The following is a 57,671-nucleotide window of genomic DNA, read 5'->3' on the forward strand; positions in this document are numbered from 1 at the left end:
TATTAAATCAGGATTATCAGCAACCAATCTAGCTGTTTTGATTTGATCAATAGAGAACTCTACATCAGCGCTTTTGTATTTATCTGTTGGTGCAGTATAAAAATCAGAAATGGTATAGGTTCCTGCAAAATCATCTTTTACTACATCACCGACTTGTGCATCTGTTAGGTTTTCAGTTTTATTTGCTTTACTTTCTTCTGATATTTCTATACTAGTAGAACCAGTTACAGCTTTTTCTAGAGAAGCAGCATATTTAGCAAATTCATTATCCTCCATATCACCGTTCATTTGAATTAAGAACAATCCACTTTGGTGTGTGTGGGAATAAAACATCGGACCAGAGTTACCTAATTCATCATAGTAACTTTTAGCTTTTTGTAAGTCTTCTTCACTATCAAATAAGAATAGTCTGCCTCCTGCATCTGCTCCAAGCGAAGGAATTAAAAGTCTTTTTCCTTCCTTACGAATATTACCAAATTCATCATTTGGTAAATCAGATACTTCACCTAATTCTAAATTATCGTCCTTGAAATACTTAATTACATCTTCAGTTGTTTTAGCTAATACCTTCTGTTCTTGCTGAGTGTCTGAATTATTATCTTTAGGTTTTTCACTTGTAGAGCTATCTCCACAACCAGCTAATCCTAAACTCAATACTAATGCAGCACTAAAAATTAATTTTTTCATTGTATGTAATCCTCCCTCTATATTTCCATTTTAGGAAATTCCGTGGTGAAAGTACATATAAAAAAACAGACAACCTTATTTAGTTATCTGTTACTTAATCTCAAACATTTCATTCATATCTGTAATTTCAAGTGCTTGTAGAACTTTGGTGATGTGTTCACGATTAATCGAAGTTCTTCTGTTAGTTGCAAGTTCACTGATCACTGTACGTGTTAATCCTGTTTTTTCTGCTAATTCCACTTGGGACATTCCTCGTTCAATTAACACTTCTTTTAGTTTTACTTTTAGTTCCATGATTTCACCTCTTTAATTATATTCTTCTTAAATCTCATTATACACAAATCCATAAATTTAATAAATAATTTTTATTAAATACTTGAATTATTAAATTTAATAATTTATACTCAAATCAATAAATAATGATATTTAATAATCTTTTCTTAGAAATGAGGTGAAAAACAAATGGCATTCGAATACCTAGCACAATACATAACATTCGATTCAGTAGCAGATATGGATAAGAGTGTGGAGGACCACATAGCGGTTCACTATTACGACTTAACAGAATCGGAAAGAGCAATCATATTCAAACTTGCATCACACAGCTTAGAGTATCCTGGAGTATGCCATTTAAAAGCTTCGACTATTGCTGCTTCATTGGAGATCAGCACAAAGACAGTTTATCGATCAATGAAGAAATTAGCAGAGTTAGGCATCATCGAAAAAGTACCGAGTACTAAATTAAACGGCATCAAAGGGGCTAGTATTTATCGCATTTTACCTTATGTCCCATCGAGCGTGTCCCAACGAGATACAGCACAGGCCATCAATAATGACGCGGTTTCCGAGACTTTTACAGAAAACCAATCATCTAAATCTTTTAATCATTTATCTTTTAAAACAAGCACTTTACAAGAAATATATAATAATGCTCACACTGAAAAAGAAGCTCATAAGGAATACATGAACGAGTACCAGGTTATGCTATTTGATTTCATGAATAGCTTGCCATTAGCAGATAACTTAAAAGACGAATTGCACAAGGTTGTATTAGCTTCACAAGTAAATTCTGTGGATGAATTTATAAAAGCTAAGAACGTGCTATTTAAAATTGCTATGGATATTAAAGAAGGTATTTTAACAGTTACAAGCACCTTAAGAGCCGTATTTGTAGGAGCGTTTAATAAGGCTGTAGAGCGTTCTATTAAGAAGGTGACTAATTCATCATCTATAGAAGAAACTCCATATAAAGAACGTCCAGTGCCTTTCTATAACTGGCTGAATGAGCGTGATAGCCTTCCACAATCATTGGTGCATGGTGAACCATCGTTAGATAATTGGCTGGAGTGGTAAATAGAAATAGTTATCCAGATGAAAGTACTTTGAGGTATTATTAAATTAACGGTCAGGTTAATACAAGAAGGTTTTTTTATAAATTTGAATACTTATTGAAATAAGTAATATCAAGGGGAGGAATAAGATGAAAAAGAATTTACAGAAATTTGGTTATGTTTTATTTATTTCAGGTATTTTTTTATTCGGTTTAATGCATCTGGCGATTGCTTTATTCATTCCTAATTTAACGGGTTGGGGTGACCCGCCTGGTAAACTTGTGACAGTTCTAAATGAAATAATTGGATGGGTTCCTTATACATTAAGTATTATATTATTTTCAATTGGTGCATTGATTATTATTTATGATTTATGGCAAACAAAGCAAAGTGAAAAAAGTTAATATTTTATTGACAGATGTATTGATTAAATAAGGGAACCCAATATTCGTTATAATGTTAATGGAGTGCTTAGTTAAATAATCCATAAAAAGACCACTCCGTGATTGGTGGTCTTAAATTTTCCCCATCATATCCCCACCAGTGGTAGAAAATAAATAGAGATAAAATGAATATACAACTAGATAAAATTAAATAAAAAAACAACCGACAACTCCTTATATATCATAGGATTGTCGGTTATATAGAAATCTAAAAAGATACGCCTGAATACAGCATTTCTATAGGAGGCATTCATGGCTGTGCTGAAGATGGATGATTCGAAATAATATTGATATAACAGGGTTTATAGGGGTTTAAGCAAATAGTTTTGTATCAGTTGGATGGAGATTGCCCCGATTTGCCACCGCATTGAAATTGTGCCAGTAATTTATAAATCCTTAGCGATGGCATCAAAAATATCGGTAGCATCTCTTGCCATCTTCTGTGTTAAATGGACATAGCGGTCTTCAGTAATGGCTGATCGGCTGTGTCCTAATCTTTTTTGAGCAGTTTTTATGGGCTGTCCACTTTCAATTAACATCGTTGCATGAGTATGATGTAAAGAATAATAATTGAAATCGATGCCTAGTTTTTTGGTTAGATCTCTTGTTTGATACTTTATAACAGCAGGGGTGTAATGTTCTCCGTTTTCTTTTTACAAACAAAATCGAGATTTGGATCTTAAGATAGAATTCGCCATACTTCAACCGATTTTCAATTTGTTTCTTTTTGGCTTTCTTTAATGAAAGGGGCTAGTATTTATTGCATTATCCTTATGTCCCAACGAGAGACAGTCGAAGAAGCTAGTAATGATGCGGTTTGCCCTCCACAATCTGAAAACCAACCATCTAGTTCTTTTAAGGTAAAAAGCATATAATATTATGATTCTTGGCAGTAAATTAGCTTAGCAAGCTGAAAAGAAAAAGGAGTACATGAACGAGTACCAAATGATGCAGTTCGATTTCATGCACTCATTGCCATCAGTTGATGAATTGAAAGACCAACTTCACAAATGTATCTTAGCTATAAAAATGAACGATGTACGTGTCTTCGTGAATGCTAAGGACTTTTAATTAATATCATCCGTGATATTACGACATTAACGATTACTAGTACATTTATAGCAGTATTCGTAGGAGCATTTAACAAGACTGTAGAGGCTTTAAAAGTTAAGCCTATTCAATCATCTATAGAAAAACCTCCTCCTATTGAGCGTCCTGCACATTTCTATAACTGGTTAAAGGAAATATGTATTTAAATTAATTTTTTATGAGGTATGTTTAAAATCATAGAGAGGGGAAGATTAATTTAAATGAGAAAAGTGTACTTGTTATTTGCGATTATCGGCACAGTATTTCCGTATTATTTTTTGTGGCAATTCTTGAACGAAAACGGATTTGATTTAGGGTTATTAATAGATTTATTATTTGCAAACTCGATATCGACCTTCTTTGCTGTTGACTTTTTTATTTCATGCTTTGTTTTTATAATCTTTATGTTTAATGAGTCAAGAAAGTATAACATTAAAGAAAAGTGGATATGTCTATTAACTTTGTTTACAGTTGGTTTATCGCTGGCATTACCGTTATTTTTGTTTTTCAGAGAGCCATACATAAAGAAAGAAGTGTTGTTAAACTCCAATGAAAGAAAGTGAAAATCTTACATTTTCTATGGTGTAGTATTGATTTTGTGGTACATGGATGGCAAACGAGAGCTTAATAATTCGTAAGAAGACCACTCCGTAATGAGTGGTTTTTTTGTATTCATTTAGGTGTGATGGACGGAGTATTTGAAAACGAAAGTAGATAGATGGAATAAAACTAGCTATTGCTTAAAACTATTACCTGTAGCTTTAACGTTTATAAAACAAAGTTGTTGAAAAAAGTTATGATCCAGCCAATGGTATTTTCTCATACTAGATACAATGCTGGTTTAGTTGAGACAGATTTATAAATTTAGCAATACCGTCTGTCATCTCCATTACGAGTTGTTTTTGAGTCGTTCGGCGTAACAAAACGACAGGAATACCAAATTTAATGGCTAATAATTTATAGCCTAAAGTACCTTTTAAATATTCTATAACATCAATTATTTTAAATTCATCGCTATATTTTTCCATATGAAAACACCCCAAAGATTAGATTTTTAAACTCTAATTTTTGGGGTGCAGCACCTGAGGGATCCTAAACTTTCCCTTATCATACTTATAGCAAGGCTGAGGAGTAGTCTAATATTAATGCATTTTATAGAAAAGAAACACTATATAAAAAACGTTAAATCCCTTTTTATAATTAGTAAATATTGACCTAGTTTGGAGGTTGAGCTTTTATAATAAATGGAAATAGTTATCCAAATAAACTTTATTTGAGGTATTATTAAAAGGGTTCTAACAAAATTGAACTAGAGGGAGGAGTATGTAATATGAAAATACGAAGCGTTATTATAACAATTGTCGCACTTTTATTTGTAATTATTGCAGGATGTAGTTCAGAGACAGAAGAACAGTCTATGGGCGAAGTTGAAAAGGAAATTCATACGCAAGAACTGGTAGAGTCTATGTTCAGTGAGGACAGCCTGGAGGCAGCGAAAGAAAGAATAGAGGAACGAGGCGGCTCAGATTATATGACACCACCACCTGAGTATACTGCTATCGGAGAAAATCAATCAACTGTAGTAGAACTTAAAGAGTCGGACATTTTAGACGGAGAAGATTCTAGTTTTGAAAATTATGACAACGTAGGAGAAATACGTCTTGATACGTTGGAGCTGGACTCTACTTTTGAGGATCAAGATACATATATAAATGTAATGCTTACAGAACTAGGAATGGAGAAAGCTTACTATGCAATGCGTAAAACTTTATTGTGGACAGCCGGTAATCCTCCAGATGGACTCGAAAAACATAGTGATGGCACTCTATCTTTTTATCTAAGTAAATACTCCGAGCTTATAAATTGTCACTTTCAGAGTGCTAACCCTGACGTGAAAGAAAAAATTATTAGAAACATGCAGAACGCTTATAAAAACAATACACCTATAATTGTCTACGGAGAATTTGAGGAGTTTCTAGACGAAGAAGGATACGCTGGCTATCGTCTTATCATACATCGAATAGGCTTTAAAGAAGTCATAAATTAATAAAAGAATTTGATAAAAATCCTGAATTATTCATGGAAATGATGTTTAGAAATTTGCCAATTAAGACCACTCTGTTATGGGTGGTCTTCAATGTTTTCTTCCACCTTCATGCCACCGTGTTCAGAAAATAAACATGACATATTAGGACATAAAGAAAAAATATAATGAGCATTTCTGCGAGCTTATTGAAAATTATGCTGGAAAAGGTAATATGATAAATGTAAATAAAGAGGAACTTCGGAAGAAAATTTGGTGATTACTTTGATTCCAAAACCAACCATTATTTAACTACTCAAAATGGTATAATACATAATAGTAAAGCAGACGCTCATATTGTTCCATCTGCACCTTAAGAAAAGGGGAAGTGGGAAAATGATTTATGATAATGCAGTTTTAAAGCTGCTGGAGTATGGGATATCAAAGCCGAGATTAGAAATTATGTGGAAAGATGGAGAGACTAGTATTTGTGAAATCGACACTTTCTACGACTCTGATAACGGGTTAGAACTTGACGATGGTAGTTATGAAGAATATCATGTAGCACTAGTTAGAGATGTATTTAATTGTCAATGTATTGAAATTGGAACAGGTGAAAATAAACCTATACTTATTAGGATAGAGGAAACAGGGGAAATAATTTTTAAAAGTGACTGATTTTTTTGCAACTATTGAAGAAAATTATGTCGTAAAAAATGATACACAACGTAGTAATTAGTAATAGTAATGCCCAGTTACTTGATTTTATTGTGTACCAGGGCATTTTTGTTTTGGCTACTATCACTTGCTTTCTTTTTAAATAGTTTACTGTGATTCTTTTCAAAGGTCTCGAATCTCCTACTTATAATGAAGTTATCTTTCCCTACTCTTTTTCAATTTTTCTAAATAATAAATAAACTATTGAAATTATAATATAAAGTGTGACAAAATTTAGAAGCACACTATTTTCACTTTTACTGGCTATATATACGTATAACCCTATTACCACCGCTAATATGAATGATTTGTATATTGAAATCATATTACTTCCACCTTTTCTCAATATTAGAAATAATTTTATAGTGCTTTCATATAATTTTATATTAATATCCCTTTGTAATTGCAATCCCTTCAATTTTTGGAAAAATCATATTTTTTGTAAAGTGCAATTTAAAGATTTTACGAAACGATCCGTAGCTACTTGCTTTGAAATATGGAATTCAAATCCCTAACAATACATTTATCTAGATTATTTCTATTACTACGTAGGAGTTTATGACATGACTATTAAATGGAACAGAGAAGAAATACTTTTCGATACTCTATATGAAGCTGACACCTGGGCAGATTCAATTGCAAATGAAATATATGGAAGAATTTATAACGGATATGATACACCAGATTACAAAATAGCCTATTCGCTTGCTTTTAGATTAGCTTCTATAAAAGAGTGTAGAGTTTATACAGAAAATAGTATTGAAGGTAGATATAAAGTTTGGGTCATTTTTGAAATTGAATAGTAAAGATGAGGTGCTCATTTAAAATCGAGTAGTTAATTTTTGGTAATTCAAGATTCTTCCTTTTCATTTATTTAAATGTAGTGGTGTAGAAACTAACGAAGCAACAGTATGTCCTGAGTTTCGCTCACTCTCTCTTTCATTTCCTGGAGCTTTAAGGTATATAGGCACCCACTACTTCAAATGTTAGTTTGTCAGCAACAATAATATATTTTATATCTATTTCTTTACCAGATTGGAACAACAGAATGTGTACTATTTGGATAACTGTTTCTACCTGAGCTTGCAGCGAATTGCAGTTATTATAGTCACAGTTAAGTAGAGTTATTACTTTGGGATTGTTGGTTTAAATAGTTCATATTTGTTTCATGAATAGATTGAGTGATTGTTTAAATGAAATCAAGCATAGGAATTAGCTTGATGGTCATGTTGAAGTATTTTTATAATATGGTTATAGAACAGTATTTGGTAGTTGAGTTTAGATTAGTAAGTCAAGAAAGGTGAGAGGTCGTTGGGACAAATTAAAATTTATGGTGTTAACGGAAGGTTAAATCCCATTAAGGAAACATTATCGAATATTATCCATTCTTGTATGGTAGACGCACTTGAATATCCACTAGATAAGAAATTTCATCGCTTTTTTCCTATGGACAAAGAGGATTTTTATTTTGCAAGTGAAAGAACTGAATCCTATACAATAATAGAAATTAGTATGTTTGAAGGTAGAACGATTCAAGCTAAAAAACAATTAGTGAAGCTACTATTTGAACGCATAAATAACCAATTAAATATTTCACCTCAAGATGTTGAAATTACAATTTTTGAAACGCCTAAACATAATTGGGGAATAAGAGGGTTACCTGGGGATGAATTAGCACTTAATTACAAAGTAAATATATGACATAAAGTCGCTAATTTTTTAGCTAATTCGACTAACGAACACTCTGTGAAAAGTGCTCCCTCTTTATTATTTAACAATTATCTGACCACTAAATAAAGAACCTATAAGGACTAGAATAATCTACATAACTATTATTTTAATGAATGATTCTAAATAATGCTTGAAGCAATGGGTTCGCTTCTATCCACAATTTATTTACTATTTTTTAGGGAGGGGACAATTGAATGAGTTATATCATAGACATTTCACATCATCAAGGAGATATTGATTGGTCTGAAGCTTATAAAGATGTTGATTTGGCTATAATCCGCACTCAATATGGTACAAGCACAATTGACCGTAAATACATTCAAAATATAGAAGCTTGTATTAAGTACAAGGTACCTTTTGGCGTTTATATTTATGTTACCTTTAAAAATGGTACTGAGGCATTGGAACAAGCAAAAGATTTCTATAACAGAGCAAAAAACTATAATCCACTATTTTATGTTGTAGATATCGAAGAAAGCTTTGGTGCTAGTGTCCAAAATATCGTACAAGGCACACAGGTGTTTATAGATTATTTAAAAAGTAAGGCTGTAAAAGTCGGACTATATACAGGCCATCATTTTTACAAACCTTATCTGATGGATACCGTTAAACATTATGATTTCTTGTGGATTCCTCGCTATAGTGGCTCTAGTTCACCTGGACTAAAGCCAAACTTTGCTTGTGACTTATGGCAGTACACAGACAAAGGGATTGTAGCAGGGATTAAAGGAACTGTAGATTTAAACCAATTAAATGGATCTAAGTCTTTATCCTGGTTCACAGATACAAATAAGAAGGAAATATCATTGTCTCAGTATGAAGAATTAAAGAAAGAAAATAAGCAACTAAAACAGGAACTTACTGAAATGAAAGAGTTGTTAGTTGGGAAAGCAGAATTACAATCAAATGCTGTGGTATCACCAACACATAAAGAAGATTGGGAATGGGCCATTGAAGAGGGCGTTATACGAGGAGATGGCAAGTGTATGAACCCTACAGATACACTCACAAGACAACAGATGGCAACGATGCTCAAACGTTTCTATGATAAATTTATTAAATAATAGCGTTCATAAATACCAGAGAACAAGCAACAAAATATTTTGCCTATTATGGAGCGTATTCGTTAATCATAAAAGGAATCACTGTTTATAGTGATTCCTTTCAAAGTGGGACCAACCTGTTTGAAATTTAATGAAACAATAGGAAAAACTTAGCTAGTAAAAAAATGGGGACTCCTACAATTATTACGCCTGCAAAGAAATAACAAAACAACATAAAAACATCGAAAACCGCACCAGCTAAATCATCAATGAATTTTAACATTTCATTCCCCTCCAAACATAATAAGTATTAGCATTTATAATCTCTTTATTGCTTACCAATCATCATACTGACCCAAAGTCTTTTTTAGAGTTTTATCCCACTTAATCAAGAGTCCCATAAATTTTTATTAGGATGATTTTCATCAGATGGTAACGCATGAAAGCTGGAAGTCACACTGAGTATTCATTGTAATTTGTCATACCCTAAACCACGAAGCTTGAGTATATTTCCTAATAACGACCCTGTAAATCTTTTGGAAAGTGTTTTATATTGTATGCATAAAGCATGTTATTGACTAATGATTTGTTATTTACATAGAGATTTTGTGTTATCTGATAGAGCATTTTTTCCTTCTATAATCGGAATGGTAGTGTTCGCTTCCATATCATATGGTGATTATTTGTTCCCCAATAGTTTTCAAGGACAATATCAGGCTGTCCAAATTTCTTCTGCCAGACCATTTGCGCTTGTTTATATCCACTATCTAAACAAAAACTAGGAACCCTTCGATTTTCTAACGTCAGGAGCATTTTTTGCAGTAGCACGGTGCCAATCCCACGATTTTGATAGTCAGGATGAACAAAAACGGTACCGATTTCTAGACAATTGAATAGATTCTCTTTGATCGTTTGTTGGATGATTTCGTTGGCTTGACCACATTCGATAGTGCCTATTATTTCATTGGTTTCTTCATTCAAAGCTAACCAGAAAAATCTTTTTTCCCCCTGGCTCTCTAAGTCCATTGCTACGTACTGTTTTTTCGTTTCCCATTCATGCTGTTGATCGTCCACTAGCTCTGCAATTCCTTCTTTTTTATAAGTATCCCGAATGACAAGATCAAAGAATTCGTGTAACGTCTGGATGTCCGATTGTTCTGGACGTCTAATAAGTAATTTCAAGATTGCTTGCTCCTTATAATGGATGTCGTCGGTGGTTTAGTAGGGATCGAGCTCGTTGCACATCCACATCTAGTAAATCATTTAAATCTTGCTGTACTACAGTCAATCGATCAAGTGCCAGCTGTAACCAAAGATCGGAGGCATCATATTTTTCAGCGTGCCATAGCAACTCTCCATAACAAATGGCAGCACGAATAAATGTGATATGGTCATTTAGCAGATTTGCTAAATGAGTGGCTTGTTTGAGACATGCTTCCCCTTGTGTTACCTTACCATAATCTAAATAGCGAAGTGCTTTCAAAAATTCCGTGTTGGCTGGCTGTATTGTCTGTTCATTCATATGTTGCATGACAGATCGCTCCCATCCGTTATTTTTGTTTACGTTATGCCTACTATCAGTCTATTTTAATGATTATAACATGTTCCCCTTATTTGGTTAATAATGGGGTATGTTAAAATGCAAGAAAGACACTTGGTCATTAAAAGGAGAGAATGCCATTGAAAGATTTAGAAAAGAAACTCGATGCAGTATTAGAGCAAATGCGTGATTTTATCGATGAGATTCAGGAGCGGGAGTCAGCCTATCCCATGGTTTTTTCTCATCAATCAGAAGAGGATATTAGCCAATTTGTGGATGGTGGGTGGTCATTGCCAGCAGAGTATCTTTATTTTTTGAGACATTATGTTGTTGAAAGGGTCACATGGGCTACAGGTGATTATATTAATCTAATGATCTATAGCGCAAGAGATTTAAAACGAGGGCAGGAGGGCTATAATTATAATCCGGTGACAGAAGAGGTGATTGTGGATTGGCCACATGATTATTTAGTCATCGCAACAGATGAAGGCGATCCCTATTGTCTGGATCTATCAAGAGGGGATACAGCTGTTTTTACCGCTCCTCATGGGACAGGCAGTTGGCATTTTTCAATGGCTTATGACAATTTAATTTTGTTCCTTGAAAGTGTACTGATTCCACCTTGTTTAGAAGAAATGTTGCCTGAAGAAAGTTCGATAGCGTACTATGAATTAACTATTACTGGGGAAGGAGAAGATAAACTAAAGACATTATTGTTGCTAAAAAAATTATTATCTTATGATTATTCACAAGCGAGAAAGGCTTTAGAACAGCCACCGCTAATAATTTATAGGGGAGTTGAAGCAGGTGCCTTAAAGTTAGAAGCTGAGTTACAGAATATCGGTGCAGATTTTCAAAAAAGGAAAATTAGCTTAGCTGAATTGATTGAATGAGTGAAATTAACAAGAATCATGGACATTCCTCCTCTAAAGTATTTGAATTTTCACAGGAAAGGAAGAGTAAGAATGAAAATTAACAAGGCATTAGCACAACACTATCAATGGGGAGCACAGTGTGATGGCTGGCATCTTGTACAAAATAAGGAGCTTAGTGTGATACATGAGAGGATGCCTGCTCAAACAGCTGAGGTAAATCATTATCACCATCATGCACAGCAGTTTTTCTTTGTTCTTTCAGGCACCGCTACAATAGAACTGAATGACCAAAGAATTGAGTTAAAGCAACTTGAGGGAATTGAAGTACCTCCCAATGTACCACATCAAATGCGAAACGATTCACAAGAAGATGTAGAATTCCTTGTGATATCGCAGCCAAATAGCAGGGGAGACCGAGAGCTGCTTTAACTATACGAAAGTAAACTTCATTCTTTTGCATGAAGCCATTCTTATCAGCTGCTTGTATAGTAGGGGGTGTAAAGGGGTGTTTAAAGATGAAGATTACGAAGGTAAAATTATATGTCCATGATATGCAAAAAATGGAGCAGTTTTATGTTGATCTGTTAGGCTTTACTTTGTTAGAAAGAACAGCTGATTATTTTACAATAGTCGTGGGGGAAAGCAGGATGACATTTGAGAAGATTCCTTCTAAAATGCCAAAGCAGTATCATTTTGCATTAAATATTCCTAGTAACTTATTTCAACAGGCAAAGATTTGGGCAAATGAGCATGTAGGCTTGCTGGATTCAGAGGGGCAGGATGAAGTCTATTTTGAATTTTTAAAAGCATATGCATGCTATTTCTACGATCCTGAAGGCAATATAGTGGAGCTTATTGCAAGACAGGAAATAAATCCAAAACATGCTGAAGTTAATTTTTCTGTAGAGCAAGTGTTACATATTGGAGAAATCAATTTAACGTCAGATGACATTCAGACAATTGCTGAAAAGTTAAAGAAGTATGCTATTAATCCTATAGCTAACAAGGAAATTCAACTAGATAGCCTTAATTTTCTAGGGAACTATGAAGACGGAGCCAATATCCTTTTAGGACCGAGTGGACGTCTTTGGTATTTTTCTGATAAGAAAGCAGTAATCAGCCCGATTAGTATTGAAATAGATGAAGCTTTACAATTAAATATGGATGAAGAAGGTCAATTAACGCTTCTGCAACTTTGACATCATAAACTTATCGTTGATTAAATATATGTTATTTTGTATATTTATTCAAAATAAGGAGGGTGTTATATGTATATAATCAAAGAAACAAATCCAACGATAGACTCGTATAAAGCATTGCACCAAACAACTGGTTGGAATGCAAAAGGGCTGTATACGTATGAACAATTATACAAGGCTATTTGTAATAGCTGGTTCAGTACATCTATATATGATGAAGAAAATCTAATTGGTTATGGACGTATTATCTCTGATGGTATCTATCAAACATTTATCTGTGATGTGATGGTGCACCCTGATTATCAACGAAAAGGTGTTGGCACAATGGTGATGGATGCTCTTTTAGAGCAATGTCAGAAAGAAAATATAAAATGGGTTCAATTATTTTGTGCTAAAGGTAAACAACCTTTCTATCAGAAGCTTGGATTTAGGGAACGTGAAATAGATGCTCCTGGTATGATGTTGTTTTATACGGAATGAATAAAGGAGCTAGAATCGTTGAAAGTAAAATGCCTAAAAATCTATGAATTTGGAAATCCGCAAGAGGTAATAAGGCTAGAGAATAAAACAATCGAGCCTCCTCAAGGTCAAGAAATTCTTGTTCGTATGCTAGCCAGACCAATTAATCCCTCAGATTTAATCCCAATATGGGGGAAATATGCTCATAGAATCACTTTACCAACTATACCTGGCTATGAGGGAGTAGGAATAATAGAAGCTGTTGGACCGCTTGTTTCACCGAAGATTATTGGTCAGCGCGTATTGCCGTTACGGGGAGAGGGAACTTGGCAGGAAGTAGTGAAAACGCAAGTAGATTTTGCAGTGACTATTCCTGACACTATGGATGATTTTACAGCAGCACAAATGTATATTAATCCAATTACAGCCTTCGTAACATGCTCAGAGGTACTTAATTTACAATCAAACGATGTCTTATTAGTAAATGCTTGTGGTTCTGCCATTGGACATCTCTATGCTCAACTTGCGAAATTGCTAGGCTATCAACTTATTGCTGTGACACGAAGTAATCAGCGTACTGAAGAATTACTGCAACTTGGGGCAGCTTTTGTCATTGATACCTCTCAAATGCCACTTTACGAAACGGTTATGGCAATAACAAATGGTAAGGGAGCAGAAGCAGCAATTGATTCGATTGGTGGAGAGGCAGGCAATCAGCTTGCCTTCTGCGTAAAGCCCGAGGGTATTTTTTTAGCTATTGGTCTTTTATCAGGTATTCAGGTAAATTGGACATATATTGTGAAGGAAGCAAAGGTACAAGCTAGGATGTTTCATTTACGCCATTGGCAACGTCAGACGTCAATTGAAAAATGGCAACAAACGATGCAACAACTTATACACCTTGTACAGGATGGCTCCTTAAAAATGATGAATGTACATGCTCATTTTCCATTATTGGATATCCATAAGGCAATTTATGCTGTTGAGGGAACTAAAAAAGGAAAGATATTTTTAACGAATGTTGATTAAGTAACATACTACCGTCGTAGTTGGGCTACTACGGGTAGTATGTTTTTTTATAGGAAAATGAGTGTTTTTAGTGCTGAAGAAAATAGTTCATATATTGGCCTGCTCCAAATAGTGAGAAAGCCGCTCAAAAGAAGTGAGCCCCCGCTCCAAAGAGTAAGAAAGCCGCTCAAAGTAAGTGAACCACCGCCCAGATTAAAGAATTCACTAGCAATAGTAATAGCCTATCATTTTATAAAACTAACTAAATTAGCAATTTGAGGTAATAAAAAGGTATGATAAGGTTAGGTGTTTTTAAATAAAGGAGTACAGATGATGGAGAAGATCAACCAACTAAAACAGTCAATACAACGATTGAGTGAAGCTGATGCGAAGTCGATGCTTTTTTAACTTTAATAAATGAACAGTCAAGAGACAGCATGTTACAGTTTTTATTACAGCAGGCTGAGGAGCGGGATCCTTCAAAGGTACAAACGGTGCATATTGTATTCGGTCATTCACCTGGGGGGAACATGAAAGCAGCCTTTCGTAATCCTGACTATGCTAAGTCCGAGGAGATCATTGTTGTGCCAGGTAATTTTTCTGTTGGTCCTTTGAAAAATGTACATACATGGGACGGGATTGAAGCACGTTATCAATGGTTGGAACAGCGCTATACAATAGAAGACGATGGATTGATTATATGTGAGCGGGAGATGAAGGAAGCAATAGAGAAAATTAAAAATGTCCCCCCCTCATCAGGATATAATGATTTGGACTTGTCAAAATGCTCATGAGCAAATAGGACTTCGACTCGTTTTGGGGATGCTCGAACAGAAAACAAATGCTATCTATGTATTAGATACTTTTCAGTTATTTCATGAGTTATATACTTTACCACAGTTAGCAGAGGATCATTATCCAAGATCGACTGGAGAGGTCAGCACAGAGGATTTGCTTTACTTTTATGAACACTTCCAAGGAAGGCCATTAAAAGAAGCATTGAGGCACTCCCTATGCAAAGAAGGGCTAAATCTGTTAATGGATGATTACAATTGCATACATACATGGAAATATCATGAACTTTGGGGCAATAATAATGAGGATAGAGAGGATGACTTTATCATTGCCTGTGCTAAACGTTTACAGGAAGAACAAGAGGAAACTCATTACCAAGTTGCCGCTAGGTTAATTGGAGAGGTACTGGGGCATATGGAAGAATTGAGAGAGGTTGAATGGATTGACTATCGTCTACGCCAATTAATTCAGCAAGGCATTTTTACTTATGAAGGCGAGTTAAAGGGAATATTACACTATAAAGTAAAGTTAGCAGACGCAACGAACTATAATCCTTCGTGATTTTTATGATATAATTTTTTTGATATAGACGGTTAGAAGGAGTGAGATCATTGTTAAAAACAGAAGTATTTGAACAATTAAAAACGGCAATGAGAGAAAAAGATACATTAGCGAAGGGTGTATTATCTCTTTTAAAATCAGCATTAGATTCAGCTGAAAAAGAAAAGGGAGAGGCTTTAACAGCTGAGGAAGAAATGGCTATTATTAATCGAGAGGTCAAACAAACAAATCAGGCTTTAGAAGGAGCACAAACGGCTGGGCGAGAAGACCTAATTGAAAAAGAGGAAGCCAAATTGACACTTTTGAAATCCTTTTTACCAAAGCAATTATCAGAAGAAGAAATTGCAGACAAATTAGTGGCAGCGGGTGTTGGAAAAGGAATGAACATGGGAGAGGCCATGAAAATTGCAAAACCATTGCTGACAGGTCAGGCTGAAGGTGCCGTTATTTCAAAAGTTGTGAAAAGTATTATTGCCTAAACCTTTACCATTTTGGTAGGAGAGTTTAGAAAGAAGAATCCGCTATGCCGAAAATGGGCATAGCGGATTTGTTATATTTTATAACTGGAATTTTTGAATGATACTGCGGAGCTGTTGAGCCATTTCAGCTAAGTTATTAGAGGAAGCTGTTATTTCTTCGATACTTGCAGATTGCTCCTCAGAGGCAGCTGCTACGTTTTGAATATTGCCTGAAGCTTGTACAGCTACAACTCCCACTTGTTCAACGGAACTAGCGATACTGCTAACACCTTCATTGATATTGGACATCACGTTATTGACATGGTCCATTTCCTTTGTAAGTGCTGTGACGTGGGCATAGATATCAGCAAATGCCTCGCCAGATGCATTGAATGTTGTTGAGCTTTCGGCAAGATTACTGCTACTGATAGCCATTGATTTGACAGCTTGTGCAGATTCCTCTTTAATCGTTTCAATACGTGTACGGATACTGTTAGTAGCCTCTAAAGATTGATCGGCTAATTTACGGACTTCCTCCGCCACAACAGCAAAGCCTTTACCGTGTTCACCTGCACGCGCTGCCTCAATCGAAGCATTTAATGCAAGCAAATTCGTTTGATCCGTAATTTGGGTAATCAATGTCACAATATCCCCAATTTCATTTGTATATGTGCTTAAACGTTCTACTACAGCTGCTGACTCTTGAATAGCCTGAGATGTTACGGCCATTTTTTCAGTAGCATCTTGTATCGTAGTGTTGCCCTTTTCTGATATAGCAGATGCTTGGAATGCCTTATCTGTAACATCGGTTACACTTGTCACTACCTCTGACATTTTGTTAGAGATGGTTGTAATATGACTATCCACTTCTTCAATCGAAGAGGTTTGCTTTTCTGAACCCGCTGCCACCTCTTGCATAGAAGAGGTAATTTGCTGAATGGATGCACTTGTCTGTTCGGAGCTTGCTGTTAATTCCTCCGACATTGCGGCCACTTGTTCAGCATTTTGAGCGATTTGTGTAATTAACGAACGCAAATCTTCCGTCATGTTTTCAATGCCTGATGAAAGCTGGGCGATTTCATTGGAACCTTTTATTTGAAGTGGTTCGACAGCTAAATCACCCTGTGCAACTTGACCAACATAGCGCGTCATTTTTTTAATTGGCTTTGTAATGCCCACACTAATAAAGTAAGCAACGATTATACCAAAAATTACAAAGACAATCGTTAAAATAATACAAATCCAAAGTGTTTCCGTTTGTAGCTTAGAAATGAAGGAAGCATCCATATCTAAGCCGAAAATAATATCTGTATCTTTAAATGGGATAAAAATGGATTTATGGATACCATACTCATCCTTGTAAATATCGCTTGTTTGTGTGTTGCCAGATGCTACGGCTTCATGCATTTTTTCACTAAATACATAATCTTGCTGATGATTGTCGGTATTACTTAGTGCGACGATATGCTCCTTACCGTTTGCTTTAGAAAGGACATAGGCGTTTTCTATATCATATTTTTTAACCGTTGCATTCAATTGATCCAAAAGCTTTTTGTATTTATCAGGGCTACCATTATCCGCTGCTTTTACATCATTTTTCTCAATATCTTCAAAAATCGTGGTCGATGTAATCTCTAAAGTAGATTCAAATTGTTTAATAACAAAATTGTCAATAATGCGGTAAGAAACGGCAAATAACACAATACTAAAGAGCAAGGAAATAATCGCTATTGGAATGGTGAAACTGGCAATATATTTGTAGAGTAAAGAACTCTTAAATTTACTGACGATACGCAATGTGTGACGCCTCCAGTACTTTAAGCTTTTGCTGTAAGAAATGAATCATATTAGAGATATGTTCTGTCTCTGTATAAGGTGAGATAGAGAAAAACTTTGCCGCTGCAACTGGTACTTGCTGTGTAGTATCACTAGTACTAACCGTGCAAACGCGCGTTGTGTCACCAAAGAATACTTCGTCTCGACCTTCTCCAATAATTTCAAAGAATGAAGCATTGATACCGTTTATGTGTTCTAATTGGTCTTGTGTATAGTGACCAGCTTGTTCAGCTTGCCAATTCATGCCGTCTGGATATAAACGGAACGCTGTGACTGGCCCAATATTGGATTCATTAACCACCTGTAGCATTGGTGTTTTTTCAGCTAATTGAGCACGGAATGCTAAGTTCACACGTACATAATTAGCTAATAGCTGTTGATAGCCTTCCTTACCGAATGCCTGCAATGCAGCAAAAATTGCAATGGAGCTACCCATACGAGAGCATTCTAATGTATAGCCAGTATGATAAGAGCCATAACCACGATTGCCTACATATGGCGTATCAAAGTCCTCAATATCTAGTAGCTGTAAACTTTTACCTTCCTTAATTAAGAATAGACTAGTTAAATAAGGAGTTTGACCAAGCTTTTGGAAGTCAAAGCATAGGCTATCCGCAATGGCTAAATGTTGCATACGTTCATGGATTTGTGCTAATCCTTGTAAAACCTCTGCCTCGAATTGGAGTGGATTTTTATTATAATCATAATCATTGAAGAAGGCATAAAAACCACCTAAAGCCGAATCAGCATGAATATGTACTGGTTGTAAGTTGTATTTCTTCTCAAGGGTTGTTGTGACTTCTTTGATGGCTTGGATATCATCAATACCAAATTGATCAGTAGCACCTGTTGTCGCTACTACATAAACAGGAATACCGCCATTTTCGATGACTTCTGTCATACGTACACGTAAGTCTTCCACATCCATCGAATGATCTTTACCCGCTTTTACCCGCACTAAATGTTTACTGCCGATACCCACTGCTTCTACTGATTTTAAAAGACTGTAATGGGCATTCTCTGAAGCAAAGCAATATAAATTAGTAGGAACACCATCTTCTTTTGCTTGAGGGAATTGTTTTGCAATGGCAAGACGAAGTCCACTGAAAACAGCACCTTGTCCACCCCACGTTGTATAGCCAAAACTTTTTGTATAGTCATAGCCCACTAATTTAGACATCATTGCTACTACTTTAACCTCACACTCAGCAGCAGCAGGGCCATAAACATCCCATAAATTATTGCCATTCAATAGCGCATTTGTAAACTGTCCTAACACTCCAGGAATACTTGCCATTGGTAAAACATTTGTTACAAAGTTACGTGTATGATAAGGGTGTCCTTGCATTAAATGTGTCAATTCTTGTACAACTTGATCTAGTCCAATCCCAGTTGTTGGCACTTGATGCTCTTGCATAAGCTCTTGATAAAAATTAGCCGATCGCTCTTTCATTGGACCAAGAGTTGTCTTATTTGGGTTCTTTAATTCATCTAATGAGGAAACAATTTTCTCTAATAGGGACAAAAAATTCTCTCTTTGTTGGATATTTCCATCTTCGCTCTGGAATAATTGTTGGATATTTTGCATATTCATCATCCTTTTTATAGTTCATATTTCCTCTATTTTTACTTTAATAAAAATAGGACATTATACTAAAAGTATAATAGCATATTTTAGCAGAGATGGTGATTATATTTTACTGAAAAAATATTTATAGACATTTCTGAAAAATCTAAGTTTTATTTACAAATTCTAACTATGTTAATGCGGCTTAATTCTTAAAGAAATATCTTGAGATGAAAAAGGACGATAATATTATTATAAGAAAAACTTTAAGCACTATTACTTTTTATCTATTTGCCTAGTTAAAAGAAAAAATCTGCACAAAGAAAATGCAGATTTTAAGCGTTTTGTTATAGTTGGTTTATTTTGTGGTTTCAAAATTATAGACATGATGTGCTTGTTTTTGAATCATTACTGGAGGTGTTAATTTTAATAACTTATTTCTTAGGCTAATTAAAAAACGATTATTCATCTGAGCCATTTTGCCAATATTCCATGATTGCTTAGAGATTGTATTTACTTTTTCTTTTCGATGGGCATTGTAGTTGGCAAATGCTTGAGTGATATTTTCATACTTATTAAGATATTCTGCTAATATTCGGGCATCTTCGATTGCTTGACATGCCCCTTGCCCCATGTTGGGTGTAACTGCATGCGCAGCATCCCCAATAAAAACGGTACGATGATGATAGAACTTATCCATTGGTACAATATCAAACACATCACGGTGGATCATTTGATGTTCATCCGTATTGTTTAATAAAATTGGTATTGGAAAATGATAATCTTTAAAATGATTAAATAAATCAGTAGTAGTAAATTTTATATAATCAGCATCATTGGGCTTTGCATTGACAAGAGCATACCAATAGACTTGATCATTTGGTAATGGAACTAGCCCGAATCGCCCCTGTGAGCCCCATGTTTCGAAAAATGATTCCTTAATATTGGGTATTCCTTTTGTAGCAATTACACCACGCCAGCATGTGTAACCAGCATAGCGATACGAACTATTGGGAAATAGTTGCTTGCGAATAGGGGAATGAATCCCATCAGCAGCAATTAAAATGTCGCCAGTCACAATACTATTATCTTCGAATGTCACCTGTACACCTTGCGAATCCTGTATGACATGTGAAAAATTTTTGCCCCATTTAACAGTGTTTGGCCTTAATGCCGACAAGAGAATATCATGTAAATCCTTTCTGTGGATGGAATACATGTATTGATAACTAGAAGGAATCGTAAGTTTATTAAGCATCTTACCTTGCTCTGAAAGGATATGGAAGCCATCACTTGGATTTCCTCTTTCCTTAATTGTTTCAGCTAATCCGAATGGCTCTAGAGCTTTTAAAGCGTTTGGTGCAATGATAATACCAGCTCCTGCAACGGTAGGTTTTGAAGCCCTTTCATAAACTGATACATCCATGTCCATTTTCTGCAGAGCTACAGCTACACTTAAACCTGCTATTCCACTGCCTACTACAATAATTTTTTTACGCATTCTTATCCTCCATTCTTTTAAATTATTTACTAATGCCTTTCCAAACAATGTCTAAATGTTGTTCAAACAAAGCTTCTATATCTTTTTCTTCACTTTGCTGTAAAGACCAAGATAATAATGTGTGGAAATATGTACTGATGATTGAAGAGGCGATAATAGTTGTTTCATGCTCACTTTGTAAAGTGCCATTTATTTTTGCTTGTTCAACAATGCTTTCTATGCTTTTTTGTAACTTTTGAATACTGTTGTATTCGTTTTCAACTAAATAGGAGGACTTCATAATTTCCATAACAACTAGCTTCATTAATTCACCATGCTCTGTGAGCCTTTTCAATAAATCACCCAATAACACTAAAATGAGCGCTTTAGGGTTTTCTATATATTGATAATGATTTAATTGCTTTGTTAGTTTTTCTAATTGTGATGTACCTAAATAAAGTAAAATGTCATCTTTCCTTGAAAAATAATTGAAAAAGGTACCTTTAGCAATGCCACATACCGAAACAATTTCCTGAACGGTTACAGCCTCATATCCTTTTTCCTTAAATAATTGAATAGCCTGTAGAAAAATATGCTCTTTTAACTCTTTTTTACGCTCTGCTCTTAGCATTTCTGAAATGGGCTCCTTTATAAAAAAAATGACCGAAGTCAAAATATGACCATGGTCAATATAATGTTTAATATTACTTTTTGCAATAATATGTCTAGCTTATTCATAAAGTTTTCAAAAACATGAAACAATCTCATGACGCTTTAAATTTGAAAAGGTCATCTACCGTGACAAATGTATAGCCCTCATCCGTAAGGGACTGAAGAATGCCTTCTATTGTCTGTAGTTCATTGTCAGTTTGATCATACATAGGGTGCAATAAAATAATGGAGCCTGGTTGAATGTTTTCCTTTACATAATTTATTTTATCCTCTGTCTTTGTAAAGAACGTGTCAGGCTCTAAGTTCCATGTGATGGTCTCGCGTTGATGTTTATTTAAGTAATAGGGAAAGCCGATTAACTTTTTACCATATGGTGGTCTTACTACGGGTGTTTCTTGATAGCCGATATTGGCAATAAGGGCATCTGTTTTTTCTATTTCCTTTTTAATAAAGGAGGGGCTTTTTAATACCATACGTTTATGAGAATACGTATGATTACCAATCTGATGTCCTGCTTCTACTATTTTTTTAGCATCTTCTGGATGTTCTTCAATGTCCTGACCAATAAGAAAAAAAGTGGCTTTTACTTGGTAGTCATCTAATAACGATAGAATAGCACCAGTATTGTCAGTTGGTCCGTCATCAAATGTCAATGCAACGACCTTTTCCTGAGTTTCAACCCGAGAGGTAATAGGACCAAATAATTGATAGTCACGTGCATTCATTAATTTATAAGCTGAAAATGCTAATGCAAAGATCAGAATAAATCCGATTCCACTATAAACTAGTTTCCTTTTCATTCACTGTGTCCTCCCTTTCACCCTAAAGAGGTATGATTTTAATGTATGTTATCTGGAAAACAATATCAATGTTGTTACGTATTGAACGTCATTATCTGTTTGAATACTGAAAAAATAACCATACTACAGTGGAGGTGAGAACATGTATAAATTATTATCACATAATGATCTAGACGGAGTAGGGTGTGGGATTTTAGCCAAGCTTGCTTTTAACGATAAGGTGAAAATACGCTACAATTCCATTACAGCACTTGATCGCGAAATCGAATTCTTTTTGGAGAATGATCAACAGAAAACATTTTTGTTTATTACTGACCTTTCTCCAAATGAAGAGAATGAAAAAAGGATTCATGATTATTATCAGACGACTGGTAATGTGCAATTGTTGGATCATCATAAGACAGCACTTCATTTCAATCAATATGAGTGGGGAAAGGTATTAATTGAGGATGAGCAAGGCTTTTTAACGTCAGCTACTTCTTTATATTATCAATACCTGGTTATCCATGGTCTATTAGAAAAAACAGAAGCCGTTTCTGAATTTGTAGAGTTAGTAAGACAATACGATACATGGGAATGGGAAAAGAACGGCAATTTACAAGCGCAAAGATTAAATGCACTCTTTTTTCTAGTGTCGATTGAAGAATTTGAAGAGAAAATGGTCGAGCGTTTAAAAACAAGTGATCACTTTGACTTCGATGATTTTGAAAAGAAAATTTTAAGCATGGAAGAAGAAAAAACAGAACGTTACATTCGGCGTAAGAAACGGGAGCTTATTCAAACCACTTTGGGTGAATACTGTGCTGGGGTTGTCTATGCAGAATCCTATCTTTCTGAGCTTGGTAATGAATTGGGAAAGGAAAATCCGCATCTTGATTATATTGCGATGATCAATATGGGCAGTAAAAAGATATCCTTTCGAACAATCCATGATCATATTGATGTGTCAGCTATTGCCGCCAAATATGGTGGAGGTGGACATCAAAAGGCTGCTGGCTGCTCATTAACAGAGGAAGCTTACAAGCAGTATGTAGTGGCAACATTCCATATAGAGCCTATTCCAGAGGATGCAAAAAGAAATCGTTATAACATAAAAGGGTCTACGTTTGGGACTTTCTATAAAAATCAGCAAGATGAAATGTTTATGCTCTATTCAAACGATGAGGTTGATTGGATAATTGAAAAAAATAACATGCCACTGACACAATCCTTTGCGGGCTTTAATGAAGCAGAGTGGTTTTTAAAGCGAAATAATCAAGCATGGCTAGTAAGAGATGATCTCTTTGTGGACTATTTAATGCGTGAAGTCAATAAAGTTCGTCATCTACATAAAGGGATGTAATATCCTTTTATACATAATGAATCTTCAACATAGAAGGTTATATAATGCATGATTGAGCACTACAATGAACCATAATGATTTTTATAAAAAATGAGGTGTACGGTTGTCCAATGATATGATTCGAGTTGTGGATTTGGATAAGGAAAATCCGAGAAGTAAGAAATGGCTTATTATTGTGATCCTTTTATTAATGATTGCTAGTGGATCGACGCTGTATTTGTGGTGGGATCAGGATGTGAATTTTGAAGCCTATAAAACGGATGTAGGGAAAACAGCTAGCAATAGCTTAGGACGGCTAACATTAAATGAAGTGATTATAGATGACAATCAAATTTTACTGAATGCAACTTTCGAACCTGGAAAAGAGTTTAAACCAGACCATCAAGTATTTTTCTTTCCGCAAATTCTCGTCAATGGTCAAGATTATATGGTTCGTAATGGAGGACAGTCCATAGCAAAGTCTGCCAACGTCTATACAATATACAATAGTATTAAAATGGATGATTTTCCGACTGATGAACAATTAGAATTAGTTATTCGTTATAAAGATTGGAATGTTGAAACACCAATTGAGAAGCCATGGGAATTTCAGGTAGATGCTTCACAAGAGCAATTACAACAAGATCGTGAAATCTTTTCTATTGATAAAAAAGTAAAGCATGTTGATCAGCAGGAAATAACCATTGACAAAGTTGTCTCCACACCTATTTCCACAACCATTTATTTTCATGCTGAGGAAAGTGTTGTCAATGATGCGTTACACTTTAAAATCCAATCAAAATCTGGACAATCATGGGCTTTTGCCACACCCTATCCATTAAATAAAGAGGGTACAAGGTGGGGAAGTCGTGTAGATGCACTCTATCTAACAGAAAAAAATTACACTTTAATTCCAATCAATAAAGAGGGTAGTAAAGTAGGTTCTGCAATTAAAATAAAGAAAGATGAATAATGAAGTAAATTTTACAAACTCTTAATCTAAAAAAAACTGCTTTCCGTGTAAAATGAAATAAAAGATATGGAAAGTAGTTGAGAGTTTGCGAAGGCTTTGGGAGATTTTTTTTGTTGCTTTAAAATTAGGCTGTACCTCATTCGGAGGCCCAACAGCTCATCTAGGTTATTTTCAACAGGAATATGTACAGAAGCGTAAATGGCTTTCTGCACATGATTATGGTCAACTCGTTATGTTAAGTCAATTTTTGCCTGGTCCTGCATCTAGTCAGGTGGGGATGGGGGTTGGCTTACTTAGAGGAGGAGTATTAGGAAGCTTTCTATCATTTCTTGGTTTTACCTTACCATCTGTTCTGATACTTATAATTTTTGCCTATTTCTCCAAGTATACAGAGTTTAAGATGGATTGGATTCATGGTTTGAAGTTAGTAGCAGTGGCGATTATCGCTCATGCTATTTTTGATATGAGCAAAAAATTACTCTCGACAAAATGGCACTGGTTGATTGCTATATTGACATTGATAACAGTATTGACCTGGCTAAATCCATTTGCTCAAATCGTAGCAATATTGATTGCTGCTTGTTTAGGCTTTCAACTTCTGAAAAAAAGTAACGCGAGTAATACCTCAAAATTAGTTCATATACCTATTTCAAAAACCACGGGTATTGTTTTACTAGTACTTTTTTTCATGCTGCTCCTAGGTTTACCTATATTAGCCGCCTTATGGCAGCATGAGTGGATTTCCATGATGGAGAAGTTTTATCTTGCAGGTGCCTTAGTATTCGGTGGCGGTCATGTTGTTTTACCTTTACTGGAAACACAATTTGTTCAAAGTGGTCAAATAAGTACTTCAGATTTTTTAGCTGGCTACGGTATGACACAGGCAGTTCCGGGACCTTTATTTACATTTGCTGCATATATTGGTATGGTCATTGCTGGCGTTCCAGGAGCGATTATTGCTACTTTCGCAATATTTTTACCAGCGTTTTTGCTAGTGGTTGGAGCGCTACCATTTTGGATTAGCCTAAGCCGTATTGCACGTCTTAGAGGTGCGATGGCAGGCGCAAATGCGGCGGTCGTTGGCATTCTAGCCGCTGCTTTTGTACATCCCGTTGTAACACAAACCATCCTCAGCACGTTAGATATTTTCATAGTGGCTGTCTTTTTATGGTGTTTAATTCGATGGAAAATACAGCCTTATTTATTGGTGCTTTTAGGCATAGTCGTCGGAATCGTTTGTTATACATGAAGTATATTATTTCAAGTGCTCGATTTTTCCCTTAACTATTGGGGGGAATCGGGCTTTTTTGTCTTTCTCTTTTCAACTCTATTCACAGGTTGTTCATAAAAATGGCATTTTATCCTTTTCATATTACATAAAATGTTGAATGTATTGAATGATTGATATATTATTTTATCAATTGATAGTAAAATCTATCAATTTAATAAATGAGAAAGAAGGGGTTTATGATGGTAAACACAGGATATGTTCCACGCCCTAAAATGTTTGGTCCACTTGGAAATTTACCTTTAATTGATAAAGAGCAGCCCACACTCTCACTTTGTAAGCTAGCTGAAGCGTATGGACCTATTTACCGTTTAGAGATACCAGGTTATTCAGGTTTGGTGATTTCAGGACATGAATTAGTAGCTGAAGTTTGTGATGTTAGGCGTTTTGATAAACAAATTTATAATGAGCTTGAAAATGTTCGTGCTTTCAGTGGTGACGGCTTATTTACTAGTAGAACGACTGAACCTAACTGGCAGAAGGCGCACAATATTTTACTTCCGACTTTTAGTAAGCAAGCGATGAAGGGCTATCATGATATGATGACCGATATTGCTACACAACTTATCCAAAAATGGGCCAGATTAAATCCTCAAGAAGAAATCGATGTTTCAGACGACATGACACGCCTTACGTTAGACACCATAGGACTAAGCGGATTTAATTATCGTTTTAATAGCTTTTATAAAGAAACACTTAGTCCTTTTATTATGAGTATGGTTCGTGCATTAAATGAAGCGATGATGAAAAGCTCACGCTTAAAAATCCAAGAGTTTTTAATGATTGGAAAAAGACGACAGTTTCAAGAAGATATTCAAACAATGTTTTCATTAGTAGATGCCATTATTAAAGAACGTAAAGCAAGAGGAAAGCAAGATGAGGTGGATTTACTTGCCCGCATGCTGCATGAACGAGATCCTGAAACAGGGGGGACGCTGGATGATGAAAATATTCGTTATCAGATCATTACCTTCCTCATAGCTGGCCACGAAACGACAAGTGGCCTACTGTCCTTTGCGCTTTATTTTTTGTTGAAGCATCCAGACGTATTAAAAAGGGCCTATGAAGAAGTGGATCAGGTTATTACTGGTGATGCGCCGAATTATGAGGAAGTACTAAAGTTAACCTATATTCGTATGATTTTAAATGAGTCATTGCGTTTATGGCCAACTGCTCCAGGCTTTACACTCTATGCTAAAGAAGACACAGTAATTGGGGGACAGTATCCAATCAGAAAAGGGGAAAATATAGACATTCTTTTACCCCAACTACATCGAGATAAAAATGCTTGGGGAGAAGATGCAAATTTATTTCGACCTGAACGTTTTGAAGATTCGGGCAAAGTACCGTTACATGCCTTTAAACCATTTGGTAATGGTCAGCGTGCTTGCATTGGAATGCAATTTGCTTTACACGAAGCCACATTAGTTTTAGGCATGATCCTTCAACATTTCGACCTAATTGATTTTACTAATTATCAATTAAAAATTCAGCAAACATTAACGATAAAACCAGATGATTTTAAAATACAAGTGAAGCCACGTCACTGCAAAATAAAGCAATCTAGTGGCCAACAGAAAAATCACGATAGCACTGTTTCTCATAAAGAAAAGAAGTCGAATTATCGAGGGACCAATCCAGCCTTAGAATCTAACTATCCATTATTAGTGTTGTATGGCTCCGATTTAGGAACAGCAAAGGGTGCTGCACAACAATTAGCTAATGAAGCTAGTTTGTATGGTATTCAAGGAGAAGTAGCTGCCCTTGATGATTATTGTGGGAATTTACCAAAAGAAGGAGCGGTATTAATTATTAGTTCTTCTTATAATGGGCAGCCTCCAAGAAATGCACGTAAGTTTCTCACATGGGTAGATCAACTTGATTCAACGGCTCTTCAAGGCATTAACTTTGCAGTTTTTGGTTATGGGGATCGAAATTGGAATACGACGTATCAAAAAATTCCAAGACTCCTTGATGAACAGCTCTCTTTAAAAGGAGCTACAAAAATTTCTAAACGTGGTGAGGCTGATGCGAGTGGAGATTTTGAGAAAACGTGGGAAGATTGGCGGGCTCAATTATGGTTGGATCTAAAAACGATTTACCCCTTAATGATTCATGAAAATGTGCTTCCAAAACATGAGAATATTTCGATTCAATTAATTCGCGATGAAGTGACAACTTCTTTAGCTTTCATGCATAGTGCTTCATTGGCAACTGTAGTAAAAAATGAAGAACTGCAAGGTATGGAAAGTAAACGTAGTACACGTCATATCGAGATAGCCTTGCCTAATGGTATAACATATCAAGAGGGGGATCATTTGGGCGTATTACCGAGGAATAATAGAACCACAGTGCAGCGAGTGCTACGGCGTTTTGGACTTAATGATAATGATCAAGTGATCATTACTGCTATTAATGAACACGCTCATCTCCCATTAGGTCACCCAGTTAGTTTGTATGAGGTTCTTTCACACAGCGTTGACATTCAAAACCCTGCAACTCGACTGCAAATCCGTCAACTTGCAGCATTTACAGAATGTCCTCCACATAAACGTGAACTAGAGGCTTTATTAGAGGAGGAAGCATATAAGAAGGAGATAGTAAAGAAACGAATTTCCATGCTAGATTTACTTGAAAAGTATCAAGCTTGTGCTTTCCCATTCGAAAGATTTTTAGCATTACTTCCAGCCTTAAAACCTAGATATTATTCTATATCCAGTTCACCTCAAGTGAATTCTGAACAGCTGAGTATCACTGTTGGCGTTTTACATGAACCTGCTTGGAGTGGGCAAGGAGAGTATCGTGGGGTGGCCTCAAATTATTTAGCTCAATGTCATATTGGCGATGAAATCGTCATGTTTATCCGTGCCAATGATTCTGGCTTTCATCTTCCAAAAGATCCTACACCCCCGTTAATAATGGTGGGACCAGGGACTGGGATTGCTCCGTTTAGAGGCTTTTTACAAGCACGCTCCACACTGAAACAGCAAGGAATTGAACTGGGTGAAGCACATCTATATTTTGGTTGTAGAGATAATACTGATTTTATCTATCGCAAAGAGCTTGAACAATATGAAAAAGAAGGGGTTGTAACGCTCCATACTGCTTTTTCACGTACAGAAGGGACACCCAAAACGTATGTCCAGCATTTAATGACCCAACATGCCGCTACTATTATTCAAATGATGGAAGGTGAAGGACAAATTTTTATATGTGGAGATGGTAGTAAAATGGCGCCAGAGGTTGAGAGTGCATTACTGCTTGCCTACAGGAGAGTAAAAGGGGTAGGGGAAGAAGATGCTAATGTATGGATCAATCAACTTCAACAAGAAGGAAGGTATGTGAAGGATGTATGGGTCCAAAATGATCAATAAAATAATTTAATACATCAAAAGCTACTCTTTCAACAGGCAAGAGTAGCTTATTTCTATCTCTCATAGAAATTTGTGGAAGGTTGAAATCGTGCCTTCTGTGGTCTACAATTGTAGCAAATGATAGTAAAAACTATCTAGTTTATTTTAGATTAGAAAGAAGTGATAGTTGATGAAGAATTCTAGATCAGCAACCAAAGAAGCAAGACGTAACGCTATTTTAGATGCAGCGACAGAACTCCTTGTGGAAAATCCAACTGCTTCTTTAAATGATATTGCTAGTTATGCTGGTGTAGGTATTGCCACACTACACCGTTACATTGACAACAGAGAGCAATTGATGCTTCAACTCAGTTTTAGGGCTGTCCAAGTTGTAGATGAAACAATGAGTCAAATAGTTGTGGCAGAAGAGGATGAAGCATATATTCCGGAACTTGTTGAGGCTTTGATTCCTTTAGGAGATAAAATCTATTTTTTGGCGCATGAATGCTCTTTAAATTACAATGCAGAATTATTGGCGGCTGAGGATCAGTTAAAAGAGCCTGTTCGACGCACAATAAAATCATTGCAGTCTAAAGGCTATTTGCGACTGGATATGGATAGTGAATGGATGCTAAATGTACTTTATTCTTTACTGTTTACAACGTGGCAGCAGGTTCAAGAAGGAACTATTGCAAAAAAATCGGCAGCAACGCTCATTATAGAGACGTTATTCAATGGGATAAAAGCATAAGATATATTTCGATAATACCTTTGTAAGAAACACTTGTTAACTAGTAGGCTAGAGGAATTTCTTTGGCATACTAGTTTGTTGTTTGTAGAAAAACATTTGAGAAAAATATATGTAAGCTCACTTGAATGGTTTCATAGCGTTCCTTCTATCGATTCGTTATAATGTAGAAATGGAAAAGACTTAACGCGAAAGAAGGGATTGCTATGGCACGAGGTGTTTACATTCATATTCCTTTCTGTCATCAAATCTGTAATTATTGTGATTTCAATAAATTTTATTTTAAAAATCAACCAGTGGATGAATATATAGAAGCGCTTGGAAAGGAAATGGCCCTGACAACAGAAAAACATCCTGAAAAATTCCGTAACATCGAGACGATTTTTCTTGGTGGCGGAACACCGACAGCTTTATCGCCTGAGCAATTGGACAAACTACTAACGTCTATTCATACGTATATTCCAATGAATAGTGTGACAGAATTTACATCAGAGGCAAATCCAGATGAATTGTCTGCAGCCAAATTGCAGGTGTTGTTCGACGGTGGTGTCAATCGTTTAAGCATGGGGGTACAATCTTTTGACCAGGTATTGCTACAGAAGATTGGACGCACTCATAGTAATGATCATGTCTATGAAACAATCGCCTTGGCTAGGAAAATTGGCTTCCGTAATATCAGCATTGATTTAATGTATGGCTTACCTGGGCAAACAATGGCGCAATGGAAGGATTCATTAGCCAAAGCTTTTACTCTTGATTTGCCACATTTCTCTGCCTATTCTCTTATTGTAGAACCCAAAACGATTTTTTATAATCAGTACGCTAAAGGGAAACTGTATTTACCGACAGAAGATTTAGAAGCGGATATGTATGATGTGCTGATGCAACAAATGGCCTTACATGGGCTTCAACAATACGAAATTAGTAATTTTGCAAAGCCTGGGTATCGTTCAGAGCATAACAAGATTTATTGGGATAATGATGAATATGCGGGGTTTGGCGCAGGGGCTCATGGGTATTTAGCAGGTATACGCTATTCCAATCACGGTCCATTAAAAAAGTATATGGAAGCTGTGGAAGCAAATGAGCTACCAATTGTCCACGCACATGAAGTATCACAAGTGGAAAAAAGAGAAGAACAAATGTTTTTAGGGCTAAGAAAAACAGAGGGTGTTATGCACTCTATATATGAAGAGAAATTTAAAACACCTATGTCTGCCCATTATGATGTGGTAATAAAAGATCTAGTGTCAAAGGGGCTTTTAGAACAGGATGAGCTTGGGGTACGCTTGACGAGAAAAGGACGTTTTGTGGGCAATGAAGTATTTCAACAATTTTTGCTAGAAGATTGAGCGATATCGTTGACATAAAATGTGGGATTTGATAACTTAATAATAGTATTAGCACTCCTCTTAGTTGAGTGCTAACAGAGGTGATAATCATGCTAACAAATCGGCAGTTACAGATATTGCAAGTCATTGTAGACGACTTTATTGTGTCTGCGCAGCCGGTGGGTTCTCGCCAAATCTCCAAAAAACAAGGGATTACATTTAGTCCAGCCACTATTCGAAACGAAATGGCGGATTTAGAGGAATTAGGCTTTTTAGAAAAAACGCATACCTCCTCTGGTCGAGTGCCTTCGGAAAAGGGTTACAGATTTTATGTAGATCATTTGTTGAGTCCTCAAGGTATTAATTCTAAGGACATTCAACAAATTCAATCAATTTTTAATGATCGACTAGTAGAAGTAGAGCATATTATCCGAAAGTCAGCCAATATTTTATCAGAGCTGACATCGTATACTTCCATACTTTTAGGACCTGATGTCCAAAGGCATCGTGTTAAACGGTTTTCAATTGTCCCTCTTTCCAGCGACACAGCAGTAGCGATTATCGTGACGAATAATGGGCATGTAGAAAACCGCATGTTCAATCTACCACCTGACTTTACCGCTTCTGATTTAGAGAAAATGGTGAATATCTTAAATGATCGCCTTATTGGAGTTTCATTAGAAGATCTCCATAAAAGCCTTGAAGCTGAAGTGCTAGCCGTGTTACAGCAACATGTTCGGTCAGCGGATGATTTTATTCGCGCACTTATCACAGCAACAATGCATAATTCAGAAAGTAAAATTTTCTATGGTGGGAAAACGAATATGTTCAACCAACCAGAATTCCATGACTTAAATAAAGTCCGGATGATTTTGGACTTGATGGAGACGACTAGCCAAGTGCAGTCACTTTTCCATCCGAATGAATCAGGTATTCATATTCGGATAGGCTCAGAAAATAAACAACTAGAAATGGAAAATTGCAGTGTCATTACCACTACCTATTCTATTGGTGATGATCAACAGGGAGCCATTGCTATTATTGGCCCTACACGTATGGATTATAAGCGTGTTGTGGCTTTATTAGACGTAATGCGCTTGGATTTAACACAAGCCTTTATGAAGAATCGTAGTGAATGAGAATGAGGAGGATTCAAGTGACGGAAACAACGGAAAACAAAGATTTAGTACAAGAAGATGTACAAGCGGAAACGACAACTGAGGAAGTAGAGCAAACAGAAGTTCAGGAAGAAGTAGAGTTATCAATTGAAGAACAGTATGAGGCTAAGCTGGCTGAACTGCAAGCAAAGCTGGCTGACGAAGAAAATCGTCACCTACGTTTACGTGCTGACTTCGATAATATGCGCCGTCGTAATCAGTTAGACCGTGAGGCAGCTGAAAAGTATCGCGCCCAAAGCTTACTATCTGATCTATTACCAGTCCTTGATAATTTTGAACGTGCTTTACAAGTAGAGACAACTTCTGAAGAGACTGCATCGATCATTAAAGGAATTGAAATGGTGTATCGCTCTTTAATTGAAGCAACAGAAAAAGAAGGTCTGCAAGTGATTAAAGCTGAAGGTGAGCAATTTGATCCAACAATTCACCAAGCTGTTATGCAAGAACAAGATAGTGAAAAAGAAACGGGTATCGTCTTACGCGAACTACAAAAAGGATATATCTTAAAGGATCGTGTATTACGCCCAACAATGGTATCTGTGAACGAATAGTCTTTGCACTATTTAGTCAATTAAAATTAGTTAGAAAACGCATCCCTTGCGTTGACATAATAGGAGGAAATTTTAATGAGCAAAATTATTGGTATTGACTTAGGAACAACAAACTCTTGCGTTTCTGTACTTGAAGGTGGAGAACCAAAAGTAATTCCAAACCCAGAAGGAAACCGTACAACGCCATCTGTTGTTGCCTTTAAAAATGGTGAACGTCAAGTTGGTGAAGTGGCGAAACGTCAATCAGTAACAAATCCTAACACAATCATTTCTATTAAATCAAAAATGGGTACGGCTGAAAAAGTAACAGTAGAAGATAAAGACTACACGCCACAAGAAGTATCAGCAATGATTCTTCAATACTTAAAAGGCTATGCTGAAGACTACTTAGGGGAAAAAGTGACAAAAGCAGTTATTACAGTTCCTGCTTACTTTAACGATGCACAGCGTCAAGCAACTAAAGATGCTGGTAAAATCGCAGGTCTAGAAGTAGAGCGTATCATCAACGAACCAACTGCTGCAGCTCTTGCTTATGGATTAGATAAACAAGATCAAGATCAAAAAGTATTAGTATTTGACCTTGGAGGCGGTACGTTTGACGTGTCTATCCTTGAGTTAGGTGACGGTGTCTTTGAAGTACTAGCTACAGCTGGTGATAACAAACTAGGTGGAGATGACTTCGATGACGCAATTATCGAATATCTAGTAGCTGAATTCAAAAAAGAAAATGGCATTGACTTATCAAAAGATAAAATGGCGATGCAACGTTTAAAAGATGCAGCTGAAAAAGCGAAAAAAGATTTATCTGGTGTAACATCAACTCAAATCTCTTTACCATTCATTACAGCTGGTGAAGCAGGTCCATTACACTTAGAAATCTCTTTAACTCGTGCAAAATTTGATGAAATTACTTTACCTTTAGTAAATCGTACAGTAGGACCAGTACGTCAAGCATTATCTGATGCAGGTCTGTCAACTTCTGAAATTGACCAAGTTATTTTAGTTGGTGGTTCTACACGTATTCCAGCAGTACAAGAAGCAGTACGTAAAGAAACAGGGAAAGAGCCACACCGTGGTGTTAACCCTGACGAAGTTGTTGCAATGGGTGCTGCAGTACAAGGTGGCGTATTAACAGGTGATGTGAAAGACGTTGTATTACTTGACGTAACACCTCTTTCACTTGGTATTGAAACAATGGGTGGCGTGTTCACAAAATTAATCGACCGTAACACAACTATTCCTACTTCAAAATCTCAAGTTTTCTCTACAGCAGCTGATAACCAACCAGCAGTAGATATTCATGTTTTACAAGGTGAACGCTCAATGGCAGCTGACAATAAAACATTAGGTCGCTTCCAATTAGCAGATATTCCACCAGCACCACGTGGTGTGCCTCAAATCGAAGTAACATTCGACATTGATAAAAACGGTATCGTATCTGTAAAAGCAAAAGATCTTGGTACGAACAAAGAGCAAACAATTGTGATTCAATCTGATTCTGGTTTATCAGAGGACGAAATTGAACGCATGGTAAAAGACGCTGAAGCTAATGCCGAAGCAGATGCTAAACGTAAAGAAGAAGCAGATCTTCGTAACGAAGCAGACCAATTAGTATTCCAAGTAGACAAAACAATTGCTGACCTTGGTGAGCAAATTACGGAAGACGAGAAAAAATCTGTTGAAGATGCTCGTGATGAATTGAAAAAAGCGCTTGAAGCTGGTGAATTAGAAGGTATTAAAGCAGCGAAAGAAAAACTAGAAGGCGTATTACAGCCACTAGTGATGAAAGTTTACGAACAAGCGGCAGCAGCTGCTCAAGCAGCTCAAGGTGGCGATGCAGGTGCAGACACTGGCGCTGGTAAAAAAGATGACGGTGTTGTAGACGCTGAATTCGAAGAAGTAAAAGACGATAAATAAGAAGTAACACAGTTAAGTGAAAAAGCCAAAGACCGCTTGCGGCTTTGGCTTTTGTCATGATGTGAGGTCACTTCACGTAAATGCACCATTTATAGGCTAGTTGCATACGTTAGCTGCTAGGAAGTGAGTATCTTCATTTTTGGAACTTATAGAACCTTTAATCGAAAAAATGAGGCAGTTTTTTCAACTGCATGTTACAATAGATTTTATGCAAACAGAGCGGAGTGTGAATCATGGAGAAACGCGATTATTACGAGGTGCTTGGTTTAACAAAATCGGCTACAAAAGATGAGATTAAAAAAGCATATCGTAAATTATCAAAACAATATCACCCTGACCTTAATAAAGAGGCAGGCGCAGATGAAAAATTCAAAGAAATCGCTGAAGCATATGAAGTATTAAGTGACGACCAGAAAAAAGCACGCTACGACCAATTTGGTCATGAGGATCCGAATGCTGGTTTTGGTGGTGGCTTTGGAGGGGGCGGCTTTGGCGGCTTCGAGGATATTTTCAGTTCATTCTTTGGCGGAAGTGGTCGCCGTCAGGATCCAAATGCTCCACGTAAAGGGGATGATCTGCAATATCGTATGAACATCCAATTTGAGGAAGCTATTTTTGGAAAAGAAACAGAAATAGAAATCCCAAAAGATGAAACGTGTGAAACATGTCACGGTTCAGGAGCAAAACCAGGCACGCAACCAGAAACATGTTCGACATGTAAAGGTGCAGGACAAATCAATCAAGCAGTGGATACACCATTTGGTCGTATGATGAACCGTCGTACATGCTCAACATGTCATGGGACAGGTAAAATTATTAAAGAAAAATGTACGACTTGTCGTGGAGAAGGAAAAGTTCAAAAACGTAAGAAAATTAAAGTGACAATCCCAGCAGGTGTGGATGATGGACAGCAAATTCGTGTATCTGGTCAAGGTGAACCAGGTATAAACGGTGGACCTGCAGGGGATTTATATATTATGTTCCGCGTTCAAGGTCACAAGGATTTCGAACGAGATGGAGACGATATTTACTTCGAGTTGAAATTAACATTCCCTCAAGCAGCACTTGGGGATGAAATTGAAGTACCAACAGTCCATGGGAAAGTAAAATTACGTATTCCGGCTGGAACACAGTCAGGTGCTCAATTCCGTCTAAAAGATAAAGGTGTTAAAAATGTTCATGGTTATGGTATGGGTAATCAGTATGTGACAGTAAAAGTGATGACACCAGAAAAATTAACGGAAAGACAAAAGCAATTATTACGAGAATTTGCAGAAATCAGTGGCGATATCCCTGAAGAACAAGGTAGTTCACTATTCGACAAAATTAAGAAAAAATTCCAAGGTGAATAATTAGAGGAGCTGAAGAGCTACGTGAAGTGGTCAGAATTATCCATTCATACAAAAAATGATGCGGTAGAAGCAATTTCGAATATTTTGCATGAAGCAGGTGCAAGTGGTGTTGTCATCGAAGATTCTGCAGAGTTTGCGAAGCCACGTGAAGATCAATATGGTGAAATTTATGCGCTAAATGAAGATGATTTTCCGAAAGATGGCGTGATTGTTAAAGCTTATTTATCGGAGTCTAGTTTTTTAAATGAAACAGTCGAAGAAATAAAAGCAGCTATCACAAATTTAACGAACTTTAACATTGATATCGGTGAAAATGTGGTATCCATTGTCGAAGTCAATGAAGAAGATTGGGCAACTGCCTGGAAGCAATACTACCATCCTGTTAAGATTTCTGAACGCTTTACTATCGTACCGACATGGGAGGAATATACACCTGTTTCAACAGATGAACTAATTATTGAATTAGACCCTGGTATGGCATTTGGTACAGGTACCCACCCAACAACGGTAATGTGTTTACAAGGACTTGAAAAGGTCATTAAAGAAGGGGATACAGTTGTTGATATCGGTACAGGATCGGGCGTATTGTCTATTGGTGCAGCATTACTTGGTGCAAAAAGTGTGCATGCGCTTGATTTAGATGAGGTTGCTGTACGTTCAGCGCGAGAAAATGTAGCATTAAATAAAGTGGAAGATAAGGTAGCAGTGTTCCATGGTAACTTATTAGATACTGTAAAAGAACCAGCAGATGTAGTAGTCGCTAATATTTTGGCTGAAATCATCATGTCCTTCACAGATGACGCGTATACAATTGTAAAACCAGGTGGATTATATGTCACTTCGGGCATCATCGGTGCAAAACGAGATGATGTGAAAGTAGCACTAGAAGCTTCAGGCTTTGTGATTGAAGAAGTATTATTAATGGAAGATTGGGTAGCCATTATTGCCCGTCGTCCACTATAACATGACTGAGGAAGCGCCAAATCGTGAGCCGTGTGCTTGTGATTTGGCGTTTTCCTTTCTTGCTAGAAAGGACTGTGTGGCATGCAACGTTATTTTATTGAAACAGCTATCGAAAATGCACGTATTAGTGGAGAAGATGCACGGCATATTGAACGAGTGATGCGTATGAAGCAAGGCGACAACATTGTAGTTGTTGCACAAAACACTGCGCATATATGCACAATTGAAGGATTTGAAGGGGATGAGGTCGTCATTGAAGCGACTGGACAAACAATCCCTTCCCCAGAGTTACCCATTCAAGTAACTGTAGCATGTGGTTTACCGAAGGGTGATAAGCTAGAGCTTATTACCCAAAAAGCCACAGAGCTAGGAATGTTTGCTTTATTACCCTTTGAAGCTGAGCGCTCCATTGTAAAATGGGACAAGAAAAAAGGAGCAAAAAAGCAAGAAAGATTACAGAAAATTGCTAAGGAAGCTGCGGAACAAGCTCACCGTACGCATATTCCAACAGTTTTTGAACCCATATCATTTAAACAGCTAGTACAACAAACAGATCATTTCGATGCCGTTTTTATTGCTGATGAAGAGGATGCAAAGGCTGAAAAGCGCACAAGGTTTGCGGAGAAGCTAAAAAACGTGTATGATAAGAAGTCGAAATCAATGCTTATTATCTTTGGTCCTGAGGGGGGCATTTCTCGTCAAGAGTCGGAAGCGCTATTACAAGCAGGCGCTCAAACGATGTCATTAGGACCGAGAATTTTACGAGCAGAAACAGCGCCATTATACGCACTGTCTGCCATATCCTATGAATTTGAATGAAAGAGGTGTTCAGCCTTGTCAAAAGTGGCTTTTCACACACTTGGCTGTAAAGTAAATCATTATGAAACAGAAGCAATCTGGCAACTGTTCAAGGAAGAGGGCTATGATCGTACAGAATTTGATCATCAAGCAGACGTCTATGTCATTAATACTTGTACAGTTACCAATACTGGAGATAAGAAATCTCGTCAGGTGATTCGTCGTGCAGTGCGTCAAAATCCTGATGCGGTTATTTGTGTAACGGGATGCTATGCGCAGACATCCCCGGCAGAAATTATGGCGATTCCTGGCGTTGATATTGTTGTAGGAACGCAGGATCGTACAAAATTGTTGGGCTATATCGAGCAATATCGTGCAGAACGCCAACCGATTAATGCCGTACGTAATATTATGAAAAATCGTGTATATGAGGAATTAGATGTACCAGCATTTACAGACCGTACACGTGCTTCATTAAAAATACAGGAAGGCTGTAACAACTTCTGTACTTTTTGCATTATCCCATGGGCACGCGGCTTAATGCGTTCTCGTGATCCACAGGAAGTATTACATCAAGCACAGCAACTAGTTGACGCTGGCTACCTAGAAATCGTCTTAACGGGTATTCATACGGGTGGCTATGGACAAGACTTAAAAGATTATAATCTTGCACAGCTACTACGTGATTTAGAAGCCAATGTAAAAGGCTTAAAGCGCCTTCGTATTTCATCTATTGAGGCTAGTCAATTGACAGATGAAGTCATTGAAGTTCTTCGAGAATCTAAAATTGTTGTTAATCATTTACACATACCTATCCAATCTGGATCTGATACGGTTTTAAAACGTATGCGTCGTAAATATACAATGGAGTTTTTCGGTGAACGTTTAACGAAACTACATGAGGCATTACCTGATTTAGCCGTCACATCAGATGTCATTGTTGGTTTCCCAGGTGAGACAGAGGAAGAGTTTATGGAAACGTATAACTTTATTCGTGATCATAAGTTCTCTGAACTACACGTATTCCCATTCTCTCCACGTACAGGAACACCAGCTGCACGTATGGAAGATCAAATTGATGAAGATATTAAAAATGAGCGTGTGCATCGCCTTATTTCTTTAAATGATCAATTGGCAAAAGAATATGCCTCTCGTTTTGAAGACCAAGTATTAGAAGTGATTCCTGAAGAATTTGTCCATGATGGCAGTGAAGAAGAAGGGCTTCTAACTGGTTATACAGACAATTACTTAAAAATAGTGTTTGAAGGGCCTGAAAGTCTCATTGGTCAGCTTGTCAAAGTAAAAATTACACAAGCAGGCTATCCACACTCACAAGGTCAATTTGTTCGTGTTTTAGAAACAGTTAATTAATATGAAAAGGATTGCTAACGGTTGGAGGCAATCCTTTTTTGTTGCTTCAGGAGGAGGGAAATACTCGAATAAATTGGCATATCTATGTCATAGTAGGAATTGAATTGAGCCAAACTAATAAAATAGAAAGATATTAGACGCCAACATGAAAAAGTGGTATGATTCGAAGAGGTACGTACATCTTGTTTAATGAAGGAGCGTTCAACAATGGAAAAAAATTTTGCACGTATGATTGATCATACATTATTAAAGGCTGAGGCAACAAAAGAACAAATTGAAAAATTATGTGCAGAAGCTAAACAATTTAACTTTGCTTCTGTTTGTGTAAATCCTACTTGGGTAAAACGTAGCAGTGAATTACTACAGGGTACAGACGTTTTAGTTTGTACGGTTATCGGCTTCCCACTTGGTGCCAATACGCCAGCAGTCAAAGCATTTGAAGCAAAAGATGCCATTGCTAACGGTGCAAAAGAAGTAGATATGGTTATTAATATCGGTGCATTAAAAGATAAAAACTATGAGCTTGTACAAGCAGATATCGCAGCAGTAGTAGAAGCAGCTAAAGATAGCGCACTTGTAAAAGTCATTATTGAATCATGCTTACTAACAGATGAGGAAAAAGTGAAAGCATGTGAATTAGCTGTAGCGGCGGGTGCTGACTATGTGAAAACATCTACAGGTTTTTCTACTGGTGGAGCAACAGCAGAGGATATCGCGCTTATGCGTAAAACTGTAGGTCCAGATCTTGGCGTAAAAGCATCAGGTGGTGTTCGTAGCTTAGAGGACATGAAAAAAATGGTAGAAGCTGGTGCGACTCGTATTGGGGCTAGCTCTGGTGTAGCTATTATGAATGGTTTAATTGCCGACTCCAACTATTAATTTTATCTTTTTATAGAGCCATAAGCTCATGTGTACATTGACGTGAGCTTATGGCTTCTTTGTGTTTAATCAGCATAATAATTTTCTATGCACATATACTCCACTGATGAATGTAAATACAGAAAGGAGGATGTCATGTTTACACAGTATAAGTCTTGGAGGCCCTATATTAGCCCCTTTGATCCTTGTAAGCCTATAGAAGTTAAGTATTATGCAACACCCCCACAGCTATATATGGGTTTTCAACCACCTGGACTTCCACAATTTCCAACCGCAAGAGAAGCGCTAATAGCAGGAACACTATGGCCACAGTTGTTTAGCCCATACCCATTTCCCCTAAAAGGAGGGAGGAAGCATGACTAAAAAGATGCCGCCCGAATTTTATAAGCAATTAGAAGAAATACAAGCAATTGATTTCGTCATTGTTGAATTAAACCTCTATTTAGACACTCATCCACACGATTATGACGCCATTCAGCAATTTAATGAAAATACAGAGAAAAGTATGAAACTTAAAATTGATTTTGAGCAAAAATATGGACCGCTCATGAATTTTGGGAGAAGCTATTCAAATTATCCTTTTAACTGGATTGATACACCATGGCCATGGCAAGTCTAAACAAAAGACTAGGAGGAAAAATCTTTGTGGTATTATGAAAAGAAACTCCAGTATCCGGTAAAAGTTAGTACATGTAACCCAATGCTTGCAAAGTTTTTAATTGAACAATATGGAGGAGCGGATGGGGAACTGGCAGCAGCTCTACGCTACATGAATCAGCGTTATACGATTCCTGACAAAGTAGTAGGGTTATTGACCGATATAGCGACAGAGGAATTTTCACATTTAGAAATGATTGCCACGATGATTTATAAGCTAACAAAAGATGCAACACCAGAAATGCTGAAAGAAGCTGGTTTGGGTGATCATTATGTAAATCACGATCGGGCTCTATTCTATCAAAACGCCTCAGGTGTACCATTCACAGCAACCTATATTCAAGCAAAGGGTGACCCTATCGCGGATCTGTATGAGGATATAGCAGCTGAAGAAAAGGCACGTGCCACATATCAATGGATTATTGACTTATCAGATGACACGGATTTAAATGATAGCTTGAAGTTTTTACGTGAACGGGAAATTGTTCATTCCCAGCGCTTTAGAGAGGCTGTTGAAATTTTAAAAGATGATAGAGATCAAAAGAAAGTTTTCTAAGACAACTATGGCTGGCTGTATCAAGGTGAACTTGACACAGCCTTTTTGTGGTTATTGAATATTCGAGAATAAAGTAAGATCTTTTCGATGACCAATCATTACTAATAAATCTTCCTTTTCAATAATTTGCTCAGGAGAAGGGGAAATTATTATTTCCCCTTCGCGCACAATCGCAATCACACTGACGTTATATTTAGCTCGAATATCTAGATCCCGAAGATTATATCCTGCCATTTTAGAAGGGATCATGATTTCTTCTAAACTGTACTCTTTTGATAATTCTATATAATTTAACATATTAGGTGATAGTAACTGATTTGCTACTCTTTCGCCCATATCTCTTTCAGGATAGATAATCCAATCAGCACCTACCTTATCCAACACTTGTCCATGCCTTTTTCCAAGTGCCTTTGCAATCACTTTTTTGATCCCTAATTCTTTTAATAACGATACAGTTAATATACTGGATTGCATATCGTTACCGATCGCCACGATAACACAATCGAAATTTCCAATGCCAATGGATGTTAAAGCTTTCTCTTCAGTTGTATCTGCTACTACCGCATGGGTTACATAAGGTTCTGCATCTTCAACTCTTTCCTCACTAATATCGATGCCTAAAACATCCTGTCCAGCTTCATGTAATCTGCGGGCGACACTTGTGCCAAATCTACCTAAGCCGATTACGGCGTATTGTTTAATAGCCATTTAATTAACAACTCCTTCTTCTAATCTAACCTATCATTATATTCCCCTTTGGGTGGCGGAAAGCTTCTGATTTTCGACGTTTTGTAATGGCAAAGGCAATAGTTAAGGGACCTAATCTACCCGCAAACATAGTTAAAATAATTAAAACCCGGCCACCTGGTGTAAGTTCAGGTGTTAATCCCATTGAAAGTCCGACCGTTCCAAAAGCTGATGTTGCCTCAAATAAATACATCATGAAGCTATGTTTTTGTTCTATTATGCTGAGGATGATGGTAACAAATACAACAATGAACATACCACACATGACCACAGTCATAGCTTTTAAAATTGTTTCATTTAAAATCCTGCGTCTAAAGAGAACGACATCTTCTTTCCCTCGAATTTGTGACCACATAGTAGCCACTAAAACAGCAAAGGTTGTGATTTTAATACCTCCAGCAGTCGACCCAGAGCCTGCCCCAATAAACATGAAAATGATCATTAAAAATAATGTAGAATGCGTTAAGTCTCCAATAGCCAGTGTATTGGAGCCAGCAGTTCGTGGTGTAACCGCTTGGTAAAGGGAACCTAACACTTTACCCCATTCGGATAATGATCCAAGTGTTTTTTGGTTGCCATACTCAAACAAAAATATCAAAATGGTTCCACTAGCAGTTAGCAAAAGTGTGGTTACTAAGACTATTTTTGAATGGACAGAAAGCCTTTTAGTCACACGATATTCATACAATTCATTCATAACAATAAAGCCTAATCCACCGATTGTAATAAGAGCACAGATGGTGAAAACAACAAAGGGGTCATCAACATAGGCAGTCATTCCGTTAAAGCCACCCATTAAATCGAAGCCAGCGTTGTTGAAGTTGGATATGGCATGAAAAAATCCAAAATACAGGGCCTTTCCAATAGGCATATCAAAAGAAAAACGAATCGATAGAATAAGACCACCGATTATTTCAATACATGCTGTAAAAAGCAATATTCTTTTTACTAATCGAACAAGACCAGCTATGGAGATATTATTAAATGCTTCTTTAAGCAGCAGTCTTTCTTTTAATGAAATTTTCTTCCCAAGTAGTAAAAATAATAATGTGGCAAATGTCATAAATCCTAAACCGCCAATTTGGATTAAGAATAAAAGAACCACTTCGCCAAAAGTAGAGAAGGTATCACCTGTATCAACTACAATTAATCCAGTGACACAAGTAGCTGATGTAGCAGTGAATAAAGCATCTAAAAAGGGCAAACCCTTCCCATCCTCAGTAGAAAATGGCATTGTTAAAAGAAACGTCCCTATGGCAATAATGAGAGCAAAGCCCAATACGAGAACTTTTGGAGGGTTTAATGCTTTTTTAAAATTGTTCATTTTATTTTCCTCAATTCTGAATAGTAAACAACTGTTTGTTAAATGGCATAATAAAAAGACCTACGATAAGAGCATGAAAATGACTGAAAGCATGCTAATAATGGTGGTCAATAACGACCTCCTTCGCTTTAGCCGACGAAGTTAGCTGACGGGTAGGATGGCGAAAGAGCTTTCTCATCCCTTCTGCTAAAGCAGAATTAACCCCAAAAAATTGGTTCCTCCGTTCTCAAATAGTTGAGATTTGGCCGATATGAAATTGAATGTGATTATTCTACGCCCTTATTCTATTTTTTGTAAACCCCTTAATTGTTAGGAAAATGTAATTATTTTTATTGTGGGCGATTTCTGTATGAATAATTCGAGCAAAAATAAAACCAAAAATTCACTTGATAATTTCGCATACTTTCTATTGACCATTATTAGACAATACGATATAATTTTTTAGTACACAACAGAAGGTAATTTGCCTAATTGTGTATTGACGTGTGTTCGGAGGGAGGGAAAGAGAGATGTCAAAAACTGTCGTTCGCAAAAACGAATCGCTTGAAGATGCTCTTCGCCGCTTCAAACGTACTGTATCAAAAAGTGGTACAATTCAAGAAGTTAGAAAGCGCGAGTTCTACGAAAAACCTAGCGTAAAACGTAAAAAGAAATCAGAAGCTGCACGTAAACGTAAGTGGTAATTTAATTTCCCATTAAAAATCCCTACGTTCATAACACGCAATTGTATGATTCACTGAGCAGACAAAGTTATACCTGAAATTAATCACATTTTTGATTAATTTCAGGTATTTTACATTGCTCAACTTTACGTACATATGAAAAAGCCGAATGAAATCACTTTGATTCATTCGGCTTTTTTGCACATACTGTTGTTAATTGCATTAGATCGAGTGATAAATAAGTGAATAAATTTTTAAGATTTGTGAAACTTTTCGCATGATTGACCGTATATACAGAGGAGAGGCATGTTAGAAGGGAGGGGAAAAGATGCGAAAACGGAAAATCCTCAGCTATTTACTAGTGATATGGATGACTTTTTTGTTAGCGTTTCCATTAACTTCGGCTTTTGCCAGTAATAAGGTTTATCATGTTCTGATTCATAATGAAGTAGAACGAGGACTTCATGCATTTTTAGAACGAGCTTTTAAAGAGGCTGAAGAAAACAATGCAGAGGCGATTATCTTAGAAATACATACGCCTGGCGGTTTTGTGAATGCGGCAAATGATATCGCCATGCTTATGGATGCAACGCAAATAAGGACGATTGCTTATATTAATAAGGATGCGCACTCAGCAGGAGCTTTTTTAGCCTTACATGCGGATGAGATCTACATGGTTCCAAATGGAACAATCGGTGCAGCGGCAGTTATCGATTCAGCAGGTAATGCGGCCGACCTAAAGGCTAATAGCGCTTGGCTTGCTCAAATGAAAGCAGCAGCAGAAACGTCAGGGCGCAACCCTAAGTATGCATTAGCAATGGCAGATACCAACTATGAACTACCAGAATACCGTGCTGGCGGAAAGAATTTGTTAACCCTATCTGCCTCAGAAGCATTAAAGGTTAAATATTCTGAAGGGACGGTTAAGGATTTTCAGGAGCTTTTAGACGTAACCAACTTAAATGGTAGTGATGTTGTTCCCATTGAACCGACCTTTTCTGAAAAATTAGCTCGTTTTATTACAAATCCCATCATTGTACCTATTCTATTGTCTATCGCTAGTTTAGGACTTGTGATGGAGCTTTATTCGCCAGGATTTGGTGTTCCAGGTATAATGGGCTTATCAGCACTTGGTTTATTTTTCTTTGGACATATGGTGGCCGGCTTTGCGGGATATGAAACATTATTGTTATTTATTGTTGGGTTAGCCCTTTTAATTGCAGAGTTTTTTGTCCCTGGTGGAATTGTTGGTATTTTAGGTGGTGTCTTAATAGTACTAAGTCTGATACTGGCAGGTGCAAATATGATGCAAATGATAGTAGCAATTCTCATTGCGCTTGTGATAGCGATGATAGGAATGGTGATTCTGATGAAATTTTTCGGAAAAAAACTGCATGTCTTAAACAGGCTTGTGTTAATGGATGCAACCACGACAGAAGAAGGGTATGTATCCAATGTGAATCGCACAGAACTGTTAGGGAAAATTGGGAAAACGCTTACGCCACTTCGTCCATCTGGAACAATGGTACTTGGTAGTGAACGCATTGATATTGTCTCAGAAGGTGGATATATCGATGTCAATCAACATGTAGAAATTATTAAAGTTGAAGGCTCACGCATTGTTGTGAGACAAACAGATAAAGAGATGGAGGAATAGAAAATGGGTTTTGATTTAGCTTTGATTGGTCCTATTGCTGGACTAGTTATTTTATTCATTGTGCTTGCGGTATTCTTTACCTTTGTACCCGTAGCATTGTGGATTTCTGCATTAGCAGCAGGTGTACGTGTGAGTATTTTCACATTAATTGGGATGCGCTTACGTCGTGTAATCCCGTCTCGAATTGTTAATCCGTTGATTAAAGCACATAAAGCTGGTTTACCTGTAACGATTAATCAGTTAGAGAGTCACTATTTAGCAGGTGGTAATGTTGACCGTGTAGTGAATGCCTTAATTGCGGCTCATCGTGCCAATATTGAACTGTCATTTGAACGTTGTGCAGCAATTGATTTAGCTGGGCGTGATGTATTAGAAGCTGTTCAAATGTCCGTTAATCCAAAAGTTATTGAAACACCTTTCATTTCAGGTGTAGCAATGAACGGGATTGAAGTAAAAGCAAAGGCTCGTATTACCGTGCGTGCCAATATCGAACGTTTAGTCGGTGGTGCTGGTGAAGAAACAGTTATTGCTCGTGTTGGTGAGGGGATCGTTTCAACTATCGGTTCAGCGACACATCATACAGAAGTTTTAGAAAATCCAGATATGATTTCGCAAACAGTATTATCTAAAGGTTTAGATTCAGGAACAGCCTTTGAAATCTTGTCCATTGATATTGCCGATGTAGATATCGGTAAAAATATCGGTGCTGAATTACAGATTGAACAAGCACAAGCAGATAAAAACATTGCGCAAGCAAAAGCCGAGGAACGTCGTGCTATGGCTGTTGCAAATGAGCAAGAAATGATTGCACGTGTTCAAGAGATGAAGGCGAAAGTAGTAGAAGCAGAGGCAGAAGTACCTCAAGCGATGGCTGAAGCCTTACGTTCCGGTAATCTTGGTATTATGGATTATATGAACTATCGTAATATCCAAGCGGATACAGCGATGCGCGATTCGATTTCAAAAGTGAGCACAGATAAACCTGAAACAAATGAACCTAATGCTTAATAACGGAAAGGAGCAGAACTAATAATATGGAACAATTAATACTCTTTGCCATAATTGCCATAGTCAGCTCTATTTTCGGAAAATCAAAAAATAAAAAGCCTCAGAAGCAGATGCCTCCTTTTAATAAAGATACTGTGGTGGAGCCTCCAGTTACGGAGAAAGCGCCACATCGTACTGGGAAAGCACAGAGTTTTGAAGATTTTGCACGAGAATTTATAGGAGATTGGATTCCAGAAAATGAGAAAGTCGAGGAGCCTAAAAAACTTGTTGAAGAACAAGTGAAAAGAGAAATACCAAGCTATGTTGCCCCAACTGTCATTCCAGCAGATATCCCTAGCCGTTCTACTAATCGAGAAAGTCGAGGACGATTAGCTGCTGAAAAAAAGGAAGTGCAGTCAGTTGGCTCACATTCGACTTTACAACTACCTCAATCTAAAAATGATCTTATGCAAGCAATCGTGATGGCTGAAATATTAGGGCCACCAAAATCAAAAAGAAAATAACTAGCATGTCCTCCTTTTTCGATGCATATATTGCCGAAGAAGGAGGCATTTTTTATGAAAAAATTATTTCAATTAACGCCACTACTTGAGTTGTTAGAATACGAATCATTAAAAATTATTGGACCCTACCGTTTTATTCATGCAGATGCGACGACCTGTTCGTTTGTCTATGCAGATTATCATATTACTGTCAATGCGGATTCAGTGACAATCAATGCGCTCAAAGAAGAAATGCTACATCTCACTGTTGACAATCTACAGGAGCTTCATATGAAAATGACAAAGAATATGGGTGTGAGCTAAAATGTGGAATAATCGGCCAATTATTATACGTATAAAGCGCCATGAAAATGTTCATCCTTTTATTCAAGCATTGCACGCTCAACATGTACCATTAAAGCGTGTTGTCTTTCGTGAGCAGGAAGTTTCCTTTGAAACGACGATGCATTATCTACCAAAAATTCGCCGTGTACGAAGACGTTTTCGCTTAAAAATGGCTGTATTTTATGCAGATGAGCTTCAAGTTTTTCGAGCGCAAATTTGGACTTTATTGGGCTTAGCCTTTATGATTGCTATTCCAATTCTTTGTGCACAAGTTATATGGCGAGTGGACATAGAAGCCGCGACACCAGAACTAGAGCAGCGTTTAGGTAAGACCTTTCATGAAACCTTTCAACTAGAAACCCCTCTATCTCAAAAAAAGTTACCTTCCAATACGGTTATACGACAAAAGCTGTTAGAGCAACACAGAGAGCTATCATGGGTTCATATTGATAAACATGGCGGACGAGTAATTTTGAGACCACAAGAATCACCTAAACAAACAGAGCAAACAACTGATAAATTAGCTTCCCATATAGTAGCAACGAAAAGTGGTGTCATTACACATTTTAATATACAGCATGGTGAGCGGAAAATTTCAGTAAATGATACAGCCTACGAAGGTGACGTCCTCGTAAGTGGTGTATTAGAAAGTGGCACAGATCAAGTTTTTGTAGGGGCGAAGGGAGAGGTTTATGCAGATTATTGGCTTGAATGTTCATTTAAAATTCCAACAAAAATTACCGTGGAAACCTTGCAGCAAAAGCAATGGCGAGTGTTGATAAAGGGTATACATCAGGAAAAGGTGGATTATGTACAAAGGAAGGATTTACCGAATTGGCTATCCCCTTATGTTTCGATTGTAGAGGAGCAACAGACGAAAACCATGCAAGTAGATTTGGATGAATCGAAAATTGAGTCATTGCTTATTCCTTTATTGCATGAAAAAGTATTACGCTCGTTACCTGCAAAAACAATCATCAAGAAAGAAAACCTTTTACAGGCAAAGTGGGGGAATGGTACAGTTGAAGGGAAAGTTCTATTTTTAGTCAATGAAAACATTGCAAGTCCAATACAAGGCCTACAAGGAGAATGATTATGTCAGAACAGTTAACTGTATTACAGGTGGATAATCCAAACGAAGCGGTTATGCTACTAGGTATTTCCGATGCAAATATGAAATTAGTTGAAGAAGCACTTAATGTTCATATCATTACGCGTGGTGAACAAATTCAACTTGCGGGTGAAGAAAATGCTAAGGAACAGGCAACATTTCTTCTGCAAGCTTTATTGAAGGTCATTCGCAAAGGAATTAATATTGATCAACGTGATGTTACAACAGCTATTGAAATGACACAAAAAGGAACAATCGAGTATTTTGCAGAACTATATGATGAAGAAATAGCACGCACGACGAAAGGTAAGTCAATTCGTGCAAAAACAATTGGTCAACGAGAATACATACAAGCAATCCGTCATAAAGACGTTGTTTTCGGTATTGGTCCAGCCGGTACTGGGAAAACGTATTTAGCGGTAGTCATGGCAACACAGGCACTTAAAAACGGCCATGTAAAGAGAATTATTTTAACTCGCCCTGCTGTTGAAGCTGGAGAGTCTCTAGGCTTTCTTCCAGGGGATTTAAAGGAAAAGGTCGATCCATATTTACGACCTCTCTACGACGCTTTAAACGACATCTACGGCTCAGAACAAACACAGCGACTAATTGAACGTGGAACAATTGAAATCGCCCCTTTAGCCTATATGCGTGGCCGTACATTAGATGATGCCTTTGTTATTTTAGATGAAGCACAAAATACAACACATCAACAAATGAAAATGTTCCTAACTCGTCTAGGCTTCGGCTCTAAAATGGTCATCACAGGTGATAAAACACAAATCGACCTACCCAAAAATACAGAATCTGGCTTGATTGTAGCAGAACGTACATTAAAGTATGTTAAATCTATCCATTTCCAAGTACTAGAACAAGGTGATGTCGTACGTCACCCAATCGTAGCCAAAATCATTCAAGCCTACGAAGAACAGCAACTTTAGAATTGCATAGCAATTCTAAAGTCTGCCCCGCAAGCGAAGCGACAGGGGTAACGGGTTTTTGAAGTCTGCCCCGCAAGCGAAGCGATAGGGGTAACGAGGTTCAAAACATCTATATAGTTAAAACCTAAACCTCGAATTTAATCAAAATATGGAAAAAAATGTGACAGCTATGCGAAGATGCATAGCTGTTTTTTGCTTTCTTATACATTTTTCGAGAAAAATGTATGTTGAATTGGTATGATAGTAGGTAGATAGAGGAGGTGCCAGATGGAGAAACAACTTCGAAAATTTACAGAGCTTATCGGTTTTCGCTACTTTCTTATCATCATTCTCATTTTAACAGGTGGCCTACAATTTGGGTTCATGTATGGCAATGTTAAAGGAGTTACATATGATTTCAAACCATTACAGCTTGCGCCTGAAACCGTACGATCTACTAAAACCATTGAAGACACTTATAAAACTCAGCTAGAGCGAGAAAAAGCTGCCAATGCAGTGGATTCAGTCTATCAATTTTCGGAGGATGTCGCCAAGCAAAGAGCAGCGATTGTAACATCATTATTTGATTATGTTTTGGAAGTGAAAAAAGATGTTGCAAATAGTAAGGAACCTATTCCTATTGCAGACCAAGTTACACAGCTTCGAAAGAAATTTGAATCCATTGACGAAGACCAGATGCCGTTAATTTTTACAGATTCTCAGCTGGAAGGTCTGTTAGTGCAAAGTGAAGATGATTTAACTAGAACAAGTACGCAATTATCTAAATTTGTAGAGGAATATTTACAAAAATCCATCCGACCAGAGAACGTCTTTGTTGCACAAAATGATTTTGAAACAAAGATTCGTGGACAACGAGGATATCCTGATAAAATATTCAATACAGTCGTGTTAATAGGACGTACAAGCATTATTGAAAATGAAACAATTAACGAAGAACAAACAAAGATTCGAAAACAGCAGGCCAAAGAAAGTGTAGAGCCAACAAGAATTTTACAAGGTCAGATTATTGTTCAAGAAGGCCAAGTTATTGACAATGAGGCTTTTAGACAATTAGAGCTATTAGGGATGGTTAGTAATAAAGCCTCCTTGAAGCCGATAGCAGGGCTTATTATTTTAACGCTACTGCAAATGATGTTTATGTATATTTTATTTGAGCGTTGGGAGACTAACGAACAAAAAAAACGTAATGCACTGTTAGTGACAGTGATTGTTTATAGCTTGTCTATTTTGCTCATGAAATTTATTAGCTTAGTTTCTAGTGGCTTTGATGTGACGATTGCCTTTTTATTCCCGACAGCACTAGCTACGATGCTTGTACGATTGCTAGCAGATGAGCGAGCTGCCGTATTAATTACAGTTATGACGGCTGCTTCAGCAGGAGTAATTTTTCAAGAAGGCTATTCTTCAGTTATGCAAATGGAAATTACGCTGTATATCATATTCGGGGGGTTTGCAAGCCTATTCTTTTTGCGTAGTGTGGAAAAACGCTCACATATTTTACATGCGGTTGGTGTGATTTCCCTTGTAAACATGGCATTTATAGCGTTTTATTTGTTAATGACACAATCATCCTATGGTTTACCAGAGTTAGCCTTTTACTTAATAGCAGCGATGTTATCTGCCTTGCTTTCAGGGGCATTAACGATGGGACTTTTACCATTCTTTGAATCGGCGTTTAGCTTGCTTTCGTCTTTACGCTTAATTGAGCTATCCAATCCCAACCATCCATTATTAAAAAAATTATTAATGGAAACTCCAGGGACATATCATCATAGTGTGATGGTAGCGAACTTAGCGGAAGCTGCGTGTGAAGAGATTGGTGCTGACGGTTTATTAGCACGTGTAGGTTGTTATTATCATGACATTGGTAAAACCAAGCGACCTTCCTTTTTCATCGAAAATCAGATGTCGGGCATCAATCCGCATGATTCGTTACCACCTGAAACAAGTGCAGAGATTATTATCGCCCATACGACAGATGGTGCCAATATGTTAAAACGTTATAAAATGCCTCAAGAGATTATTGATATCGCTTTACAACATCATGGCACAAGTTTGTTAAAATTCTTCTTGTTTAAAGCAAAGGAAGAAGGAAAAAATATTGATGAAGCAAAGTTCCGATACCCAGGGCCCAAACCACAAACAAAAGAAGCAGCTGTTATCAGTGTTGCGGATAGTGTCGAGGCAGCAGTACGTTCTATGAAAGAACCAAATGCAGAGAAAATTCAGAAGCTAGTACGAGCGATTATCGATGATCGCGTCCAAGATAATCAGTTTGATGAATGCGATATTTCAATAAAAGAGTTAAAATGTATAGAGAGAGTACTTTGTGAAACGTTGAATGGGATATTCCATTCACGTATTGAATATCCAAAGGCAGATAAGTAGGAGGATCTATGATTTTAACAATTGATTTTACGGATGAAACAAATGAAGTGGGAGCACAACATATCGAACTAGTTGAAAAGCTATTACAGCATGCTGCAAGTGTAGAAAATATTGAGCCAGAAACAGAGGTTTCGGTGACGTTTGTAACGAACAAGGCAATTCAAGATATTAATCGTGAATATCGTGGCAAGGACCAGCCAACAGATGTCATTTCCTTTGCGCTAGAGGAGCTAGGGGAAGGGGAAATGGAAGTAACTTTTGAAGGGATGCCACGTGTATTAGGTGATATTATTATTTCAACAGACCGTGCCAAAGAGCAGGCTGAGGAATATAATCATTCCTTTGAGCGAGAATTAGGCTTTTTAGCTGTACATGGTTTTTTACATTTACTTGGTTATGACCATATGGAGCCAGAAGAAGAGAAAGTGATGTTTGCAAAGCAAGATGAGATTCTACAAACTTTTGGCTTAGGTCGAGACTAGATGGATTTGCGAAAATACTTGCGATCTTTTGGCTATGCTTTCGAAGGCATCATAACTGCAAGTAAAGAACAAAATTTGAAATCACATATAGTAAGTGCAATCATTGTTATACTGGCTAGTTATTTGACAGGTTTATCTCGTATGGAGTGGTATATTGTGCTACTATTAATAGCACTGATGTTTGCGCTGGAAATGATGAATACAGCTATCGAACGGGTAGTCGATTTAGCTTCCCCAGAGATTCATCCGCTTGCTAAGCAAGCAAAAGATATTGCAGCAGGTGCAGTGCTTGTATTTGCACTATTCAGTGCTATAATCGGATTACTCATCTTTCTGCCAAAATGGTTTTAATGGAAATGAGTGTCTTCTAATTGAAAATAAACCATAAATGTGAGGGAGAATTAGTATAGATGACAATGGATATGCATGCATTATTAGAAGAATCAAAAAAGGCACGTGAAAAAGCCTATGTTCCTTATTCAAAATTTAAAGTAGGGGCAGCTCTACTAACAAAAGATGGAGAGGTTATTCACGGCTGTAATATTGAAAATGCAGGCTATAGTATGACAAATTGTGCTGAGCGTACAGCGTTTTTTAAGGCAGTATCGGAGGGGATTTACGAATTCGAAGCCATTGCCATTGTAGCTGATACGGAAGGACCATGCGCCCCATGTGGAGCATGTCGCCAGGTCATGATGGAGTTTTGTGCTCCAACTATGCCTGTCTATTTAACGAACTTAAAAGGTGATGTGACGGTAACGTCAGTGGGCGAATTACTACCGTTTGCATTTACGACGGAGGATTTAGAGAATGCAGGAAACTAAAAATGGCTATAAATCAGGCTTTATCTCCATCATTGGTCGTCCAAACGTTGGCAAATCGACATTTTTAAATCGTGTCATTGGCCAAAAAATTGCGATCATGAGTGATAAGCCGCAAACAACACGAAATAAAGTACAAGGCGTACTGACAACAGATGATAGCCAAATGATTTTTATTGATACACCAGGTATTCACAAGCCAAAACATAAACTAGGCGATTTCATGCTGAAGGTTTCTAAAAACACATTGCGTGAAGTGGACGTTATTATGTTTATGGTTAATGCTGAGCAAAAACTCGGTAAAGGTGATGAATTTATTTTAGAAATGCTAGCAGGAAATCCAACACCTGTCTTTTTGGTCATCAATAAAATTGATGCCATTCATCCAGATGAACTAATGGGAATTATTGAGAGCTATAAAGAGCGCTATGACTTTGCGGAGATTGTACCGATTTCTGCGCTACAAGGCAATAATGTTGAAAATTTATTAGTGACCTTGGCGAAGTATTTACCAGAAGGACCTCAGTATTACCCGGCTGATCAAGTGACAGATCATCCTGAACGATTTATTATATCTGAACTTATTCGTGAAAAAGTTCTACATTTAACGCGTGAAGAAATTCCCCATTCTATCGCAGTGGTAATTGATAAAATTCGTCGTGATGAAGAAAATGAGGATAAAATTCATGTAGCGGCTACGATTATTGTGGAGCGTGATTCTCAAAAAGGGATTGTTATCGGAAAACGTGGAGCCTTGCTAAAAGAAGTGGGGACACGTGCGCGAAAGGATATCGAAATGCTCCTAGGGTCTAAAGTTTATTTAGAGCTATGGGTAAAGGTGCAAAAAGATTGGCGTAATAAAGCTACACATTTACGCGATTTTGGATTCCGTGATGATGAATATTAAGTTTTTTCCTGACTTAGCAAATGAGTTGCCCCGATCGTGAACATTGCCCGTTGAATCAGGAATAGACGCCAAATTTTGACGTGACGGTTTTAGAGGTTAACTTCTTCTTATAGGGGCAAAAGGATCTAGGAGTATTGATCATTTTATTTTTGAGCTGTCCAAAATTATTTTGGGCAGCTCTCTTTTCATGGATAGTACTTTTAAGAAAGGAGGGGGATTATGCTTCATAAATGGGAGGGGATTGTATTAAAGGTTCGCGCTTATGGGGAATCTAATAAGATTGTTATTTTGCTAACTCGGGAAGCTGGCAAAGTGGCTACGATGGCTAGAGGGGCAAAAAAACCTTCTAGTAGATTGGCTTCCATCACGCAACCCTTTACCTATGGGATGTTTATGGTACAACATCATACGGGCATGGGAACTTTGCAACAGGGAGAACATTTAAATTCAATGCGCCATATTCGTGAAGATATTATGGCTACTGCTTATGCTAGCTATATTATGGAATTAGTGGAGCGAGTTGTTGAAGAAGGAAAGCCAGAGCCTTTTGCATTCGATGTTTTACTACATGCACTACAAGCAATTGAGGATGGCTACGATCCTGAAGCCATTACGCTATTTGTTGAATGGAAAATGTTGCCCTATACAGGTGTACAACCTATTTTACATGCCTGTGCTGCGTGTGGCGCTGTAGATGGTGAATTTGCTTTTTCCTTTGCTCAAGGAGGATTCTTATGCCATCGCTGTTATCAGCATGACCCCTATATCATTCGCTTAACGCCAACACAGCTAAAACTTATAAGGATGTTCTACACTGTTCCTATCGACCAAATTGGAAAAATAGAGCTAAAAAAAGAAACAAAATATTTCATTAAAAAAATTATAACAACCATCTATGAAGAACAAACCGGTATTCGGTTTAAGACGAGAAAATTTATTGAGCAACTAGAACGTACCCCTGAACTGCAAATTCGCTCGAAACACGAAATGCCAGATGAATCATAATGTTCATCTGGCATTTCACGTTATTTAAAATTCATCCTCATCCTCCGACACTAAAAAGGCCCAGTGTCCAGCAATTTTTTTACTTTCAATATAAATGTATGCTGTTTGGTCATTTTTACCTGTTAAATGGAGAATCGCTAGACCTTCAGCTTTTGGCGTAAGATGTAGTTGTCCGTTAAGAATCGTCGCTTTTACAGGCACTGGCTCAAAACCAAAGCTTTCGAGTGCTACATGTGTTGGTTCAAAAGGTAATTCTTGCGTTGTTAGTATTAATTCATCTGTCAAATGATATAAATCAATGCTGCGAACAAAATCATAGGAATACACATCTGCACCCATATTTTGCTGTTGTGTCCCATTTGAAAATGTAACAATGAATTGTCCATTTTGCAAGATGGACAGTGTTTGATCTTGTTGATTAAAGTTATATAAATTTGAAGCGAGTGGCTGTCCATTCGTGTTTTGAACCGTCACCTCTGCTGGCATGAATGGTAATTTACTCTCAGACAAATCGAGTGGTAAATTTTCGATATAATCATCTTCATTTACTTCTTCAAGCGTTACCTTCAGCTTACCATTTACGTTTTTGACATGTACTAAATAAAAAATGTCAGTAAAATCCTCTGAATCATCAGTAAATCCAGTAATCACTAATTTGCCCGTACCTTCTTTTATAGGGGTTATCGTGATAGACTCTGTCATATCTTCCTCTTCATGCCATGTGAAAATATCCTCTGCTGGCTCAAGACCACCGTAAGAGGCAAAAATATAGTCCTGCTTAAATTGATTTGCATAGACGGTTGCATTGCCTTGCAACTTTTCAGTTCGTACAACAAAAGCAGCCAATTGAGAGCGCTTTACATTGCTTTTTGGGCCGAAAGTCGTTGCAGATGTTCCTTTGGTAATCCCATTTGCAAACAATGCTTTAATATGAGGCTCAAATTCATTCCCCTTTTTAACATCTGTAAACGGTAATTGCGTGTTACTCGTACTTGTTAATCCAAAGCCTTTCGCTATCATTTTGGACATTTGCTCGCGAGTTATATGTTGAGTAGGGTAGTAGTAACCATTTGCACCATTAATAATCCCAGCATTTGCTAATGCTGCAATGGCTCCGTAGTTTTCATCGCCAGGTTTGATGTCTTTGAATTGGGGATTTTTTACGTGAACTGTATCTAACTTTAAAATACCTGCTAAAATCTTCGCAGCCTGTGTACGTGTAATAGGATTAGCAGGTTTAAATGTCCCATCCATATAGCCTGAAATAATGCCACGCTCTGCTAATTGAATAATAGCCTTACCTTCCTCATTGGTTGGGTTGACATCAGGGAAAAATGATGCTGCATGTGCGGGTGGTGCGATAATAATCGCACTTGTTACTAAAGCAGAAGCCATAGCTAGTTGAAATAAACGTTGAGACTGCAATTAAATTCCTCCAAAAAGTACAATAGAAAATTTTATAGTATATATGTTTCTGGTTAGACCCTCCTATGTATCAGTTCAAACTTCCGGACGAATGAATGTTAAAAGGTGATGTGTCTTTAGACTGTTAATTTTTCATTATTTAACAGCTAATACTAACTATAATAACTTATTTATACCAAAAAGATGGAACAACGCATAGAGGGAATTTCATCCATACCATGACGTGTTTGGTAATCAATTCTACCTTAAGTAAAAGGATGAGTTAAAACTAATTAAATTGCGTAGCGCAAAACTCGCTTCATTTTATCTTTTTAAATAAAAAGTAATACCTTTAATTTTATAGGAGGATGCAACTATATTATCTTTCTTTTTAATGAATAAATTTCAATTTTTACAAAATAAAATTATTGCAGAAATTTAATTTTATTCGTTATTTTTTTGTCTTTAAATGAAGAATATAAAGTCTTATTTATCTATATTTATACTTATATCTATATTTATAAGTATTTTAATAGGTAAAAAGATTTGTATTTTTGTTTAGTTTTCATTATATAAGTGGTAGAAACTGTTCATTCGAGACCCATATACTAGTTGAAAAGGCATTTTAACCTATGATATTGTAAATGGTATAGATAATGGTAATTATATTTTTTAAATATAATTAAGTCGTTTAATCTCCATCGAAACTGATGTACGCTAGATCACTTTAGACATGCCTATGAAATATAAAAGCCTCTATCAGCAAAACGTATTGTTATACGTTTATCAGAATAGCGCAGTCCTATGGAAGAAGGAGGGAGTCACATAGTGCTTAGT

Annotated in this window: 62 protein-coding genes and 1 riboswitch (1 of these 63 running past the window's edge); of the genes, 47 read left to right on the forward strand and 15 right to left on the reverse strand. The window is 37.0% G+C overall.

Translation table 11 applies throughout. From position 1 onward, the window contains the following. Positions 1-687: the 5' portion of a hypothetical protein gene (locus HCH28_RS04630; RefSeq protein WP_221680025.1), read on the reverse strand. 318 nt of this gene lie to the left of the window's left edge; 687 of the gene's 1,005 nt are visible here — the first part of the coding sequence; its start codon is at positions 685-687; the stop codon falls past the left edge of the window. Positions 688-777: 90 nt separating this feature from the next. Next, positions 778-981, reverse strand: coding sequence for a helix-turn-helix domain-containing protein (locus HCH28_RS04635; RefSeq protein WP_221680027.1), 204 nt, complete (start codon positions 979-981; stop codon positions 778-780). A 168-nt stretch (positions 982-1,149) separates the two neighbouring features. Here HCH28_RS04635 and HCH28_RS04640 point away from each other — a divergent pair, with 168 nt between their 5' ends. Beyond that, a complete protein-coding gene (locus tag HCH28_RS04640) occupies positions 1,150-2,040 on the forward strand; it encodes a helix-turn-helix domain-containing protein (protein ID WP_221680029.1) in 891 nt (296 codons plus the stop codon). Between the two features lie 127 nt (positions 2,041-2,167). Continuing rightward, the gene (locus HCH28_RS04645) at positions 2,168-2,422 is read left to right on the forward strand and encodes a hypothetical protein (protein WP_221680038.1); all 255 of its coding nucleotides are present in this window, start codon (positions 2,168-2,170) and stop codon (positions 2,420-2,422) included. Between the two features lie 425 nt (positions 2,423-2,847). Here HCH28_RS04645 and HCH28_RS25380 read toward each other — a convergent pair whose 3' ends face one another. Further along, entirely contained in the window at positions 2,848-3,081 is a 234-nt protein-coding gene (locus tag HCH28_RS25380; protein ID WP_221680412.1) for a tyrosine-type recombinase/integrase, read from the reverse strand. Between the two features lie 690 nt (positions 3,082-3,771). Between HCH28_RS25380 and HCH28_RS04655 the strand changes: the two genes are divergently transcribed. Continuing rightward, on the forward strand, positions 3,772-4,113 hold the full coding sequence (locus HCH28_RS04655) for a DUF2834 domain-containing protein (protein WP_009373792.1): 342 nt from the start codon (positions 3,772-3,774) through the stop codon (positions 4,111-4,113). 261 nt (positions 4,114-4,374) lie between these two features. Here HCH28_RS04655 and HCH28_RS04660 read toward each other — a convergent pair whose 3' ends face one another. Beyond that, on the reverse strand, positions 4,375-4,578 hold the full coding sequence (locus tag HCH28_RS04660) for a hypothetical protein (protein WP_221680039.1): 204 nt from the start codon (positions 4,576-4,578) through the stop codon (positions 4,375-4,377). A 302-nt stretch (positions 4,579-4,880) separates the two neighbouring features. Between HCH28_RS04660 and HCH28_RS04665 the strand changes: the two genes are divergently transcribed. The 6 genes from HCH28_RS04665 (at position 4,881) to HCH28_RS04690 (ending at position 9,085) form a co-directional block, all read left to right on the forward strand. Next, positions 4,881-5,597: a hypothetical protein gene (locus HCH28_RS04665; RefSeq protein ID WP_221680040.1), complete on the forward strand. Its 717-nt coding sequence runs from the start codon at positions 4,881-4,883 to the stop codon at positions 5,595-5,597. 224 nt (positions 5,598-5,821) lie between these two features. Continuing rightward, positions 5,822-5,950 (forward strand): polymorphic toxin type 50 domain-containing protein, encoded by a 129-nt coding sequence (locus HCH28_RS25385; RefSeq protein WP_081456915.1) that lies wholly within the window; start codon positions 5,822-5,824, stop codon positions 5,948-5,950. A 19-nt stretch (positions 5,951-5,969) separates the two neighbouring features. Further along, on the forward strand, positions 5,970-6,251 hold the full coding sequence (locus HCH28_RS04675; protein ID WP_004226963.1) for a hypothetical protein: 282 nt from the start codon (positions 5,970-5,972) through the stop codon (positions 6,249-6,251). Between the two features lie 602 nt (positions 6,252-6,853). Continuing rightward, the gene (locus HCH28_RS04680; RefSeq protein WP_036076270.1) at positions 6,854-7,093 is read left to right on the forward strand and encodes a hypothetical protein; all 240 of its coding nucleotides are present in this window, start codon (positions 6,854-6,856) and stop codon (positions 7,091-7,093) included. Positions 7,094-7,601: 508 nt separating this feature from the next. Then, positions 7,602-7,991 (forward strand): tautomerase family protein, encoded by a 390-nt coding sequence (locus HCH28_RS04685; RefSeq protein ID WP_004226969.1) that lies wholly within the window; start codon positions 7,602-7,604, stop codon positions 7,989-7,991. Positions 7,992-8,215: 224 nt separating this feature from the next. Beyond that, a complete protein-coding gene (locus tag HCH28_RS04690; protein WP_221680041.1) occupies positions 8,216-9,085 on the forward strand; it encodes a GH25 family lysozyme in 870 nt (289 codons plus the stop codon). A gap of 127 nt (positions 9,086-9,212) precedes the next feature. Here HCH28_RS04690 and HCH28_RS24910 read toward each other — a convergent pair whose 3' ends face one another. The 3 genes from HCH28_RS24910 to HCH28_RS04700 all read right to left on the reverse strand — a co-directional run bounded on the left by HCH28_RS24910 (position 9,213) and on the right by HCH28_RS04700 (position 10,595). After that, complete coding sequence (locus HCH28_RS24910) at positions 9,213-9,347, reverse strand: hypothetical protein (protein WP_004226973.1); 135 nt, start codon at positions 9,345-9,347, stop codon at positions 9,213-9,215. A gap of 353 nt (positions 9,348-9,700) precedes the next feature. Further along, entirely contained in the window at positions 9,701-10,246 is a 546-nt protein-coding gene (locus HCH28_RS04695) for a GNAT family N-acetyltransferase (protein WP_255600686.1), read from the reverse strand. A 13-nt stretch (positions 10,247-10,259) separates the two neighbouring features. Continuing rightward, positions 10,260-10,595 (reverse strand): hypothetical protein, encoded by a 336-nt coding sequence (locus tag HCH28_RS04700; RefSeq protein WP_221680042.1) that lies wholly within the window; start codon positions 10,593-10,595, stop codon positions 10,260-10,262. A 149-nt stretch (positions 10,596-10,744) separates the two neighbouring features. Between HCH28_RS04700 and HCH28_RS04705 the strand changes: the two genes are divergently transcribed. The 8 genes from HCH28_RS04705 (at position 10,745) to HCH28_RS04735 (ending at position 15,980) form a co-directional block, all read left to right on the forward strand. Beyond that, positions 10,745-11,497: an SMI1/KNR4 family protein gene (locus HCH28_RS04705; RefSeq protein ID WP_221680043.1), complete on the forward strand. Its 753-nt coding sequence runs from the start codon at positions 10,745-10,747 to the stop codon at positions 11,495-11,497. A 72-nt stretch (positions 11,498-11,569) separates the two neighbouring features. After that, complete coding sequence (locus tag HCH28_RS04710; RefSeq protein WP_004226984.1) at positions 11,570-11,908, forward strand: cupin domain-containing protein; 339 nt, start codon at positions 11,570-11,572, stop codon at positions 11,906-11,908. A gap of 86 nt (positions 11,909-11,994) precedes the next feature. After that, positions 11,995-12,678: a VOC family protein gene (locus HCH28_RS04715; protein ID WP_221680044.1), complete on the forward strand. Its 684-nt coding sequence runs from the start codon at positions 11,995-11,997 to the stop codon at positions 12,676-12,678. Positions 12,679-12,747: 69 nt separating this feature from the next. Further along, positions 12,748-13,158 carry a GNAT family N-acetyltransferase gene (locus HCH28_RS04720; protein ID WP_221680046.1) on the forward strand — a complete coding sequence of 137 codons (411 nt, stop codon included), beginning with the start codon at positions 12,748-12,750 and terminating at the stop codon, positions 13,156-13,158. A gap of 18 nt (positions 13,159-13,176) precedes the next feature. Continuing rightward, the gene (locus tag HCH28_RS04725) at positions 13,177-14,166 is read left to right on the forward strand and encodes a zinc-dependent alcohol dehydrogenase family protein (RefSeq protein WP_221680048.1); all 990 of its coding nucleotides are present in this window, start codon (positions 13,177-13,179) and stop codon (positions 14,164-14,166) included. 416 nt (positions 14,167-14,582) lie between these two features. Further along, positions 14,583-14,939, forward strand: a complete 357-nt coding sequence (locus HCH28_RS24915) for a DUF1835 domain-containing protein (protein ID WP_255600690.1) — start codon at positions 14,583-14,585, stop codon at positions 14,937-14,939. After that, positions 14,911-15,501, forward strand: a complete 591-nt coding sequence (locus HCH28_RS24920) for a DUF1835 domain-containing protein (protein ID WP_255600692.1) — start codon at positions 14,911-14,913, stop codon at positions 15,499-15,501. The genes HCH28_RS24915 and HCH28_RS24920 overlap by 29 nt, the downstream gene beginning before the upstream one ends. Before the next feature lie 50 nt (positions 15,502-15,551). Further along, positions 15,552-15,980 carry a GatB/YqeY domain-containing protein gene (locus HCH28_RS04735; protein WP_202341256.1) on the forward strand — a complete coding sequence of 143 codons (429 nt, stop codon included), beginning with the start codon at positions 15,552-15,554 and terminating at the stop codon, positions 15,978-15,980. 78 nt (positions 15,981-16,058) lie between these two features. Here HCH28_RS04735 and HCH28_RS04740 read toward each other — a convergent pair whose 3' ends face one another. The 5 genes from HCH28_RS04740 to HCH28_RS04760 form a co-directional block, all read right to left on the reverse strand. Next, on the reverse strand, positions 16,059-17,756 hold the full coding sequence (locus HCH28_RS04740) for a methyl-accepting chemotaxis protein (protein ID WP_221680050.1): 1,698 nt from the start codon (positions 17,754-17,756) through the stop codon (positions 16,059-16,061). After that, a complete protein-coding gene (locus HCH28_RS04745; RefSeq protein ID WP_221680052.1) occupies positions 17,740-19,383 on the reverse strand; it encodes a pyridoxal phosphate-dependent decarboxylase family protein in 1,644 nt (547 codons plus the stop codon). Before HCH28_RS04745 ends, HCH28_RS04740 begins: the two co-directional genes overlap by 17 nt. A gap of 337 nt (positions 19,384-19,720) precedes the next feature. Then, positions 19,721-20,863, reverse strand: coding sequence for an FAD-dependent monooxygenase (locus HCH28_RS04750; protein WP_221680054.1), 1,143 nt, complete (start codon positions 20,861-20,863; stop codon positions 19,721-19,723). 22 nt (positions 20,864-20,885) lie between these two features. Beyond that, positions 20,886-21,473, reverse strand: coding sequence for a TetR/AcrR family transcriptional regulator (locus HCH28_RS04755; RefSeq protein WP_221680055.1), 588 nt, complete (start codon positions 21,471-21,473; stop codon positions 20,886-20,888). Between the two features lie 133 nt (positions 21,474-21,606). After that, positions 21,607-22,314 carry a polysaccharide deacetylase family protein gene (locus HCH28_RS04760; RefSeq protein ID WP_221680056.1) on the reverse strand — a complete coding sequence of 236 codons (708 nt, stop codon included), beginning with the start codon at positions 22,312-22,314 and terminating at the stop codon, positions 21,607-21,609. A 142-nt stretch (positions 22,315-22,456) separates the two neighbouring features. On the opposite strand from HCH28_RS04760, the gene HCH28_RS04765 reads away from it, so the two are divergent. From HCH28_RS04765 to HCH28_RS04845, 17 genes are all read left to right on the forward strand, one after another. Continuing rightward, complete coding sequence (locus HCH28_RS04765; RefSeq protein WP_221680057.1) at positions 22,457-23,656, forward strand: DHH family phosphoesterase; 1,200 nt, start codon at positions 22,457-22,459, stop codon at positions 23,654-23,656. 103 nt (positions 23,657-23,759) lie between these two features. Beyond that, positions 23,760-24,608, forward strand: coding sequence for a DUF4179 domain-containing protein (locus HCH28_RS04770; RefSeq protein ID WP_221680058.1), 849 nt, complete (start codon positions 23,760-23,762; stop codon positions 24,606-24,608). Positions 24,609-24,693: 85 nt separating this feature from the next. After that, entirely contained in the window at positions 24,694-25,857 is a 1,164-nt protein-coding gene (gene chrA, locus HCH28_RS04775; RefSeq protein WP_255600697.1) for a chromate efflux transporter, read from the forward strand. A gap of 221 nt (positions 25,858-26,078) precedes the next feature. After that, positions 26,079-29,270: a bifunctional cytochrome P450/NADPH--P450 reductase gene (locus tag HCH28_RS04780; RefSeq protein WP_221680059.1), complete on the forward strand. Its 3,192-nt coding sequence runs from the start codon at positions 26,079-26,081 to the stop codon at positions 29,268-29,270. Between the two features lie 169 nt (positions 29,271-29,439). Beyond that, positions 29,440-30,000, forward strand: a complete 561-nt coding sequence (locus HCH28_RS04785) for a TetR/AcrR family transcriptional regulator (protein WP_221680060.1) — start codon at positions 29,440-29,442, stop codon at positions 29,998-30,000. A gap of 203 nt (positions 30,001-30,203) precedes the next feature. Further along, positions 30,204-31,349, forward strand: a complete 1,146-nt coding sequence (hemW, locus tag HCH28_RS04790) for a radical SAM family heme chaperone HemW (protein ID WP_221680061.1) — start codon at positions 30,204-30,206, stop codon at positions 31,347-31,349. A gap of 89 nt (positions 31,350-31,438) precedes the next feature. Continuing rightward, positions 31,439-32,467: a heat-inducible transcriptional repressor HrcA gene (hrcA, locus tag HCH28_RS04795; RefSeq protein WP_004227036.1), complete on the forward strand. Its 1,029-nt coding sequence runs from the start codon at positions 31,439-31,441 to the stop codon at positions 32,465-32,467. A gap of 17 nt (positions 32,468-32,484) precedes the next feature. After that, positions 32,485-33,057, forward strand: coding sequence for a nucleotide exchange factor GrpE (gene grpE, locus HCH28_RS04800; RefSeq protein WP_004227038.1), 573 nt, complete (start codon positions 32,485-32,487; stop codon positions 33,055-33,057). Between the two features lie 75 nt (positions 33,058-33,132). After that, positions 33,133-34,974, forward strand: a complete 1,842-nt coding sequence (gene dnaK, locus HCH28_RS04805) for a molecular chaperone DnaK (RefSeq protein ID WP_221680063.1) — start codon at positions 33,133-33,135, stop codon at positions 34,972-34,974. A gap of 233 nt (positions 34,975-35,207) precedes the next feature. Further along, on the forward strand, positions 35,208-36,326 hold the full coding sequence (gene dnaJ, locus HCH28_RS04810; protein WP_221680065.1) for a molecular chaperone DnaJ: 1,119 nt from the start codon (positions 35,208-35,210) through the stop codon (positions 36,324-36,326). A 21-nt stretch (positions 36,327-36,347) separates the two neighbouring features. Further along, positions 36,348-37,289 (forward strand): 50S ribosomal protein L11 methyltransferase, encoded by a 942-nt coding sequence (prmA, locus tag HCH28_RS04815; RefSeq protein WP_004227050.1) that lies wholly within the window; start codon positions 36,348-36,350, stop codon positions 37,287-37,289. Between the two features lie 81 nt (positions 37,290-37,370). Further along, positions 37,371-38,108, forward strand: a complete 738-nt coding sequence (locus HCH28_RS04820; RefSeq protein WP_221680067.1) for a 16S rRNA (uracil(1498)-N(3))-methyltransferase — start codon at positions 37,371-37,373, stop codon at positions 38,106-38,108. 15 nt (positions 38,109-38,123) lie between these two features. Further along, entirely contained in the window at positions 38,124-39,458 is a 1,335-nt protein-coding gene (mtaB, locus tag HCH28_RS04825) for a tRNA (N(6)-L-threonylcarbamoyladenosine(37)-C(2))-methylthiotransferase MtaB (protein ID WP_004227055.1), read from the forward strand. 207 nt (positions 39,459-39,665) lie between these two features. Next, complete coding sequence (gene deoC / locus HCH28_RS04830; protein ID WP_009373827.1) at positions 39,666-40,337, forward strand: deoxyribose-phosphate aldolase; 672 nt, start codon at positions 39,666-39,668, stop codon at positions 40,335-40,337. Between the two features lie 135 nt (positions 40,338-40,472). After that, positions 40,473-40,700 (forward strand): spore coat associated protein CotJA, encoded by a 228-nt coding sequence (locus tag HCH28_RS04835; RefSeq protein ID WP_221680069.1) that lies wholly within the window; start codon positions 40,473-40,475, stop codon positions 40,698-40,700. Then, on the forward strand, positions 40,693-40,956 hold the full coding sequence (locus HCH28_RS04840; RefSeq protein WP_016994107.1) for a spore coat protein CotJB: 264 nt from the start codon (positions 40,693-40,695) through the stop codon (positions 40,954-40,956). The genes HCH28_RS04835 and HCH28_RS04840 overlap by 8 nt, the downstream gene beginning before the upstream one ends. A gap of 24 nt (positions 40,957-40,980) precedes the next feature. Continuing rightward, positions 40,981-41,550, forward strand: coding sequence for a manganese catalase family protein (locus HCH28_RS04845; protein ID WP_004227065.1), 570 nt, complete (start codon positions 40,981-40,983; stop codon positions 41,548-41,550). Between the two features lie 51 nt (positions 41,551-41,601). Here HCH28_RS04845 and HCH28_RS04850 read toward each other — a convergent pair whose 3' ends face one another. Both HCH28_RS04850 and HCH28_RS04855 read right to left on the reverse strand, forming a co-directional pair. Continuing rightward, positions 41,602-42,258 carry a potassium channel family protein gene (locus HCH28_RS04850; protein WP_221680071.1) on the reverse strand — a complete coding sequence of 219 codons (657 nt, stop codon included), beginning with the start codon at positions 42,256-42,258 and terminating at the stop codon, positions 41,602-41,604. A 25-nt stretch (positions 42,259-42,283) separates the two neighbouring features. Beyond that, on the reverse strand, positions 42,284-43,621 hold the full coding sequence (locus HCH28_RS04855) for a TrkH family potassium uptake protein (protein WP_221680073.1): 1,338 nt from the start codon (positions 43,619-43,621) through the stop codon (positions 42,284-42,286). 115 nt (positions 43,622-43,736) lie between these two features. Then, positions 43,737-43,878: riboswitch (cyclic di-AMP (ydaO/yuaA leader) on the reverse strand. A 252-nt stretch (positions 43,879-44,130) separates the two neighbouring features. On the opposite strand from HCH28_RS04855, the gene rpsU reads away from it, so the two are divergent. The 13 genes from rpsU to recO all read left to right on the forward strand — a co-directional run bounded on the left by rpsU (position 44,131) and on the right by recO (position 55,430). Beyond that, positions 44,131-44,304, forward strand: coding sequence for a 30S ribosomal protein S21 (gene rpsU / locus HCH28_RS04860; protein WP_004227078.1), 174 nt, complete (start codon positions 44,131-44,133; stop codon positions 44,302-44,304). Positions 44,305-44,611: 307 nt separating this feature from the next. After that, positions 44,612-45,940, forward strand: coding sequence for an NfeD family protein (locus HCH28_RS04865; RefSeq protein ID WP_221680074.1), 1,329 nt, complete (start codon positions 44,612-44,614; stop codon positions 45,938-45,940). Between the two features lie 3 nt (positions 45,941-45,943). Beyond that, positions 45,944-46,948, forward strand: a complete 1,005-nt coding sequence (floA, locus tag HCH28_RS04870; protein ID WP_004227087.1) for a flotillin-like protein FloA — start codon at positions 45,944-45,946, stop codon at positions 46,946-46,948. 26 nt (positions 46,949-46,974) lie between these two features. Further along, complete coding sequence (locus HCH28_RS04875) at positions 46,975-47,451, forward strand: hypothetical protein (protein WP_221680075.1); 477 nt, start codon at positions 46,975-46,977, stop codon at positions 47,449-47,451. Between the two features lie 54 nt (positions 47,452-47,505). Next, a complete protein-coding gene (locus tag HCH28_RS04880; RefSeq protein ID WP_221680076.1) occupies positions 47,506-47,754 on the forward strand; it encodes a hypothetical protein in 249 nt (82 codons plus the stop codon). A 1-nt stretch (position 47,755) separates the two neighbouring features. After that, positions 47,756-48,868, forward strand: a complete 1,113-nt coding sequence (locus HCH28_RS04885) for a sporulation protein YqfD (RefSeq protein WP_221680077.1) — start codon at positions 47,756-47,758, stop codon at positions 48,866-48,868. A 2-nt stretch (positions 48,869-48,870) separates the two neighbouring features. Then, positions 48,871-49,827 (forward strand): PhoH family protein, encoded by a 957-nt coding sequence (locus tag HCH28_RS04890; protein WP_004227104.1) that lies wholly within the window; start codon positions 48,871-48,873, stop codon positions 49,825-49,827. Positions 49,828-50,094: 267 nt separating this feature from the next. Further along, on the forward strand, positions 50,095-52,215 hold the full coding sequence (locus HCH28_RS04895; protein ID WP_221680078.1) for an HD family phosphohydrolase: 2,121 nt from the start codon (positions 50,095-50,097) through the stop codon (positions 52,213-52,215). 8 nt (positions 52,216-52,223) lie between these two features. Further along, positions 52,224-52,697: an rRNA maturation RNase YbeY gene (ybeY, locus tag HCH28_RS04900; protein WP_048392192.1), complete on the forward strand. Its 474-nt coding sequence runs from the start codon at positions 52,224-52,226 to the stop codon at positions 52,695-52,697. Further along, complete coding sequence (locus HCH28_RS04905) at positions 52,698-53,048, forward strand: diacylglycerol kinase family protein (protein WP_221680079.1); 351 nt, start codon at positions 52,698-52,700, stop codon at positions 53,046-53,048. 59 nt (positions 53,049-53,107) lie between these two features. Further along, complete coding sequence (locus HCH28_RS04910; protein WP_221680080.1) at positions 53,108-53,521, forward strand: cytidine deaminase; 414 nt, start codon at positions 53,108-53,110, stop codon at positions 53,519-53,521. Further along, entirely contained in the window at positions 53,508-54,425 is a 918-nt protein-coding gene (era, locus tag HCH28_RS04915; protein WP_004227129.1) for a GTPase Era, read from the forward strand. Before HCH28_RS04910 ends, era begins: the two co-directional genes overlap by 14 nt. 219 nt (positions 54,426-54,644) lie before the next feature. Then, a complete protein-coding gene (recO, locus tag HCH28_RS04920; RefSeq protein ID WP_221680081.1) occupies positions 54,645-55,430 on the forward strand; it encodes a DNA repair protein RecO in 786 nt (261 codons plus the stop codon). A gap of 24 nt (positions 55,431-55,454) precedes the next feature. On the opposite strand, the gene HCH28_RS04925 is transcribed toward recO, so the two are convergent. Then, the gene (locus HCH28_RS04925) at positions 55,455-56,855 is read right to left on the reverse strand and encodes an S-layer homology domain-containing protein (protein WP_221680082.1); all 1,401 of its coding nucleotides are present in this window, start codon (positions 56,853-56,855) and stop codon (positions 55,455-55,457) included. Positions 56,856-57,671 lie beyond the last annotated feature (816 nt).

The organism is Lysinibacillus sp. K60 (genome assembly GCF_019731275.1).
Taxonomy (GTDB): domain Bacteria; phylum Bacillota; class Bacilli; order Bacillales_A; family Planococcaceae; genus Lysinibacillus; species Lysinibacillus capsici.

Coding starts and splice junctions, on each gene's coding strand:
- HCH28_RS04635 (WP_221680027.1), bottom strand. CDS start 981: ATGGAACTAAAAGTAAAACTAAAAGAAGTGTTAATTGAACGAGGAATG.
- HCH28_RS04640 (WP_221680029.1), top strand. CDS start 1,150: ATGGCATTCGAATACCTAGCACAATACATAACATTCGATTCAGTAGCA.
- HCH28_RS04645 (WP_221680038.1), top strand. CDS start 2,168: ATGAAAAAGAATTTACAGAAATTTGGTTATGTTTTATTTATTTCAGGT.
- HCH28_RS04655 (WP_009373792.1), top strand. CDS start 3,772: ATGAGAAAAGTGTACTTGTTATTTGCGATTATCGGCACAGTATTTCCG.
- HCH28_RS04660 (WP_221680039.1), bottom strand. CDS start 4,578: ATGGAAAAATATAGCGATGAATTTAAAATAATTGATGTTATAGAATAT.
- HCH28_RS04665 (WP_221680040.1), top strand. CDS start 4,881: ATGAAAATACGAAGCGTTATTATAACAATTGTCGCACTTTTATTTGTA.
- HCH28_RS04675 (WP_004226963.1), top strand. CDS start 5,970: ATGATTTATGATAATGCAGTTTTAAAGCTGCTGGAGTATGGGATATCA.
- HCH28_RS04680 (WP_036076270.1), top strand. CDS start 6,854: ATGACTATTAAATGGAACAGAGAAGAAATACTTTTCGATACTCTATAT.
- HCH28_RS04690 (WP_221680041.1), top strand. CDS start 8,216: ATGAGTTATATCATAGACATTTCACATCATCAAGGAGATATTGATTGG.
- HCH28_RS24910 (WP_004226973.1), bottom strand. CDS start 9,347: ATGTTAAAATTCATTGATGATTTAGCTGGTGCGGTTTTCGATGTTTTT.
- HCH28_RS04700 (WP_221680042.1), bottom strand. CDS start 10,595: ATGCAACATATGAATGAACAGACAATACAGCCAGCCAACACGGAATTT.
- HCH28_RS04710 (WP_004226984.1), top strand. CDS start 11,570: ATGAAAATTAACAAGGCATTAGCACAACACTATCAATGGGGAGCACAG.
- HCH28_RS04715 (WP_221680044.1), top strand. CDS start 11,995: ATGAAGATTACGAAGGTAAAATTATATGTCCATGATATGCAAAAAATG.
- HCH28_RS04720 (WP_221680046.1), top strand. CDS start 12,748: ATGTATATAATCAAAGAAACAAATCCAACGATAGACTCGTATAAAGCA.
- HCH28_RS24915 (WP_255600690.1), top strand. CDS start 14,583: ATGTTACAGTTTTTATTACAGCAGGCTGAGGAGCGGGATCCTTCAAAG.
- HCH28_RS24920 (WP_255600692.1), top strand. CDS start 14,911: ATGATTTGGACTTGTCAAAATGCTCATGAGCAAATAGGACTTCGACTC.
- HCH28_RS04745 (WP_221680052.1), bottom strand. CDS start 19,383: ATGCAAAATATCCAACAATTATTCCAGAGCGAAGATGGAAATATCCAA.
- HCH28_RS04750 (WP_221680054.1), bottom strand. CDS start 20,863: ATGCGTAAAAAAATTATTGTAGTAGGCAGTGGAATAGCAGGTTTAAGT.
- HCH28_RS04755 (WP_221680055.1), bottom strand. CDS start 21,473: ATGCTAAGAGCAGAGCGTAAAAAAGAGTTAAAAGAGCATATTTTTCTA.
- HCH28_RS04760 (WP_221680056.1), bottom strand. CDS start 22,314: ATGAAAAGGAAACTAGTTTATAGTGGAATCGGATTTATTCTGATCTTT.
- HCH28_RS04765 (WP_221680057.1), top strand. CDS start 22,457: ATGTATAAATTATTATCACATAATGATCTAGACGGAGTAGGGTGTGGG.
- HCH28_RS04780 (WP_221680059.1), top strand. CDS start 26,079: ATGGTAAACACAGGATATGTTCCACGCCCTAAAATGTTTGGTCCACTT.
- HCH28_RS04785 (WP_221680060.1), top strand. CDS start 29,440: ATGAAGAATTCTAGATCAGCAACCAAAGAAGCAAGACGTAACGCTATT.
- hemW (WP_221680061.1), top strand. CDS start 30,204: ATGGCACGAGGTGTTTACATTCATATTCCTTTCTGTCATCAAATCTGT.
- hrcA (WP_004227036.1), top strand. CDS start 31,439: ATGCTAACAAATCGGCAGTTACAGATATTGCAAGTCATTGTAGACGAC.
- dnaK (WP_221680063.1), top strand. CDS start 33,133: ATGAGCAAAATTATTGGTATTGACTTAGGAACAACAAACTCTTGCGTT.
- dnaJ (WP_221680065.1), top strand. CDS start 35,208: ATGGAGAAACGCGATTATTACGAGGTGCTTGGTTTAACAAAATCGGCT.
- HCH28_RS04820 (WP_221680067.1), top strand. CDS start 37,371: ATGCAACGTTATTTTATTGAAACAGCTATCGAAAATGCACGTATTAGT.
- deoC (WP_009373827.1), top strand. CDS start 39,666: ATGGAAAAAAATTTTGCACGTATGATTGATCATACATTATTAAAGGCT.
- HCH28_RS04835 (WP_221680069.1), top strand. CDS start 40,473: ATGTTTACACAGTATAAGTCTTGGAGGCCCTATATTAGCCCCTTTGAT.
- HCH28_RS04840 (WP_016994107.1), top strand. CDS start 40,693: ATGACTAAAAAGATGCCGCCCGAATTTTATAAGCAATTAGAAGAAATA.
- HCH28_RS04850 (WP_221680071.1), bottom strand. CDS start 42,258: ATGGCTATTAAACAATACGCCGTAATCGGCTTAGGTAGATTTGGCACA.
- HCH28_RS04855 (WP_221680073.1), bottom strand. CDS start 43,621: ATGAACAATTTTAAAAAAGCATTAAACCCTCCAAAAGTTCTCGTATTG.
- rpsU (WP_004227078.1), top strand. CDS start 44,131: ATGTCAAAAACTGTCGTTCGCAAAAACGAATCGCTTGAAGATGCTCTT.
- HCH28_RS04865 (WP_221680074.1), top strand. CDS start 44,612: ATGCGAAAACGGAAAATCCTCAGCTATTTACTAGTGATATGGATGACT.
- floA (WP_004227087.1), top strand. CDS start 45,944: ATGGGTTTTGATTTAGCTTTGATTGGTCCTATTGCTGGACTAGTTATT.
- HCH28_RS04875 (WP_221680075.1), top strand. CDS start 46,975: ATGGAACAATTAATACTCTTTGCCATAATTGCCATAGTCAGCTCTATT.
- HCH28_RS04880 (WP_221680076.1), top strand. CDS start 47,506: ATGAAAAAATTATTTCAATTAACGCCACTACTTGAGTTGTTAGAATAC.
- HCH28_RS04885 (WP_221680077.1), top strand. CDS start 47,756: ATGTGGAATAATCGGCCAATTATTATACGTATAAAGCGCCATGAAAAT.
- HCH28_RS04890 (WP_004227104.1), top strand. CDS start 48,871: ATGTCAGAACAGTTAACTGTATTACAGGTGGATAATCCAAACGAAGCG.
- HCH28_RS04895 (WP_221680078.1), top strand. CDS start 50,095: ATGGAGAAACAACTTCGAAAATTTACAGAGCTTATCGGTTTTCGCTAC.
- ybeY (WP_048392192.1), top strand. CDS start 52,224: ATGATTTTAACAATTGATTTTACGGATGAAACAAATGAAGTGGGAGCA.
- HCH28_RS04905 (WP_221680079.1), top strand. CDS start 52,698: ATGGATTTGCGAAAATACTTGCGATCTTTTGGCTATGCTTTCGAAGGC.
- HCH28_RS04910 (WP_221680080.1), top strand. CDS start 53,108: ATGACAATGGATATGCATGCATTATTAGAAGAATCAAAAAAGGCACGT.
- era (WP_004227129.1), top strand. CDS start 53,508: ATGCAGGAAACTAAAAATGGCTATAAATCAGGCTTTATCTCCATCATT.
- recO (WP_221680081.1), top strand. CDS start 54,645: ATGCTTCATAAATGGGAGGGGATTGTATTAAAGGTTCGCGCTTATGGG.